We start from the raw sequence: 43,392 nt of genomic DNA, 5'->3' as shown, positions 1-43,392 counted from the left end.
GTAATGATACGTTGAGCCATGAAGGCAGTGCGGTAGCCGTCATCGTCAATCTCTTCAACGGCGCCTCGCGCGGGGGTGATGCTGAAGGAGATATCATTTCAAACTTTGAAAACCTCACAGGCTCAAGCGGCAATGATATTTTGCGCGGTGATGAAGGTGTGAATGTTCTAACTGGCAACATCGGCAACGACCGTCTTGAAGGCCGCGAGGGTGAAGACACCCTCAATGGCGGAGAAGGAGCTGACCTCCTACTTGGCGGCACCGAAAATGACATTATCAATGGTGGCGACGGCAATGACCGTCTCAACGGCCAAGGTGGCGATGACATCTTAAATGGTGGCGACGGCACGGACCGCCTCGTGGGTGCGGCAGGCAATGACACGTTGATCGCCGGTGAAGGTGAGAACAACGTGCTTGACGGTGGCTCTGGTGCTGACATTCTCATTGGTAGCAGTGAGCGTGACATCATACGCGGACAATCAAGCCGTGACACGATTACCGGCGGGGGTGGCAATGATGCGCTGACGGGTGGCTTTGGCCCCGACACCTTCATCTTCAACGCCAATGATGGTGGCGATGTGATCAATGATTTTGAAGACAATTTCGACACGATTGATTTTTCATCATTAGGCACCGACTTTGCATCACTCACTCTCACCGTGATTGGCGGAGATGATACTCTCATCGACTACGGCTCCGGCACTATCCGACTGCGGGACTTCGACGTGATTGATCTAGATGCAGGTGACTTTGACTTTGTTTAGCGCGTTGAGGTAAAAGATGATTTGTCTGAGTATTCGGAAAGGAACCATTGTCGGCTGATTATTGGAATTTTTCGCTTAAGATCATATTGGTGATAATCAGATCATGAGCCGTTGTTAAACCTCTCATAAGGAACAAATCTTTAAACATTCCCCTTTTTATCAGAATTGGTCTGATTGGTAAGGTGTCGAAGGACTGCAGCGATGGTTTGAGCATCTGGATCGCTATCCGACCCTGTCGTGCTTTGCTTACCAACAACCTCCATGATTTCATGTTGCCGATGCCCTTCAACTCTCCCATAGCTGGTAAAGGTGGTCATGACCTTTTCATGACCTAGGTTCTGGCTCCACGCTTTGAATTCTTCTGGTGTATGACAGAGCTGTTGTCCTAGCCTCGCGAGTGTGTCACGGAAGGAATGGGGGTTGTAGTAGGGAAGGTTGGCAGTCTCAAACGCTTGCTTGAATATCTTGCGTATTGAGTTTGCATTTGACCAATGATTGCGGGTTAAGCCTGTGGCTGCGAATTGGTCGTTTTCATCTTGGCTAATTTGGGTAGATGGGAAGAGCGGATCGCCATCGCTATAGAGCTGTTCTATTTTGAGCGTATCAATCCAATCGCGGACAATCGCCTCGATGTCGTCACCAACGGGAAAGAATGAGCTGTTGTGTGTTTTTCTGAACTTCGTGCGCACGGTGTTGGCATCTTGGAAGATACGGCGCTTCTCCAAATTCACATGCCCAACGTTAAGAGACGCGATGGCATCATCTCGCATACCTGAAAGAAGCGTAAAGGCGATAAGAGCGTGGTCCCGTTTCTGGATGATGGTCTCATTAGGTATAGAAGAAAGCACGTGGCGGATTTGTTCGATGGAAGGAACGGGCTTTTCACGAGTTGCCAATGCAATGCGGGTATCGTTTGCGGGTTGGTTGAAATACTCGCAGTCAGAATATGAGATTCTAGATTTGTATCCTGCTTGCCCAGCCAGCCAATGAAAGAACGCTTTGACATCATTCAACCGTGTTCGAATTGTCGCCTTAGCAAGCGGCTTGCCTGTCTTGGAGTTATCCGCTTCGTTTAGTTCCCGTTTGAACTTCTTTGCTTGCTCTATATGAAAGCCTGCAAAGTCCCGTTTGTTGGTTGATTGTTCAAAGGCTGCGATGGCAGTTGCAGCATTGTCGATACTCTTCTCAGACAAGCGTTTTGCTTCCCTAAGATAGATGTAATATTTGCGCTTAATACGCTCGTTTTTAGTGTTGTGCTTCGTCATGGTTTTTTGCCCCCTTTCAAAGTGAACATTCAGGCTGGGTAATCAGCACTCTATTAGGGGTGAACCTGCTTTCCTAAATGTGCACACTGTTTTTGGCACACCCCCGCTATTTCTCGGGATATCTCAAATGCTGGATAAGCGCGGGTCTGGCTTGTCAAATGCGTCAAAGATTGAATGCCCCCCAAGAGCTAATCAGGGGATCTAATATCAAGGTTCACCAAGCCTCTCAAAACGGAGATATGCTTCAAAGAAACCTGCTTGTGCATCACTGTTGTGCATTCCTCACAAAGCGCCCGTAGCCTGCCAGAATGAGCTTTGTCTGGCATGAACTCAGCTTCGTTATAAGCTGGCCTGCGAGGCTTGCTGCATTTCAGGCAATAGCATTCATCAAGCTTACATGTTTGTTTCTTTGGCGCTTGGTCTTGCAAGAAGCTGATAAGGTCCGGGCCAAGGATCAACAATGGGCGTTGATCATCCAGAACCTTAAGCCCGTTCTTGATCCATCGCCTCACAGTGCCCTTGTGAACACTAAGCAAGCGAGCCACTTCATCAACCGTATAGCTATGATGCTTTTTGACCTTGCGCCAATTGAGACGCTTAGCCATCGCGCTTTACCCCGTTCTCGATAAGGTCGCGGATATCATCAACGCGCCATACGGTAACGCGCTCGCCAAGCTTTAAGGGTTTGGGGAAGCGGCCATCTTTCACGCCCTGCCACCATGTGGAGCGACTAACGGGAATAGGCCCATTTGGTGCGATGATATCTTTGACTCTGAGAAAGCCGGAAGTCTGTTGTGTAGGTTGGTCTGACATTGCTTCACCTTGTGTTGTTGAACATGAGGTGAAGTTATGTTGTTCAAATTAGAATTTCCGCGAAACCCGTTTAGCCCCTAACGGAATTCGGTTTGTTTATACGTAACTTTGTTTTTCTTGGAACCAAGTCTAAGGCATTCATGACGTGCTCGCGTGTAGTCTCAATACTAATAGACAAACCGAGTGACTTCACATCTTCCGTTAACTCTCTAATTTGATCATGGCGTTTGTTGTCCAAGTCTAGGCCATAACCATGTATTATTGCGCCTGCCAAGAGTTTCAATTGAGTTTCCGTCTTCTTAGTTGTGGCAAACTTTGGCTCATCATTCATTGAAGTTTCTGCATTGGGTAGTTGAATGATGTTGTTGTTGTCTTTGGGGCAGCTATCTAAAGCAGCATATCTTGTTGCTTTGGTTTTAAGGGGTTTTGGTACATCCAAATCTTTTAAAATAGCCCAATTGATTAAATCCGTTGGCGTCGCATATTCATCTAGGCGCTTCATTTTTTGAGCGCGTTCTAACAAGCGGTATATCTCTGCGAATTGCCTACCCGTGTTACACGGCTCTGTCTGGTTCAAAACTTTGTCGATGTTGACGGCTTCCGGCTTCCGTTCGATTAGCAAAGCTGCGAATTCGTCAATGGTCAAAAAATCATGTTTGCACCAAAAGTCGTACTCATCCGAATTTAATATAGCAGAAGGTAAGTTGAAACGATGGCGCTGCTCATTTTCAGCAAGTTGCCCAGCTATCAAGAAACAATGATAATGTTCAAGCTGCTTGGGCGTGTAATCGTTTAATTCTTGGATGAAATAAACAGCGGCTACAATATCAGGGGGCACGGACAATTCCGTTGATGGTTTTCCCTTCAATGGGAAGAGGAAGTTTTTGATATTCGCAAACTGTTTTTCCGTTAGAGTTGGATATTTTAGTTTAGCGATTTGCTTGATGCTTTGTTGATTTTTCAGGATTTAAGTCCTTTACGTCTTGGGAGACGCCTAAAATATCGGACCTTGTTGGACAGGAAAATACAAACCAAGCTAAAAAGTAGTCTTATCCCGCGCTAATTGAACATTTCCCCGATATTTTGACTCCACCATTCACACATCTTTACCCGTTCATCCCAATAAGCAGCGCGATGATAGGCTTTGCGGACCTCATCAGTGCCTGCATGGGCCAATTCTGCTTCAATAGCATCAGGGTTCCATTTGCTGCTTTCATTCAAGAGTGATGATGCAGACGCTCTAAAACCGTGGGCGGTTACTTGGGTTTTATCGTATCCCATGCGGCGAAGCGCTTGGTTTAGGGTATTTTCGCTCATGGGGCGGCGTGGGCTTTGGTAAGAGGGGAAAACGAGGTCGCGATGGCCCGTTATCTGGTAAAGGTCGCGCAACACGTCTACAGCCGCTTCTGAAAGGGGTTTCTTGTGCGGGCGGCGCATCTTCATGCGAGCGGCGGGAATGCTCCACATTTTGGCCTCTAAGTCGAATTCTTTCCATTCAGCTTGGCGAAGTTCACCGGGGCGAGGGTATAGGTAAGCCATGAGCTTCAACCCCGCGATGGTTTCGGGCATTCCTTCGTATTGCCAGATTGATTTTAACAGGCCTGCAAAGTCGCCTCGTTCAGTGAACGCGGCGCGATGGGATACGGTCGGCGTTATTAAAGCGCCTTTCAGCCCAAAGGTAGGGTCGTTATCTACCCGTGCTGTTGCAATTGCATAGCGGAAAACTTGGCCTATTGTTGCGCGCAAACGGCGGGCGGTCTCATAATGCCCTTTCGCTTCGATAACTTTTAAAGGGATTAGAACATCAGTTGCAGAGATTTCATCAATAGGGCGATGGGCGAGCTGGCTTTCACAAAGACTTAGTATCCATCGCTTCTTATTGAGTGTGACATCCGCGATGCCCTCTTTGCGCGATTTTTCCAGATACTCTTCTGCGATTACCCCAAAAGTGTTTTGAGCATTAAGCCGTGTAAGAGCTTTCTCTTGTCTTACTTGCTCGGATGGGTCAATCCCAAGTGCGATTGCCTCTTTTGCTTGATCGCGCTTCTTTCGTGCTTGGGCAAGGGTTACGGCGGGATAGATGCCAAAAGACAGCGTCTTTTGTTTTCCATTAAAGCGATAGGCCATTTTCCAAAGTTTTGCGCCTTGCGCACTAAGTAAGATATGCAGACCACCGCTATCGCTATGTTTCGTTGGTTTTCCTGTGCTCTTGAGGTTTCGAATAGCGGTATCTGTCAATGGCATGATCGTTCCTAGTGATGATTTGTTGGTCTTTTAATCAACTTTAGGGGCGCAAAATTGAAAAGACCAACAAATAAACCAACAAAAACCAACGGATGCCATCAAGCCTAATTGGACTATAAAAGACGATAAATGCTATATTGTTGAACAAAAACAGAATGTTATCGGACTTGATGAGCTAGTATAACGATCAATAAAATGGTGAAATGGTGCCCCCACACGGACTCGAACCGCGGACCTATTGATTACAAATCAATTGCTCTACCAGCTGAGCTATAGGGGCACTGCTTTCAGCGCTAGACTTACGTTTCGCCTACGCCGAAAATGACTTGATGACTTTTTAATCGCTAACTCATTCAAGTCAAATGAGTTTTTGATTTTCGACCCGCTACTTACAAATCAATTGCTCTACCAGCTGAGCTATAGGGGCATTTGAACACGCTGATACAGTGGTTCAAATTAGATTTCAAGCAAAATTTTTGGAATTTCCCGCTTAATTTTCAAAGGGGTATTATTGACCCGCACTTTGGATTTCAGGGAGTGGTGCTTCCATGCCTTCTGCACCGATAACATTACCCGATGCCAACGAACGGCGACGCTGTATATAAGTAGAGCGAAGTGTCACATAAGGGTCAGGTGAGGCAAAGATAACATCGTCTAACAATTCGCCGTTTCTTTGACGCTGATCAACAATGTTTGTGCCGTTAGCAATTGCGCCACCATAACTGAAATCAGTAAAGATGCCGATATAAGTGGTTGGAGACAAAGCGATGTCGCCAATGCGTCCGAAGGTGTCACGCACAGTGCTTGGTCCAAGCAATGGGTTCACTACATAGCTTCCTTCACCAACACCCCATTCAGCCAATGTAAGGCCGAAATCTGTCGGGTTGTATGATGTGCCTAGGTGGTCTGCTACATCGAATGCACCACCAAGTCCAAGGGTTGAATTAATGACAAAGCGCTTCAGCGTTGTTCCTGCTTCGCTGCCATTGCCTTGCAAAGTGTAATTGATCAAATCACCAGGCGTTTCAAGATGTCGAAGGCCATTGCGGGCTACCAAACGAATTGGACCTGGAACAAGTGCACCGTAGACCTTTGAAATTGGACGAACGATCACGAGATCAAGGCCGCGGTTAAATCCGAAGAAGAAACGGTTCAAGCCTTCGTGCTTATCGTTGATGACAAGTTCATCTTCCGTCTGCGCAACATCACTAGCCGATGCTTCTGTGGTTTGACCGTAAGAAGAATGGGATGATGTTGTGTAAGAGGCGTCAATCGAATTCGCGGGCGTGGTTGGGTTTGCTCTCGGGTTAGCGAGAGGAGAGGCTGCAACCTGCGTTTTAACATCCGGCTGAATAAGCAGCGCACTGTTATTTTGATGAACAGAAGAACAGCCAGCAAGCAATAAACCTACAGATAGAAAGAACCCGTTCTTAAGAGCAGAAGAGGCGGTAGGTTTTTGAGCTGAAAGCATAAATAAGTCCATCGCGAATTTCGTGTTGGGAATCAATACCAAACAATTGGTCTTTTCCCAATAACGTCTGGGCAAAAAAATGTTTAAAGCTGTGATTAATCGGCAACAATGCTAAAGAGATTGCACTCGATTTGATGAATGAGCCAAAATTGCATGTTTTCAACCTTTGATGTCCTGATTTCTCAGCTGGTGCACTTAGCATCACGTAAGGCGAAAACCTGCCTGCTGATCTACCTCATGTTGATTGGGTTGAGTATCTTTGCTGCGGTTAGCTTTCTTGGTGTTAATACCGACAGCAGCAAGATGCTTTCATCGGCCCTTGATTTCCAGCAAAAGACACATGCCTTTAATAAGAATTTCCCAAGCATCAAAAACAGTTTGGTGATTGTCATTCGATCTGAAGTGCCTGATGCCGCTGATGAGGCGGCTTTGAAAATTGTGGAAGCACTTAAAGATAGCGCCAACCTGACAAATGTTTTCTCGCCGGCAGCGTCCTCGTTTTTTAAACAAAATGGTCTGCTTTATAAAGACGAGGAAACGTTAGAATCTGAGCTAGATCAGCTTAATAAGTCGGCGTCCTTGTTGGCGAGCCTTCGGGAAACTCCCACGTTTGATAACTTCTTTCATTCGCTTTTTACCGCAGAAGAATTAGCCGAACAGGCAGATTTTGATCGTGCGTTTTTGGATGATTTTTATATTGACGTTGCAAAGACCATTGAAGCACGGCAAAGCGGCAACGCGCTTCCGCTTTCATGGGCGAAAGCGTCTGGTACAGACAATAGTTCAACTGATGTTGAGGGTGGTGCGAAACAAGCAGGGGGAGGCGAGGTTCAGCGGCTTCTTTATGCAACGCCGGTGTTTGACTTCACGGCCATCCAGCCTGCAAAAGCAGCAATTGCCGCGCTACATAAAGCGATCGATGAGCTTGATGAGGACATTAAAGCCCTGACGACGATAGGCGTGACGGGTGATCCTGCTTTGCGCTTTGAAGAGCTTAAAAGCGTGTCAAATGGGATTGCCTTATCGCTTGGTCTTTCATTCTTGCTGGTCGCGGTTCTTTTGTGGGTTGCATTCCGCTCTACGAGAGGTGTTGCTTTGACTTTCGTCGCGCTGATCTCTGCTCTTATATTGACCACCGGTTTTGCGGCCGCCTTCTTTGGTGATCTCAATCTCGTCTCTGTCGCTTTTATTGTCTTGCTGGTTGGGCTTGGTCTGGATTTCACCATTCATGCGCTTGCGCATTTAGGCGATGAAAATCAGGAAACCACCGTTGATACGCTAACAGCGATGGGGCGCGGGATAGGCGGTGCGCTTCTTTTAAGCGCGTTGACCACTGCGCTTGCTTTCTTGTCTTTTGCTCCAACGGATTTTGTCGGTATGGCGCAGTTGGGCATTTTGGGTGCTGTGGGTGTGTTGGTCGCTTTCACTGTATCAGTAACGATGGTGCCAGCATTAATTGTTGCGTTTCCTTGGTTCGAGCGCTTTGCAACAAAAACGAATGGCGCGGACAAAGCGTCAGCTTCTGGCTTTGCTCATCTTGTTCAGGCAGGAAGACCCGTGCTTGCCACCGTGTTGGTGTTGTTAACGGTCGCCGCCTTATTTGTGATTTCTGACGTTCGCTTTGATGCTGACCCAGTGGCTTTGCGTGATCCTGACAGTCCGTCCATGAAAACGTTGGGGCTATTGCATGAAAGAGTGGAAACGGCGCCTTATCGTTTGAGCTTGATGCGTTCGAGTTTGGAAGAAGCTGATAAAGCAGCGCAGGCAGTGGAGGCGCTCGATACCGTTCATTCAGCTCGCACGCTGAGTAGCCTTGTGCCGGAAAACCAAGATGAAAAGTTTGAAATTCTCGATCTGTCCTTTGCAACATTAGATACGATTGCGACGGGCGAGGGGTTGGAAAATGCTAGTTTGCCAGAAGGAAAAACCCCGCTTGTTGCTTTAAGCGAGCGATTGGCGAAACAGGTAGAGCGTCCGGCGGCGATTGCGTTTTCATCTGTGCTGGCAAAACTCAGTAGCGAAACAACGGGCATGCAAAAGCAGGTTGAAGGCGATATCTTCCGCTTCTTTCCAGCGCTCATCAAAGCAATCGAAGCCCAGCTGCTTGTGGACTTCGTGACGCTTGAAAATGTGCCTGACTTCTTCAAGCAACGTTTTATCGGCGCAGATCAGCAGTGGCGCGTTGACATTGTACCAAACGGTGACGTGCGCGATGGCAAGGCTTTGGATGCGTTCGTCCAATCTGTAGAGCAGTTTGATGAAACCGCGGCGGGTGCGCCTTTACAAATTGCCAATGCGGGCAAAACGGTATCAAAAGCGATGGCTCTTGCGGTCGGTTTGGCTGCAATTAGTATTTTGATCGTGTCTTTCATTGTGCTGCGGCAAGCGTCCACCGTTCTTGCTATTATCGTGCCTTTGATCATGGCTGGGCTGTTAACAGGAGCTGCAAGCGTCATCTTTGCGATCCCGTTTAACTACGCAAATGTAATCGTTTTACCGCTTTTAATAGGGCTTGGCGTTGATAGTGGTATTCACATTGCTACCCGCAGAGAGCGCTCACAAGATAGTGCAGGACTTTATCAATCCAGCACGCCATGGGCTGTGTTGTTTAGCGGACTTACAACCATTGCCGCGTTTGCAACTCTTGGTGTTTCTGATCATCGAGGGACTGCGAGTATGGGGCAAATGTTGGCCATTGCAATTTTCTGCACCTTAATGTCAACGATCGTGATCACGCCGTTAATCATTGATATTATTGAGAAATTTAAGAAAAAAAATATCTGAAGCCTTAGGGTGCCTTGTGCAAATAATGAGCATGGCTTATTTAATACACATCAGATTCAAGCTTCTTTGCAAACTTTCATAAATGGTTGGTTTTAAAGAAAATTGATGGTCGGCCATTTTTCGGGCATCTTTCGATGTCATTTGGCTGTTAACGCAACAAGGGATTTTTTTAATGCTATCTACCGCCACCAAACAAGCCTCAGGCTTCTCATCAACAAAACGGCTTTTTTGGACTTATAGTCTTGCTCTTTTTACAATCATTTTCGCATTAGCGCCTCTTCATCCGGCCCTTGCGCAATCGGGCGCTGAGAAGGCTGCGATTAGGCAGGTGGATGCTTTGTTGAAATCGGCGCATAGATCATCAGGCAGTTTAGGTGGCCTCCGCTCTGTGGTTTCTAGACATTTTGCTATTGGAACATGGACAAATGCTACGCTTGGCAAGGCAGGTAAAAAAGTTACGTCAGGCCAACGCTCACAAGTGCGCAAACTATTGCCGAGCTACATTGCTAAGCAGTATTTCAAACAGTTCAGCGGCAGTGGGTCGAAAGCAGGATCAGTTGTGAAAGCACGCACTGTTCGTCGCGACGTTTTGGTAACCTCAAAAATTCCAAGCCGTAGCCGCACTTTCACCGTTGTATGGCGCATGCGCGTTATTGGCGGTAAATATCGTGTGATCGATTATACCACTGGTGGCGTGTCTGCTGTTATCCTACGTCGCTCAGAATTTGGCGGTATAATTAAGAAATCCGGTGGTGATGGCCTTGTTAGGTTCCTGAAAAAGTTCATCGCCTCTTAGTAACTATCCCAGTTGTAACGAAGATCACAAAACATTGTATTTGGGTCTAGCACTGGACAAAGTAACTCTGCTTTGTCCAGTATCGTGCTGGTGGGCATTAAGCATGCCATTTAATTATAATTGGAGGAAAGTTCCTTTTTCCTTCTGCATTTAAGTAGTTTGCGGGAGCTACTTTATAACGAGATGGAGGCGGGCTTGGCTGGTGACCACGCTGCTGCATTTTTAAAAAATGGAATAGAAGCCGCTGAACTGACAGTTTTTTTGGCTAACCCGAGAGGGTTTTGTGCAGGCGTTGAACGCGCGATTACGATTGTCGAACGTGCGTTGATCAAGTTTGGATCGCCCGTCTATGTCCGCCATGAAATCGTGCATAACAAACGCGTGGTCGATGAACTACGGAATAAAGGTGCAGTTTTCGTTGACGAACTCGATGCAGTTCCGACAGGCGCTGTAACAATCTTCAGCGCACATGGCGTTTCTCGTTTGGTCGAAGATGATGCTCAAAATCGAACGTTAAAAGTTATTGATGCGACTTGCCCATTGGTCTCAAAAGTCCACATCGAAGGCCGTCGTTATGCCGAGCAAGGGTATGAGATCGTTTTTATAGGCCACTTAGGCCATGCTGAGGTTGAGGGGACGGTTGGACAAATTCCCAAACCTGTTCATGTGATTGCGAATGAACAAGAGGCGAGAGATCTCATCATTCAAAACCCTGACAAAGTTGCCTTCATCACTCAAACAACACTCAGCGTTCAAGACACACAAAGCATCATTGCTGTTCTGCGTGGGCGCTTTCCCGCGATTGTTGGCCCAGATACGAAAGACATTTGTTACGCAACGCAAAATCGGCAAACCGCTGTTCGAGATATGTTGGGCGAGATTGATCTTTTATTGGTTGTGGGTGCGCACAACAGTTCTAATTCTAATCGGTTGCGAGAAATTGGCACTGAACAGGGCATAGAAAGCCATTTATTGGAGACCGCTGATGCATTCGATCCGGCGTGGTTGAATGGTGTGAAGCGTATTGGATTGACGGCTGGAGCCTCGGCGCCTGATTCGATTGTCCAAGAAACGTTGACGCGTCTTTCGCAACTTCGACAAACCAAAATCATCATTCGTGACGGCGTAAAAGAGGATATGCAGTTCAAGCTTCCTGCGGAGGTTGCACGGATTTAGCAAATAAGAATTGGAGCACAAGGCAACTTGTTACGGCAATCACACTTGTTTTTGCTGTAAATGTGACCAATTTGACATCAAAATAACTGGACTGATTTGGATTTTGCCAGTAGGTCTAACAACGATTTAGCGTGCTGTGTCCTCCCATACAGCACCAACAGTGAAGGATACTGTCTTGAGTGTACCTCTATTTCAGCAAGCCAAAGTCGGCGCTTATGTGATGAAGCAAAAGATGAAGGGCAATAAGCATTACCCTTTGGTGTTGATGCTTGAACCTCTTTTTCAGTGTAACTTGGCATGTGCTGGTTGCGGTAAAATCGATTACCCAAAACCAATCATGAAACAACGCTTGAGCGTTGAAGAGTGTCTTGAAGCCGTTGATGAATGTGGCGCACCGATTGTCGCTCTTCCAGGTGGCGAACCGCTGATCCATAATGGTATTGTAGATATTGTAAACGGTATCGTAGCGCGCAAAAAATTCGTGTCGCTTTGCACAAACGCAATTTTGCTTGAGAAGAAACTCGACCTCTTCACACCTTCAAAATATCTCTTCTTCTCTGTTCACTTGGACGGCATGAAAGATCACCACGACAAATCAGTTTGTCGTGCGGGTATCTTTGATAAAGCGGTAAGCGCGATCAAAGCGGCCAAAGCAAAAGGCTTCCAAGTCAACACAAACTGTACTGTGTTTGATGGTCACCCTGTTGACGATTTGGTTGAATTCTTCGATTTCTGTCGTGACCTCGATGTTGGCGTTACGGTGTCTCCGGGCTTTGCTTATGAGCGTGCACCTGATCAAGACAACTTCTTGAACCGTAAGAAAACCAAAGATTTCTTCCGTGAAGTATTCAAACGCGGTAAGGGCCGCAACTGGACCCTTTCACACTCAACTTTATATCTCGATTTCCTTGCTGGTAATCAGCAATATCAGTGTTCTCCTTGGGGCATGCCAACACGTAATGTGTTTGGCTGGCAGAAGCCTTGCTATCTCTTGGGTGAAGGTTATACCGACAGCTATAAAGAGCTGATGGAAGAAACTGATTGGGATGCATACGGCACAGGCCGCTACGAGAAATGTGCTGACTGTATGGCGCATTGTGGCTATGAGCCGACAGCAGCGGTAGATGCAACAAACAATCCGCTAAAAGCTATGATGCTTGGCATCAAAGGGCCAAAACTTGATGGCCCAATGGCGCCAGAGATCAACATGGATGCGGCACGCCCTGCGCATGATATTTATGATGAGTTGGTCCAAGAGCAACTTGATAAATTGGACGCGGCTGAATAGTCCGTTTCAATTTTACGAATTTAAGAGCCTCGATTTTTGATCGGGGCTTTTTTATGCCTATTCGCTTTGAAGTGGCGTGGTGAGAAGATCGGCAGGATTAAAGGCAATCGTTTTTAAGCTTTGATTGTCCAAAACATCCAAGAATGCTTGTTGTGCATTGACCATCACGCCGCGCAATTTGCAGGCAGGCGTCAAGACGCAGGCAGCCGCTGGTTCTTGCATGCAGCCAACGATAGCAAAGTCATTCTCGATTAATCGGACGACGTCACCAAGCGAAATATCTTCTGCTTTTTGGCCAAGGCTAACACCGCCGCTGCGTCCACGATGGGAGGTGACGAAGCCAGCTTTTGCAAGCTTGGAGACAATCTTCATGACATGAGATTTCACCAACTGGAGTCGTTTGGCAATCTCGTCAACGGTGATTGGTTCTGCTTGGTTCTCAAGTAACATCAAGATCCGAAACGCAAAATCGCTGGCTTGGCTTAATCGCATGATATCCTCAATAGATACATCTAATATGTTGTTTTTAGCATAAAGTGATGCTATATAAAAGATACAAATTAAATGAATGTATAAGTCATGACAAGAAACGAACCACAGATGAAGCCGGAACTTGCTATGGGCGAGGGTGTAACTGAGCATAAAATCAGCCTGATGGTTGACCAGTTTTATGAGCGCGTTTTTGCTGATGACAAGCTTGGCCCGATCTTCAAACAGCACATCTCAGGTGATCACCATGAGCACCTTGAGACGATGAAGCGATTTTGGCGCTCTGTTCTGCTTAAAACTCGCGAATATGACGGGAAGCCTGTGCCAGCGCATCAAAAGATTGATGGTGTTGAAATTCATCACTTTCAAACGTGGCTCGGCCTGTTTGCTGAAACCGTTGGTGACCTATTCACGGATGTAGAGGCTGCAGACATTCTAACAAGGGCAGAGCGGATTGCGACGAGCTTGTGGCTTGCTCGAAATCTAGACCCCTTTCAAAATCCGCCTGTGTGGGGCAGGGCGGATGCTTTCAATCAAGCTAAATCGAATGTGCAAGAAGGAGACATCCAATGTGGATAGTTAAAGCAATTGCGGCTCTTTTTCTCCTGCCTGGAACAGTGGTCATAAACATGATCGGCATCACGGTTGAAGAAGACGGCGGTATTCTGCGATCTTTTATCAATATGTGCTTTTGGGGTGTGATCGTTACATGGATCGCGCTGAGCTTATTTCTCTAGCTGTACCCCTCAGGTAAGCTTGGGTAACTCACGACAAGCAGCAGATTGCAAAGCTGCTAATGCTGTATCGGTATTCCCTTTGAGCTTTAGCAATGCACCCAATCGAAATGGGTTCTTCAAAAGCGCAAGCAGAATTGGCTTGAGGTTCGGCGTGCCGTCTTCATTCACGCCATTTGCTACAAATTCCGGCAAGTGATCACCGACAGCATCTGAGACTGAGCGCAATACGAAGAACGGGATACCTCCCTCTTTCGCAGCGCGTGCAACACCGTGGCTTTCCATGTCAGCGATGGCGGCGCGTGTTAGCTGGTGCAATCTGGCTTTGTCGGTTGGATTAAACACAATTTCATCCACACCACACACGCTCATTTGCAAAGGCTTTGCACCGCCTAAAGATAGGCCATCGACCTTCTTGGTCGCAGGTCTTTTGCCGTAACTCTCATCAAGGGTGGTGACGACATGGTTTGAAAAAACCACATCCCCAACCCGCAACTTAGGGGTGAGACCGCCTGCAATGCCAAATGATAAAAGCTTGCTGCACCCTTGCTGAACAAGATGATCAGCAGCTTGCCGTCCGCGCTGGGCAGAAGAGCCGGACGCAATGATTTTGAAGGCTTCCCGATCAAGACCAACGTGATCAATAGCCTGCCAAAAACAATCCACCTCAGCTTGAAAACCGCAGACAATACCAACCGTCATGAAAGAACCGCCTTTGCAGCCATTTCGCCAGAGCGGATTGAGCCTTCAATGGTTGCAGGCACACCAGTGTCTGTCCAATCGCCTGCTAGGACGAGATTAGAAAACTGTGTTTGTGCAGCAGGGCGCTTTGCAACGCTTTCAGGGGATTGATCAAAGGTCGCGCGGCGCTCACGGATCAAGCGGCCAGCGTCATAGGTTGTGCCAGTGGGTAAATCTAAGGCGGCAACCACTTCGTCCCATAATTGGGGGAGAAGGTCATCTTCAGAGATACGGTCTAACCCCAACGCATCTGCCGCACTGATTGTTAGGCTGATGATATTGCCACGAACGAAGATCCAATGAGTTTTGGCATTTACAAGTCCCAAGAGTGGCGGCAACTTATCCGCACTCCACGTGTCCGCCATTTTGAAATGGGCGTTGACGATGGCGGTATCACCATCAGGTATAGAACTATCCGACAATATCCGCGCTGCTTGTGCACGGGGAACGGCGAGCACGACGGTGTCTTGTGTGCCAAGGTTGATAACTTCATCGCCAAGGTGAACGCGCGTTACTTTGCCATTGGCCATTTCCATCTCTTTCAACGGTGTGTTGAATTGTGGTTTGATGCCTTTGGTTTCAAGGAAGGCGAGGGCTGGATCAACAAAGGTTTCGCTCAATCCACGCTTGGCAATCATCGGCTTGCAATAGGTGCCACCCTTGGCGAATGTCTCGGCAAACACCGACCACATCAGTTTTGCGCTGGCACGATCAGGCGTTGTGTTTAAAACTGCCCATGTCATCGGCTCCCAAAAGCGTTCGAATAGTTTGCCTGTTTTGCCCGTTAAGCTCTCGATGGTTGCTTGAGCCCCCGCAAAAGGAAACTTCAACGCACTGGCAAATTCTGACAAGCGAACACCTGGAATGGAGCGCGATTTTTTAAGCACCCACCACGGGATCAAGCCTTTGTCCAAGGTGACAGACCAGCGCTCGTTGCTCGCATGGTCATAAAATGGAAAGGTTGCCGCATCCGCAATCTCAAGCTCGTGTCGGGCGTTGAGCAAATCGAGATAAGAAAGAGCACTTTTGTTGCCTGATAGGAGAAGGTGGTTGCCATTATCAATTAAGCAATCAAGCTTCGCATCATGGAACGAACGACAACGTCCACCAGCAGCCTTTGCACCGTCGTAAAGCTTCACATCGCGCCCAGCATCGGCAAGTCGCACAGCCGCACTTAGGCCCGCAACACCAAGCCCAACAATATGAACTGTGCCACTCATGAAGCGGTGATCTTTGATAAAGCAGGGGCTGGTAAAGGCTCAGCAGGCAATGGACGCTTCGGGAAGAAAAAGGCATAGCGAAGGCCATGCCCCAGCTTTTGCCATTTAGAGAGTTTGTGGATCGCGGGATCACGCACGAAATCCGCGGCCTCCATACGGTCGAGATAGGTTTCATAAACACCCATCATCATCAACGCAGACCGTGTTGGCTCACCCTCAAGCTCATCCAACGCGCGGCGTGCCTCAATGAAACGAGCGCGGGCAATTTTCCCAATTTCACGACAGACATCGCGAAGGTTGTCATGGCCTGCAACATCATGTGGTGTGGTTGTTGTAATGCCATGCTTCTGCAGTAGCTCTGCTGGCAGGTAAAGCCGATCAATATCGGCATCCTCTTCCACATCACGCAATATATTGGTGAGCTGAAGCGCGTCAGCAAGGTTCAGCGCAAATCGGTCGCGCGGTTCGCCTGCGGACACGCCAAAAATGCGGATCGACATCATGCCAACAGTGCCAGCAACACGGCGTGTGTAATCAAGCAAACCCTCAAGCGATGGACCTTGCACGGGACCGTTCACATCGGTTTCCATGCCTTCAATCATCAAGACCAATTCTTGTTTTGGAATTTGAAATGTGCGGATAGGCTCTAACAAGGCTTTGCCGATCAGCGAGCGTGGTGCTCCGTCATAAAGAGCCGCCACCTCATCGCGCCAATCTTTCAAAAGCTGGCGCTTCTCATCCAAATCGCCTTCTTCATCGGCAATATCATCGACCACACGGCTAAAGGCATAAACGGCGAAGATTGCCTCACGACGCGGTTTTGACATCGCTTTCATACCGAGCGTGAACGACGACTTTGATTTTGTCATCAAATGCTCTGCATAATCTTTCGGATCAGAAAAATTCGCATGGGTTTCAATGGGGCCGAGGTGAGCAAGGGACATGAATTAAACTAGCGTTTTTGCACGTGGAAGATAAGACGCATCAATCCGTAAAAGCCTGCAACGGCAAAATCAAGCTTTGTAAGCTTTACACGGGTCGCCAGAGGATCACCTGTTCGTAATCGGGCATGGAGTTTGTGGGCTAAGCGCACGATCACGGTTGATTCGGCGGCCAGTCGGCGGCTTTTGAGGCGAGGTGCCAAATCGCGACATAACGCCAACAACGGCTCACAACCATCAAGACATTGGTCAAGCACATGGCGAAGCGTTGGCGGCGTGTGATTGCCATCTAAGACATCCGCGTTAATGCCTTGCGCTTCCAGCCAATCCGACGGCAGATAAACGCGGTCGATTTCGTGCTTGTCTTTACCGCAATCTTGCAGGTGGTTTAAAATTTGAAGCACTGTGCAAAGAGCATCTGAGTTTTTAAATCCAGCATTGTCTTCCCCATGTAGGTCCAGCAAAAAGCGACCAACGGGATCAGCAGACATGGTGCAATAATCAATCAGCTCGTCCCAAGTCTTATAACGGTTTTTCAAGACATCTTGGCGGAAGGCATCAATCAGCTTGCGTCCGCGCTCCAACGGCACTTCACAAGCATTCAGGCTAGCGTGAAGCTTGGTCGCTTTCTGCGTGCCATCTACCGCCATATCAGGTGTCATGAGGGCTGTCTCAAAGGCTGTGAGGCGTGCAATTTTATCGTCGGCTGCAAGATCAGTGTCATCGCTAATATCATCACCTGCACGGGCGAAATCATAATAAGCGGCCACATGAGGGCGCAACTCTTTGGCGATCAAAAACGAGCCGACAGGAAAGTTCTCATCGCCAGCACCTTTGCCGGATGAAGCTTCGATCGTTTCATTCAACAATTTTGAAGCGCCTGTTTCAGACATTTGTCGTCGTCCTCTTGAAATATTATTTCCCTGTTTAGTGATTGCAGCGGCGCTTGACAACCAAAGCGCGATGGACTTGATCAAATACCAGTAATCACCATATGGAAAACTATGACGTTTTTAGATTTTATCATCTTTGTGACAGGGCTTTCTTGTGCAATTTGGATCTACCTATTGGTCTTTCATCATCGTTTTTGGTTATCCAATCAGGTGTTGAAAGCCAGCGCTCCTTTGCGCGATGAGGAATGGCCTGATGTAGTCGTTATTATTCCCGCGAGGAATGAAGCAGAAACAATTGAGGCGGTTGCAAAGAGACACCTTGAAAATGAATACCAAGGCCAGCTTGATCTGATTGTTGTTGATGACCAATCAAGCGATGGAACAGGAGACCTTGTTCGCGCCCTTGGCAGCAACCGCGCTCATGTGATTGAGGGCAAAGATTTGCCCGATGGTTGGTCCGGTAAATTGTGGGCGGTGAATAATGGGCTCGTGGCTGCCAAAGAAATTGCACCCAAGGCTAGCTATGTCTTGCTAAGTGATGCGGACATTGAACACGCGCCCGGTACTTTATCCAAGCTTGTCTCTAAAGCCGTGCAAGAAGAGCAGGCGATGGTTTCCATCATGGCAATGCTTGATGCACGTGGATTTTGGGGTGGGCTGTTGATGCCTGCTTTCATCTTCTTTTTTCAAAAGCTCTATCCCTTTCCAGCCATCAACCATCCTGCCTCAAAAATTGGCGGGGCAGCGGGTGGTTGCATGTTGATTGAGCGCAAGGCACTGGATGAGATCGGCGGCGTTGAGACAATCAAGGGCGATTTGATTGATGATTGCGCGCTGGGCAAAGCATTGAAAGACCCCAACGGCGCGAAACGTTCTACATGGCTCGGTTTTGATGATGGTGTCGTCAGTCTGCGCGATAATCGCGAGCTGCATACGATTTGGAAAATGGTGGCCAGAACGGCCTTTACGCAACTTCGGTTTTCAAGTCTTTTGCTGCTTGGTTCTGTCATCGGCATGGCGCTGACGTATCTTGTGGCGCCTATGGTATTCCTGACATTGTCACTGCATGGATCGATATTAGCGTCCACACTCGGTGCATTAGCTTATGTCGGTATGACTTTGGCTTATACACCGACACTGCGCCGCTATAAGAAGTCACCCTTATGGGCGCTCATCCTGCCGCTATCAGCAATTGTCTATATGATGATGACGATCTCATCGGCCTTGAACCATTGGCGGGGCCGAGGTGGTGCTTGGAAGGGTCGGACTTATTCTTGATCCTGAGAGGGGGTGTCACCATCCTCTTGATCTGTTTCGTGATCTGTCTCTTGGCCCGTTTCTTCTTCGAATTCATCAAACGCGGGTACTGAGCGGTTGAGGTGTCCGTTTTTTGATAGCCACGACAAGGCTTCGATCAAAGCATCATCGAGTGGGGTCAAGTCCATATCAAAACTTGCCTGAGCTTTGGTTGCATCAAACACCAGCTTTCGCCCCGCAAAGCGCACGCCCGAAAACGGTGCTTTAGGCGGTCGCTTCAAGAATTTGCATAAGATTTTTTCTTCAATGAAAGAAGCAATCAGCGCAAGGCTAAACGGAACCTGACGTTTTGGCATATCAATGCCTGTAAGCTGTTCAAGATGCACTAAGAAGTCATCCATTCTCCAATTTTTACCAGAGAGTAAATAGCGGTTTGCCGGTTGCCCTTGTTCGCCTGCTTGCACGATGGCTTTTGCTAGCAGCTGCACATCAATGAAATTGATTAGTTGGTCAAGCGTTGCAGGGATATTGCCGTTGACCAAATCACGCAGCAGGCCGGTTGGTGCCGTCATGTTGTGATCGCCTGCACCGATTGGAGCAGAAGGCATTACCACGATGGTATCAATCAAAAACTTTGCGTCCATCACCACCCGTTCGCCCCGTCGTTTAGAACGGGCATAAGCACCAAAAAGGTCGGCGGGTTCTCCAATGTCATCGTCTGCCACTGAGCGCTCATTGCGGCTGGCTGACCCTGTGATGGCGGTGACGAAGCTTGAACAATGAACAAAACGATCGGCTTTCGCATTAAGAGCGGCCTGTAGCACCGTGCGCGTGCCTTCTACGTTGACAGTCTGATAGGCGCTTTCATCCGGCATCCATAAGGATGTTAGGGCGGCAAGGTGGTAGACGGTTTTTACATCATCCATTGCAGCTTGCATGATGGGCGCATCTAAGATGTCGGCTTCAATGCGTTCTGCCCCATCTTCTGGCGCATTTTCAAAAGAACGATCTACAGCGCGCACTTGGTAACCACCTTGCAGCAATTCACGCACGAGATGACGACCAACAAAACCGTTTGCACCAGTGACAAGAACAAGTTCGTTCATGATGTCTGCCTTCCGTTACAAACAAGAAGGCCTTTGTCACCCACACTGCCAAGCACCAGTTTGCCAGCGGTTTGCACGGCGATGGAGGCTGCCGAATAAAGGCGCCCTGAGGGGTCGTCGAATAGGGTCAAAACTTGAGTGCCAGTTACTTTTTGAATGCGGGATGGGGCGTATTTTTTCCAGCCGTATCGATAAAGGGCAAGCTTGAACAGGCTGGGGTGAACGGCCACTTGGATTATACCTGGTTTGCCGACATTGAGATTGTCTGGACTACCATCAAGCTTCACAACATCTCGGCGGTCAGTCTTTGGAAAATAGCGCAATTGATTGGCGCGGGTTTCTGCAACAACGAGGAAGTTGTTGTCACCGAGAGGACGATCTTTGAACTGAATGCCAATACCATTGGGAAAGGCAAGCTTCTCTGCTGATTTAAAAATTGGGTAGGCATCAACCTTATCAGCAAAGCGCAATGGCTGGGCCGAAACTGATCCAGCCTTCATGCCTGTGATGTTTTCAAAATGCGCCGCAATACCTTCGCAATAACGGCGATCAAGTGTTGTCCACTGGCGGGCTTGGAAATTTAGACTGTTGTGCGGGTTTAATGGTGACTGATCGATGTTCCCGTAAACTGGTTCTTTCGCTGCGATTGCCGCTTCGCTCAAATTGGCAAGGACAAGGTCATTGGCGCGGCAAAAAGAACCAGCAATTTTCTCTGGTGCAAAGGCAGTTTTGCCTTTGAGCAAGAACGTATAAATTGTCGGCGCATTTATCGTCGTATCGTTTTTTGTTTCATACGAACGATTGACGAAAGCAACTTTCACAAAATCATTCTTCAAATGCACCGCATCCACACCATGTGGGCGCAAGCCGCCGGGGAACGTGTCGAACAGGGACGAAACTTTGATTTCCTTCTCACCAAGCTGCTTGGCAGGAACAATGTAAATGCCGCCTTCGGGTGGCGTGCCATTGTCAGTGGTTGAGCGGCGATCATAGGCGGTTACCAGAAGGTCTCCACCAGGTAGTTTTGCCATATCCTCAGCACCTATAACCGAAAGGCCTGTGTTGCTATCTGTGAGCGTCAGGCGATGGCATTGCTCATGGGAGTAGATGGCATTTTCGATTTTTTCAGAACAACTGGCAAGCAGCACAAGAAGCGCAAAAGGCGCTGTCTTCTTGATCCGTTTTATTGTTGCCCCCCGTCTCATTTTTAGCCAATAACCTCAGGTCGTTGATAGTCCCATTTCTTGATGAAATGAGCACATCGTTCTTCCACGTTGGCGGCCATCTCGGGTGATCCTTTGAAGGCGTTCTTCTTGTATGATTTCACAGAGCCAAGATAGTTGTCAAAGGCAGGCTTTGCAGTATCGAAACCGTCCAGTTGCAAGGTCGAATAGATTTTCTCTAGCGAACCGATAGGGTCTGCGCTCAACGTGTCATATCCAATTTCGACAAAATCAGGGGCGGTGAAGTCTGCGGTCTCACGCTCAAAGCGACGCATCATCTCATCATAAGTTTTAAGCACCGTCTCATCCACGTCCACATGATCAAACTCTTGCAGCGCGAAGACGGGCAGGAGTTTGTGGTAGAAATTTCGCATCGACAAATACACCTCAAATGGATTGCGGTGAATGTGGATGAATTTTGCATTGGGGAAGATGCTTTTCAAAAACTGCGGGCAGCCCGTATAGACTGGGTTTTTGATGAGCAGTTGCTTGCCTTGCTGCTTTGCAAGTTTGCGCATGAAATGGGTGAATGCATATTCGCGGCTTGCGCGTTCTTCGTCATTCCATTGATCTGGCCAAAGACCGCGATTGAGTTCTTGGTCAAACGTCTTTGGAAAATAGATCGCATGATAAAATGAGATCGGGGTCATGCTGGCAAGGGCGATTTCATCTTCTTGCGGCGCGTCAGGGGTGACGGGGATTGCGTCAATATAACGATCACGCGGTATCGTACGCTCTAGCAAGGGGCGCAGCGTTTTGATGATGGAAAACATATCCCACGGCAAGCCCACGGTGATTGGGTCCACATAACCAAATTGGTCAGATTTCACCATGGTGTTGTAAAGGTGCGTCGTGCCTGAGCGCCAATGGCCGAGGATGAAAATTGGTGCTGGCATTTCGTCTAGTGCGGGAAGCTTTGGCTCAACCAACATTTTTTCAAGCGCAGAAATCGGCGAGCGACCAAGGGCAGCGCCCCAAATGCCAGCCGTCTTCAATCTGTTGCCAGCGCTCGGCCATCCACCTCTGGAAAAGACATGCGCGAGTGTTTTTAAATCTGCACCGCAAAGGGGATGTGACATCTAATCGTCTCGACTGGTGTTGTTTATTGTTTTTTGCTCAACGCCCGCTCTATAGCGGGAACAAGTTCATCCTGTAACCGACTTGCGGTGATTGGGCCAATAAACTTGTGAACAATAGTGCCCGATTTATCGACCACGAAAGTTTCTGGCACGCCGTAAACACCAAAATCTATGCCGACCCGTCCGCTATGGTCAGCTCCGACGGCATCATAAGGGTTGCCAAGTTCGTCCAAAAACGCGCGGGCTTTTTCGTCAGTATCTTTGTAGTTCAACCCGTAAATGGTGAGGTGCTTGTTTCTGCTCAGGGCCTCCACAAAAGGATGCTCAGCACGGCAAGGTGCACACCACGATGCCCACACATTGATGAGGGTTAGCTTGTTATCCTTGGCGCTTTCACTGGAGAAGCTCGGAAAATCGGTGCCTTCAAGGGCTGTCAATTCAAAGGCTGGAACACTTTTGCCGATGAGGGCTGAAGGGACATCTGAATTATTGCGCCCACTGATAAGCTGTAAGAAGAACAGACCTGCAAGCCCCAAGAACAAAATGATAGGTAGCAAGGCAAAAAGGGATGGGCGCTTAGATTTGGCGGGTTTTGGCGTGTTGGTCATGAGTTATTCGCATCCTGCCGCGTAATGCCCGCGTCTTCGAGTTTCTTCAATGTTGCCTTTTGCTTTGCGCGGTCAATTAGTACCCAGATAATAAGGCCAATCATAACGGTAGCAGTAATTGCATAAGCGGCGGTAACGAAGCCAAGTTGTCCTGTAAACATCTCAATTACTCCGCTGGCTCGGCCATCATATGAGGCGCGCTTTGGTTTGCAATCCGGCTTTGTAGGGAGCGGATACGGCGTCTCATAATTTCATTGCGCATAGCAATCATATGCAGCGATAAAAAGATAAAGCTGAAAGCGAAAGCCATTACCAAAAGTGGGATCAAAATATCAGGATGTATCGCAGGGCCGTCCAGACGAAGCACGCTTGCTGGTTGGTGCAATGTGTTCCACCAATCCACTGAAAACTTGATGATTGGAATATTCACGAAGCCAACAAGGATCATAACGGATGTAATTTTCGCAGCCTTTGCCGGTTCATCAATCACGCGCCACAAGGTGATGAGGCCTAAGTAGATGATGAAAAGCACCAACACAGAGGTGAGGCGGGCATCCCATATCCACCACGTTCCCCATGTCGGTTTGCCCCAGATAGAGCCTGTGACCAATGTCAAAAACGCAAAGGCAGCACCAAGTGGCGCGATGGCCTTAGCGGAGACGTCAGCAAGTGGGTGCTTCCAAACCAAGGTGCCAATCGCAGATAATGTCATCAACGTATAGGAGAACATGGAGAGCCATGCAGATGGCACATGAATGAACATGATGCGAACGGTTTGGCCCTGTTGATAATCTTCTGGCGCGACGAACAGAGCGAGGTAAAGTCCCCAAAGTGACAGCACCACTGCCAATGAAATGAAAATTGGCAGCAACACGCCAGACAGCTTTAGAAAGCGCGTTGGGTTCGCATATTTTGTTACAATGCCCATTAAAGGTCTCAACGTCCCGTGTTGGTTTTCTGCCAAGCAGCCAAATCAGCGCCTGTGTCTATATCATCTAAGGTGGAGATATAACCAACCTTCCATTGTTTGGGTAGGGTGGCAACGCTTTGTTGAAGTGCTTGTGATGTCGACCATTCAATATTCTTCAAAAAGTGAGAAGGTGTATTGGATAATCTTTTGAGACCAATCAACCAGTAGCCGCCATCATCACAGGGGCCAAACACGGCATCATTGCTGTGCAGCGCTTTGAACGCTTCATCGATATAGGCTGGTGAAATGTCTGGAATATCGCTGCCAATAATAAGCGTTGGTCCAATGTCTTGGTGATTGAGCGCTCGCGCCATCTTAGCACCAAGATCGCCATGGCCTTGTGGCATAAGCGCCAAATCACCAAAATGCGGGCCTATACATTCATAAATTGCGTTATCTGGCGTAAGGGCAACAGATAGCTTGATCGAAGGCATCGTCTTCAAACGTCCCAAAACACGGCTTAGATTGTTGCGATAAAACCGGAGCGTCTCAACTTTGCCAATGTCACGCGCAAGGCGGGTTTTACCACAGCCATAGCGTGGGGGACGGGCAAACAAGATGACGTGTCGGTGCATAAGCGAGTATTTCGATACTAGTAGAGTTTAGCAATCAAGCGCGGTGGTACTTTGAGCCAAAACAAAAACAGATAAAACAAGTTCTTTGTTGAACGCCAACGATAACCGTCGCGCAAAAACTTGTCTGCACTGGTTACAGCATCAGCTTCAAGGTTGATGAGCGCATTTTCCCCATGCGTTTTCGTGATTCTGCGTACGAGTTCGACATCTTCCATGATGGGTATCGCTGCATAGCCTCCCAGCGCTGCCAAGAAATCGCGATGGATGAGGAGACCTTGATCGCCATAGGGCAGGGCAAATTTCTTGCATCGCCAAGCCACGGTGTCTTCCAACTTTGCAGCTAGCGGGCTGTCTTCATCTAATTTGAAACGAAAATATCCAGCGCGCTGTCGATTCGCTGGATCTTCCATAAAGCGATCGATAGCATCGATTGCCTGTTGATCAAGCAGCGTATCGGCATGAAGAAACAAAAGCCAATCGGTTGTTACAGCCTCAGAACCAGCTTTTAACTGCGGCCCACGACCTTTTGCTGTTTGGATTAATGTTGCCCCATATTCTTTGGCAATGTCGCATGTTGTGTCACTAGAGCCGCCATCTGAGATAATGATGGTTTCTAATGTAGCCAAGCATTCAAGCGTTTTTTCAAGACAATGCGCGGCATTATAAGTTGGAATAACCACTGAAACTGATGGTATATGATGAGTAGTTTCAGGGTTGGCCACGGTGGTTTTTCATCTTAAGTAGAAGGTTGAGGAGAGGGCTTTTTTCTATTTCCTATTGAAATATGCGATATTTATCACGATTTCTACTCCTATGCCCCTTGAGAATTTTCATAACACAGATTAGAACCACATGACTTTCAAGGGCGCGCGAGCTGGACAAATCTGCTTTCGCGCCCCTAATTCGTCGGCAAAGCAAACGAAATCAAGCGTTTATTTGTCGCTCAACGCAAGCAAGCAGGACTTAGCCCGTGATGAACCCGTTTAAATTTTTGCAAGAAGTGCGAACGGAAACGTCTAAAGTTGTGTGGCCTTCACGCAATGAGACGATGATTACCACCGTTATGGTGTTGATTATGGTGTTTTTCGCATCCTTGTTCTTCTTGTTGATCGATCAAATCCTCGGTTGGGGTATCGGTCATTTGTTGAGCATTGGACGTTAGAGCTGACGAAGTGATGCGGAGACTATAAATGGCCAAGCGCTGGTACATTGTGAATGCCTACTCAAACTTTGAAAAAAAGGTCTGTGAGGCGATTCTAGAAAAAGTTGCGAAGAAGGGGCTCGATCATCTTGTTGAAGATGTGATTGTTCCAACTGAAAAAGTGGTTGAAGTGCGTCGCGGTCGTAAGGTCGATTCTGAGCGCAAATTCTTCCCAGGTTACGTTTTGGTTCGCATGGAACTAACAGACGAAACCTTCCACCTGATCAAAGATACTCCGAAGGTTACGGGTTTCTTGGGTAATGATTCTAAGCCTGCACCAATTTCAGACGCTGAAGCAGAGCGCATTTTGGTTCAGGTGCAAGAGGGCGTTGATCGTCCTAAGTCGGCCATCGTCTTTGAAGTAGGCGAGAAGGTCAAAGTGTCTGACGGTCCATTCTCAGACTTCGACGGTTTCGTTGAAGAGGTGGATGAAGATCGCGAACGCTTGAAAGTTACAGTTTCTATCTTCGGTCGGGCAACGCCTGTCGAATTGGAATATAATCAGGTTGCAAAACTCTGATTATTCGCTGGCCCTTTGAGGCTGGCAAACTGTGTGGAAAGTGAGGGCGCTTCGCCGGCGTCTCAAGCTGCACCACGCAGGCTCTTAAAACGAAACGCTGATTATAAAATCAGCAAAGGAGTATATCATGGCGAAGAAAATTGATGGATACCTGAAACTTCAGGTTCCTGCTGGTTCGGCAACGCCGTCCCCGCCCATCGGTCCAGCTCTAGGTCAGCGCGGTCTGAACATTATGGAGTTCTGTAAAGCGTTCAATGCGCAGACACAGGAAATGGAAAAAGGCGCACCAGTGCCTTGCACGATCACAATCTACCAAGACAAGTCTTTCACATTTGAGATGAAGACGCCTCCGGCATCTTTCTTGATCAAGAAAGCAGCGAACATCAAATCTGGTTCACAAACACCAGGTCGCGGTACTATTGCCTCTATTACGAAGGCTCAAGTGCGCGAAATCGCTGAAGCAAAAATGAAAGACCTAAACGCATTCGATATTGAAATGGCAATGCTTCAAATCGAAGGCTCAGCTCGCTCTATGGGCATCGCGGTGGAAGGCTAACGACATGGCAAAACTTGGTAAAAGAACACTCAAAGCTCGTGAAGGCGTTGATAAAAACGTTGAAGTAGCGATTGCTGAAGCTGTGAAAATGGTCAAAGAACGCGCAACAGCGAAATTTGACGAAACAATCGACATCGTAATGAACCTCGGCGTTGACCCACGTCACGCAGACCAAATGGTTCGTGGCGTATGTAACTTGCCAAACGGTACTGGTAAAACAGTACGCGTTGCAGTTTTTGCTCGCGGCGATAAAGCTGACGAAGCGAAAGCAGCGGGTGCAGATATCGTTGGTGCTGAAGACCTTATGGAAGAAGTGCAAAAGGGCAATATCAACTTTGACCGTTGTATCGCCACACCAGACATGATGCCAATCGTTGGTCGTCTGGGTAAAGTGCTTGGTCCACGTAACCTTATGCCAAACCCAAAAGTCGGCACAGTAACACCAGATGTTACCAAAGCTGTTGGTGAAGCTAAGGGCGGTGCTGTTGATTTCCGTGTTGAAAAAGCCGGTATCTTGCACGCAGGCGTTGGCAAAGCGAGCTTCACTGAAGCTGCTCTTCTAGAAAACATCAAAGCCTTTACAGACGCAGTACAAAAAGCCCGCCCAACAGGCGCAAAGGGTACTTTTGTTGAGCGTGTTGGTCTCTCATCTACGATGGGTCCAGGCGTAAAGGTTGACGTTTCAAGCCTCAGCGCTTAAACGTCCTCTCGACTTTTCCAAAGGTGGCTTTTGCTGCCTTTGGATTTTAGACAAGATTTCGATCTTGTCGCCCCTGTCCGAGATTGCAGGTGGAGACACGGTTTTATCCCGTGCTCTTTAAGCCAAATGGGCCCGCATGAGATAGGTGACAAACAATTTTTCTGCTTCATGCAGATTTAGCGTTTGAACCTAAATTCCTCCAATCACCCCGTGTGATGTGAGGCGACAGGCTAAACCGTCGGTTTGGCCCCCGTGCTAAGCCGGCTCATGCCCCGGACTGGTTGATGCTTAGTCAACTCGTCTCAAAGGAGAAAAGCAGTGGAAAGAGCACAAAAATCAGAGCTCGTCGCAGACCTCAATACCGTTTTCAATGAAAGCGGCGCTGTAGTTGTGGCCCACTATTCTGGCCTTACAGTTGCGCAAATGTCCGAACTTCGGACCAAAATGCGTGCAACAGGTGCCAGCGTAAAAGTGGCGAAAAATCGCCTCGTAAAGCTTGCTCTTAAAGGCACGGATGCAGAACACATCGACGGCTTGTTTACAGGCCCGACAGTGATCGCCTATTCAGACGATCCAGTTTCTGCACCTAAGATTGCCGTCGAATTCGCTAAGAAGAACGAAGACTTCGTTATTCTCGGTGGAGCGATGGGTGAAACCAATCTTAATCCAGACGGCGTTAAAGCTCTTGCAGCTCTACCGTCACTTGATGAACTGCGCGGCAAAATTGTTGGTCTACTTCAAGCACCAGCAGGAAAAATCGCACAGGTTGTCAACGCACCAGCAGGTCAGCTTGCTCGTGTGGTTGGAGCGTATGCCTCTAAAGATGAAGCGGCTTGAGGCCGACTCTTAAAAAACTAATTGGTTCAAATCTAAAGGAAATACAAAATGGCTAACCTAGATCAAATCGTTGAGGATCTCTCAGCACTTACAGTTTTGGAAGCTGCTGAGCTTTCAAAAATGCTCGAAGAAAAATGGGGCGTTTCTGCTGCAGCACCTGTTGCTGTTGCTGCTGCACCTGGTGCAGGCGGTGGCGAAGCTGCTGAAGAGAAAACTGAATTTGACGTAATTCTTGCTGGCGCAGGCGACAAGAAAATCAACGTGATTAAAGAAGTTCGCGGCATCACAGGTCTTGGCCTGAAAGAAGCGAAAGACCTCGTTGAAGGCGCGCCTAAAGCAGTTAAAGAAGGCGTTTCTAAAGAAGAAGCAGAAGAAATCAAAGGCAAGCTTGAAGCTGCCGGCGCTTCTGTAGAAGTTAAGTAAGCTTAGGCTTATTGGCTCTATAGGGCTAAAAATTGAGGTGCGCTTGATGAATTTCAAGCGCACCTATTTCTGTCTTATTTGATGGATATCTAATTTTGCGGTTGATTCTCGAATGTCCCTGTTTTAAAGGGCTATTCGACAATCGACTGATTTGGTTTTGTTGTGCAGTGGTGTAGAGCGGCACGAACGGCAGCAAAATATAACCAAACTGATCCTAACGCTCAATGGATCGGCTTTACTAGGAGTGAAAATGGCTCAGGCATTTTCAGGTCGCAGACGTCTTCGTAAGTTTTTCGGTAACATCACAGAAGTAGCAGAAATGCCAAACCTCATTGAGGTTCAAAAGGCATCTTATGACCAGTTTCTGCAAGTGGCATCTCAGCCAGATGGTAGCCGGATCGAAGAAGGTCTAGAGGCCGTCTTTAAATCTGTATTCCCGATTTCTGATTTTTCAGGCGGATCACTGCTCGAATTCGTATCTTACGAATATGAAGCACCAAAGTATGACGTTGAAGAATGTCGCCAGCGTGGCATGACATATTCAGCGCCACTTAAAGTGACGCTTCGCCTTATCGTGTTTGATATTGATGAAGATACAGGCGCGAAATCAGTCAAAGACATTAAAGAGCAAGACGTCTACATGGGCGACATGCCATTTATGACGGGCAATGGTACATTTGTCGTGAACGGCACCGAGCGTGTTATCGTCTCACAAATGCACCGTTCACCGGGCGTGTTCTTTGACCATGATAAAGGTAAAACGCACTCTTCTGGTAAACTCTTGTTCGCCTCACGGATCATTCCTTACCGTGGTTCATGGCTTGATATTGAGTTTGACGCAAAAGACATCGTGCACGCACGTATCGACCGTCGTCGTAAGCTTCCTGTCACAACACTCTTGTATGCCCTTGGTTATGACCCTGAGAGCGTCTTAGCTGAGTATTACAACACAGTGACATACACACGCTCTGGTGAAGGCTGGCGCATCCCGTTTGATGGCAACACACTTAAAGGTCAAAAGGTCACTGTTGATCTGATTGACGCTGATTCAGGTGAAGTTGTTGTTGAAGCTGGTAAGAAGATTACAGCCCGTACAGTAAAACAGCTTGATGAGAAGGGCGTTAAAGCGCTTCAAATCGAGAATGATGATCTGATTGGCCGCTATGTATCTGTTGACATGATCAACATGGAAGATGGCGCGATCTTTGCTGAAGCTGGCGATGAGATCGACGTAGACAATCTCGAAGCTATGACTGAGCATGGCATCGACGAGTTGGTTCTTCTCGACATCGACCACGTGAATATTGGCCCTTACCTACGCAACACACTTGCCGTTGATAAGAATGATAACCGCGAAGGTGCATTGTTCGATATCTACCGCGTAATGCGCCCAGGTGAGCCACCGACAATTGATACAGCTGAAGCCATGTTCCAGTCGCTCTTCTTTGATGCAGAGCGCTATGACCTTTCTGCTGTTGGTCGTGTGAAAATGAACATGCGTATGTCTTTGGACGCAGAAGACACAGTTCGTGTCCTTCGCAAAGAAGACATCACAGAAGTTGTTCGCACGCTTATCGATCTTCGTGATGGTCGCGGTGAGATCGACGATATTGATAACCTCGGCAACCGCCGCGTTCGCTCTGTTGGCGAATTGATGGAAAATCAATACCGTGTTGGTCTGCTTCGTATGGAGCGTGCCATTAAAGAGCGCATGTCTTCTGTCGAAATCGACACTGTGATGCCGCAGGACTTGATTAACGCGAAACCAGCTGCTGCTGCAGTTCGTGAATTCTTCGGTTCTTCGCAATTGTCACAATTTATGGACCAAACCAACCCGCTTTCAGAGATCACGCACAAGCGTCGTCTTTCAGCGCTTGGGCCTGGTGGTCTAACACGCGAACGTGCTGGTTTTGAAGTGCGCGATGTGCACCCAACTCACTACGGTCGTATTTGTCCGATTGAAACACCTGAGGGTCCAAATATTGGCCTGATCAACTCGCTCGCAACATTTGCCCGCGTCAACAAGTATGGCTTCATCGAAAGCCCATACCGTAAAGTTGTCGATGGTGCGGTGACTGAGGAAGTGATTTACCTCTCCGCAATGGAAGAGGCGAACTATACGGTTGCTCAGGCGAACGCTCCTTTGGATGAGAACTTCAAGTTCATCAATGAAACGGCTCAGTCGCGTCATGCTGGTGAAGTTTTGATTTCTCCAATTGAGAACATCGACTTGATGGACGTTTCACCGAAACAGCTCGTATCGGTTGCGGCTTCTCTCATTCCATTCCTAGAAAACGATGATGCGAACCGCGCTTTGATGGGTTCAAACATGATGCGTCAGGCTGTGCCGTTGGTACGTGCTGAAGCACCATTCGTTGGTACGGGTATGGAAGCGGTTGTAGCGCGCGATTCTGGTGCTGCTATTGGCGCCCGTCGTGCTGGTATTGTTGACCAAGTGGATGCGACACGTATCGTTATCCGTGCGACTGAGGATCTTGATCCTTCTCGTCCAGGTGTTGATATTTACAGCCTACAAAAGTTCCAACGTTCAAACCAAAACACTTGTATCAACCAGCGACCACTCGTTCGCATGGGTGACCGCGTGACCAGAGGCGATATCATCGCAGACGGTCCGTCAACAGATCTTGGTGATTTGGCGCTTGGCCGTAACGCTCTCGTGGCGTTTATGCCTTGGAATGGCTACAACTACGAAGATTCAATCTTGCTTTCTGAGCGTATTGTTCGTGATGACGTCTTTACTTCGATCCACATCGAAGAATTTGAAGTTATGGCGCGTGATACGAAGCTTGGACCGGAAGAAATCACACGTGATATTCCAAACGTATCTGAAGAGGCTTTGAAAAACCTCGATGAGGCGGGCATCGTTTACATCGGTGCGGAAGTAACAGCTGGTGACATTCTGGTTGGTAAGATCACACCAAAAGGCGAAAGCCCGATGACACCGGAAGAAAAACTTCTTCGTGCCATCTTTGGTGAGAAAGCTTCCGACGTTCGCGATACATCACTGCGTGTTCCTCCTGGAGACACAGGGACAATCGTTGAAGTTCGTGTATTCAACCGCCACGGCGTTGAAAAAGACGAACGTGCGATGTCTATCGAGCGTGAAGAAATTGAAAGCCTCGCGAAAGACCGTGATGACGAACAAGCGATCCTCGATCGTAACGTTTACTCACGTCTATCCGATACATTGACTGGTAAAACAGCAATTGGCGGTCCAAAAGGCTTCAAGAGCGATACCAAGCTTACAACTGAGCTGATGGAAGAATACCCACGCAGCCAGTGGTGGCAGTTTGCCTTCTCTGATGAGAAGTTTATGGGCGAACTCGAAGCACTTCGTGGTCAGTATGATGATAGCCGTAAATTGCTAGAGCAGCGCTTCATCGACAAGGTTGAGAAACTACAGCGTGGTGACGAATTGCCGCCAGGCGTGATGAAGATGGTTAAAGTCTTCGTTGCGATTAAGCGTAAGATTCAGCCAGGTGATAAAATGGCTGGCCGTCACGGCAACAAAGGTGTGGTTTCAAAAATTGTACCTGTTGAAGACATGCCGTTCCTCGATAATGGTGAGCACGTAGACGTGGTTCTAAACCCGCTCGGCGTTCCATCACGGATGAACGTTGGTCAGATCCTCGAAACCCACCTTGGTTGGGCCTGTGCTGGCATGGGTCACAAGATTGGCGATATGCTTGACGAATACAAGCAGTCAGGTGATCTGGCACCAGTTCGTAAAGAGATCGAAGATCTTTATGGCGGCTCTGTCAAAAATGAGAAGGTTTCTGAATATTCAGATGAAGAAATCGAACTCGTTGGTGAGCAATTGTCTCATGGTGTTTGCATCGCGACACCAGTCTTTGATGGCGCACGTGAACCTGATGTTGTCAAAATGTTGGAAGACGCAAACTTGCATAAGTCTGGTCAGTCTATCCTTTATGATGGCCGCACAGGTGAACAGTTCGACCGTCCAGTGACAGTTGGCTACATCTACATGCTGAAACTGCACCACCTCGTGGATGACAAAATTCACGCCCGTTCGATTGGCCCTTACTCGCTTGTTACCCAGCAGCCGCTTGGTGGTAAAGCTCAGTTCGGTGGTCAGCGCTTCGGTGAGATGGAGGTCTGGGCTCTGGAAGCTTACGGCGCTGCATACACCCTGCAGGAGATGCTGACTGTGAAATCGGATGACGTGGCCGGACGGACCAAGGTCTATGAAAGCATCGTCAAAGGCGAAGACAACTTCGAAGCCGGTATTCCGGAATCGTTCAACGTACTTGTGAAAGAGGTACGCGGTCTTGGCCTGAACATGGAACTCCTGGACGCGGAGGAAGACGAGTGAGGCACGCGCCGGGGTTTTCATAAACCCCGGACCGTTTCCTGAAGCAGGAAACACCTCACTCCCTCCGCTTTCGAGACTTATCTAAGGATTTAAGATGAACCAGGAACTGACAAACAACCCGTTCAACCCCGTCGCGCCGATGAAGACGTTCGACGAAATCAAGGTCTCTCTGGCATCGCCAGAGCGGATCCTGTCGTGGTCGTTCGGTGAAATCAAGAAACCCGAGACCATCAACTACCGGACGTTCAAGCCAGAGCGTGACGGCCTGTTCTGCGCGCGTATCTTTGGCCCGATCAAAGACTACGAATGCCTGTGCGGTAAATATAAGCGCATGAAGTATCGCGGCGTTGTCTGCGAAAAATGTGGTGTTGAAGTCACGCTGCAAAAGGTCCGTCGCGAGCGTATGGGCCACATCGAGCTGGCGTCGCCTGTTGCGCACATCTGGTTCCTCAAGTCGCTGCCATCGCGCATCGGCCTGATGCTGGACATGACCCTGCGCGATCTGGAACGTGTTCTTTACTTTGAAAACTACGTTGTGATCGAACCCGGTCTGACAGACCTCACCTATGGTCAGATGATGACCGAGGAAGAGTATATGGACGCGCAGGATGCCTATGGCATGGACGCGTTCACCGCCAATATCGGTGCCGAAGCGATCCGCGAAATGCTGGCCGCCATCGACCTGGAAGCCGAAGCGGACCAGCTGCGTGCCGATCTGAAAGAGGCGACCGGCGAACTGAAACCCAAAAAGATCATCAAGCGTCTGAAAGTCGTTGAATCCTTCCTCGAGTCCGGCAACCGGCCCGAGTGGATGATCATGACCGTCATTCCGGTGATCCCGCCAGAGCTGCGCCCGCTGGTGCCGCTGGACGGTGGCCGTTTCGCGACGTCGGATCTGAACGACCTGTATCGCCGCGTGATCAACCGGAACAACCGCTTGAAGCGTCTGATCGAACTGCGCGCACCTGACATCATCGTCCGCAACGAAAAGCGGATGTTGCAGGAATCCGTCGATGCCTTGTTCGACAACGGCCGTCGCGGCCGCGTCATCACTGGTGCCAACAAGCGCCCGCTGAAGTCGCTGTCCGACATGCTGAAAGGTAAGCAAGGTCGCTTCCGTCAGAACCTTTTGGGTAAGCGCGTCGACTTCTCCGGTCGTTCGGTCATTGTGACCGGCCCCGAGCTGAAGTTGCACCAATGCGGTCTGCCCAAGAAGATGGCGCTCGAGCTGTTCAAGCCGTTTATCTACTCGCGTCTTGAAGCCAAAGGTCTGTCTTCCACTGTGAAGCAAGCCAAGAAGTTGGTGGAAAAAGAGCGTCCCGAAGTGTGGGACATCCTCGACGAAGTGATCCGCGAACACCCCGTCATGCTGAACCGTGCGCCTACCTTGCACCGTTTGGGCATTCAGGCGTTCGAGCCGGTACTGATCGAAGGTAAAGCGATCCAGCTTCACCCGCTGGTCTGTTCCGCCTTTAACGCTGACTTTGACGGCGACCAAATGGCTGTGCACGTGCCGCTTTCGCTGGAAGCACAGCTGGAAGCACGCGTCCTGATGATGTCGACGAACAACGTTCTGTCGCCTGCAAACGGCGCGCCGATCATCGTTCCGTCGCAGGATATGATCTTGGGTCTGTACTACACGACCTTGGAACGCGAAGGCATGCCGGGCGAAGGCATGGTGTTCGGCTCTGTCGAGGAAGTCGAGCACGCGCTTGGTGCCGGTGCGATCCACCTGCACTCCAAGATCAAGGCGCGGATCAAACAGATCGATGCCGAAGGCAACGAGGTGATGAAGCGTTACGACACCACGCCGGGCCGTATCCGCCTTGGCGCGTTGCTGCCGCTGAACGCCAAAGCGCCGTTCGATCTGGTGAACCGTCTGCTGCGTAAGAAAGAAGTGCAGCAGGTCATCGATACGGTCTACCGCTACTGTGGTCAGAAAGAATCCGTTATCTTCTGTGACCAGATCATGACCATGGGCTTCCGTGAAGCTTTCCGTGCCGGCATTTCCTTCGGTAAGGACGACATGCTGATCCCGGAAACCAAGTGGACCTTGGTGGACGAAACGCGCGAGCAGGTTAAAGACTTTGAACAGCAGTACATGGACGGCCTGATCACTCAGGGTGAAAAGTACAACAAAGTCGTCGATGCCTGGTCCAAGTGTAACGACAAGGTCACCGACGCGATGATGGGGGCCATTTCGGCCGAACGTCGCAACGATGACGGCGCGGTGATGGAGCCGAACTCGGTCTACATGATGGCGCACTCCGGTGCGCGTGGCTCGGTCACACAGATGAAACAGCTGGGCGGGATGCGCGGTCTGATGGCGAAGCCGAACGGCGACATCATCGAGACACCGATTATCTCGAACTTTAAAGAAGGTCTGACCGTTCTGGAGTACTTTAACTCCACCCACGGTGCCCGTAAGGGTCTGTCGGATACCGCTTTGAAAACAGCGAACTCGGGTTACCTGACCCGTCGTCTGGTGGACGTGGCACAGGATTGTATCGTTCGTATGCATGACTGTGGCACCGAAACCGCGATCACGGCTGAAGCGGCTGTGAATGATGGTGAGGTTGTCTCTTCGCTGGCGGAACGTCTGTTGGGTCGCGTTGCGGCGGATGACATCCTGCGCCCCGGGACCGACGAAGTGTTGGTGCCTGCGCAGACTGTGATCGACGAACGTCTGGCTGACATTATCGACGAAGCGGCTGTTCAATCCGCACGGATCCGCAGCCCGCTGACCTGTGAGGCCGAAGAGGGCGTCTGCGCCATGTGCTATGGTCGTGACCTTGCACGCGGTACGCTGGTGAACCAAGGTGAAGCTGTCGGCATTATCGCTGCTCAGTCGATTGGTGAACCCGGCACGCAGCTGACCATGCGTACATTCCACATTGGTGGTGTTGCGCAGGGTGGCCAACAGTCCTTCCTCGAGGCATCGCAGTCCGGTAAGGTTGTGTTCGAGAACGCTCAAACCCTTGAGAACGCCGCAGGCGAGATCATGGTAATGGGCCGGAACATGAAGCTTGCCATCGTCGATGATAACGGCGACGAGCGTGCCAGCCACAAGGTTGGCTACGGGACCAAGCTGTTCGTCAAGGAGGGTCAGTCGATCCTGCGCGGCGACAAGCTGTTCGAATGGGACCCCTACACGCTGCCGATCATCGCGGAGAAATCCGGTATGACCAAGTTCGTCGACCTGACGTCGGGGATCGCGGTCAAGGATGAAACCGATGATGCAACCGGTATGACACAGAAGATCGTGATCGACTGGCGTGCAGCACCCAAAGGCAATGAGCTGAAGCCGGAAATCATTCTGGTGGATGCCGATGGCGAGCCGGTCCGCAACGATGCGGGCAACCCGGTGACCTACCCAATGTCCGTTGATGCCATTCTGTCCGTTGAGGACCAGACTGAAATCAAGGCCGGTGACATCGTTGCGCGTATCCCGCGCGAAGGTGCCAAGACCAAGGATATTACCGGTGGTCTGCCACGTGTTGCGGAACTCTTTGAGGCACGTCGCCCCAAAGACCACGCGATCATCGCCGAGATCGACGGGTACGTCCGCTACGGTAAGGACTACAAAAACAAGCGTCGTATCTCGATCGAGTCGTCCGAGGATCCGGATCACAAGGTCGAATACATGGTGCCTAAGGGTAAGCACATTCCCGTTGCGGAAGGTGACTTTGTCCAGAAGGGCGACTACATCATGGACGGCAACCCTGCGCCGCATGACATCCTCGCGATTATGGGTGTCGAAGCGCTGGCTGACTACATGATCGACGAAGTGCAGGATGTTTATCGTCTGCAGGGCGTTAAGATCAACGATAAGCATATCGAAGTGATCGTGCGTCAGATGTTGCAGAAGTGGGAAGTCCAGGACAGCGGTGATACCACCCTGTTGAAAGGCGAACACGTCGACAAGCAAGAATTCGACCAGGCCTGTGCCAAAGCGCTGTCCAAAGGCGGGCGCCCTGCGCAGGGCGAACCGATCCTGCTGGGGATTACCAAGGCGTCGCTGCAAACACGCAGCTTCATCTCGGCGGCGTCCTTCCAGGAAACCACACGCGTTCTGACCGAAGCATCGGTTCAGGGTAAGCGCGACAAGCTGGTTGGCCTGAAAGAGAACGTCATCGTGGGCCGTCTGATCCCAGCCGGTACCGGTGGTGCGACGCAGCAGATGCGCAAGGTTGCGACAGATCGTGACAACGTGGTCATCGAGGCCCGTCGCGAAGAAGCCGAAGCCGCAGCACGTCTGGCCGCGCCAGAGCCTACAGCCGACGATGTTGTTGGTGGCGATGTCTTCGACAACGTCCCCAGCGACGACGAAAGCCGCAGCTAAGCCTAGGCTTGAAACCTGACCAACAGAGCCCCCGCCGAGAGATCGGCGGGGGTTTTTCGTTGTGGGGCAGGGGGATGAAATAGCGTCGAAAATTTGCGCCGGTGGGCTGGTTTTCCACCGCGGCTTGCGCCAATGATAAGCCAACCTAACAAACGGAAAGCCACCCGATGTCGCCAAACCTTGCCGGAGCACTTTTCATGATGGGCTCTATGGCGGCCTTTGTGTTGAACGACACGATGACCAAGACCACGGGCGGGGCGGTGCCCCTGTTCCAGCTGCTGTTCTTGCGCGGTGTGATCTCTATCTCGTTGATCGTTATGCTGTGGGGGCGGCTCGGCCCGATGCATCTGCGTCTAAGCCGGCGCGATTGGAAGCTGGTCGCAATCCGGTCTGGTGCCGAAGTCGGAGCGAGCTTTTTCTTCGTGACCGCCTTGTTCAATATGCCCTTGGCGAACCTCAGCGCCATTCTGCAATCCCTGCCGCTGACGGTGACTTTGGGCGCTGCGCTGGTCTATCGCGAAAAGGTCGGCTGGCGGCGCTTCTCTGCGATCCTTGTGGGGTTCTTCGGTGTGATGCTGATCGTCAAGCCGGGCACCGAGGGCTTCAACATCTGGTCGATCTACGCGCTGATCGCGGTGTTCTTTGTCACCGTGCGCGACCTCAGCACCCGCCGTCTGTCGAAAGAGGTCCCGTCGATGACCGTGACCTTCGCCGCTGTGCTGGCCGTGACGGGGTTTTCGACCTTCGCGCAGTTCACCACGCCGTGGGCTCCGGTCTCTTCCGCGCATTGGGTCGCCATTACGGCGGCCGCGGTCTTTGTGCTGATGGGGTATTATTTCAGCGTGCAGACGATGCGGGTGGGCGACGTATCGTTCATCGCGCCGTTCCGCTACACAGGGTTGATCTGGGCGCTTATTCTCGGGTGGTTGGTGTTCGGCGACTGGCCGGTGCCGTCAACACTCGCTGGGGCATCTATCGTCGCTGCGACGGGGCTGTTCACACTCTACCGTGAACGCATCACCACCCGCCCGTTGCCACCGCTTTAACCTTTGGCAAAGACGCGGCGCACAGTGTCGATGTCGATGGCAAAGCGGTCCTTGAACAGGATCTCTTCCTCGGTGCTGAGTGGGGATAGGTCGACCGCCCGTGCATTCTTTTGGCGTGAATCGTTAAATCCATTGTGGCCGCGGACATACATCGCAGGGTCGGGAAAGCTGAGCGCTGGCATGAAGCGGGGCAGCTTGTCATGGGCAAAGTTCATGATCGTAAGCGGACACCCCGCGTTCACGAACATTGCCAACGCCGCGGTGTAGAAGGGCCGGAACGACGGGGTCGCCGTGATACCATCTGCACCGAACTCGGCCACGTAGCCCTTGTTCCAATCAAGCGCGACGGATTTGTGCTGGACCAGTAGCGGGGCGGCGTCATCAACAGCTTTACGCAGCTTGGCCACGAAATCGACCGCAATTGCGTCGTCGTCATCAAAGCGGAATTGCACACAGGGTTCAGAGCGCGCGTGGCGGGCCTTGTTCAGAATTTCCTTCATCACCTCGCGGTGAGGGCGCGGCGGCTCTACCACAATCCGCGCTTGGGGCAGGGGGGCGAGCAAGGCCTTTAGCCGTTCCAGATGGACAGGGGGAAAGCGATCGCCGACCAGCACGATCATCTCGAAATCCGGGTCTGTTTGCGCCATCAGGCAGGGCAGGGCGACGGTTTCGAACAGGCGGAACCTTTCCTCAAGCCGCGCGGGATCATAAAGGTAGGCGATGCGATCAGCGGTGGTGTCATGCCCGACCTGAAACCCGCCAAGCGCCGGATAGGAAAAGCGGCATAGCCCAAGTACCTGCATCGTGATCCGCCCTGTCCGAATAATGTGGCATAAATATGCGCGGTAGCCGGGGTGTCTTGCAAGGTGGAATACCCGTTTGGCGTGCCGTGGGCGGCTTGGGGGCGGGGGCTGTTGACAGCGTGGACGACTCTGCCTATACGCCCCTTATCTCGGATGCGGGGGTCGCCCTGCTTTGCCGACATCATATCTACTGTGGTCACGATCCGGTCTACTGCTGACTCGATCCTCTGTTACCCCACCGCTTCGTTTTCCTCGGTACGGGAACGCTGCGGTGATTTTGCTTTGCGCCAGTGGTGTAGGGCGAAAGATAGGCTTCGTGGACGTGCGAAGTGACCGAATTTGAAACCGCACTGGGGTCCGCCCCGCTGCACCACTTATGTGAGCTAAACGGGGATAAAACCGGAATGCCAACGATCCAACAGCTGATCCGCAAACCGCGCCAGCCTAAAATCAAACGTTCGAAATCCATGCACCTGCAAGAATGCCCGCAAAAGCGCGGCGTTTGTACACGTGTTTACACCACCACACCTAAGAAGCCGAACTCGGCCATGCGTAAGGTTGCCAAAGTGCGCCTGACCAACGGTTTCGAAGTCATCAGCTACATCCCGGGTGAATCGCACAACCTGCAAGAACACTCCGTTGTTCTGATCCGCGGCGGCCGTGTAAAAGACCTTCCCGGTGTGCGCTACCACATCCTGCGCGGTGTTCTCGATACGCAAGGCGTTAAAGACCGTAAGCAGCGTCGCTCCAAATATGGTGCAAAGAAGCCAAAGTAATTTGGGTCGGTATGGGATCGCGTATCGCGGATACACGATGCCGGATCCCGCCGCCCGCCATGTTTTCCCGTAAGGGAGTGAGCCGAGTAAGACTGAGCGCCGGACGATCGGGGTGCAATATGCACCAGACGCACTGGACCAAACCTGCCTCGGCAACTGACAATTAGGAGCTTTAAATGTCACGTCGTCACGCCGCTGAAAAACGCGAAGTACTGCCAGACGCCAAGTACGGTGATCTGGTTCTCACCAAATTCATGAACAACCTGATGATCGACGGTAAGAAGTCGGTTGCGGAGCGTATCGTTTACAACGCGATGAACCGTGTTGAAGACAAAATCAAACGCGCGCCCATCGAAGTCTTCCACGAAGCGCTGGACAACATCAAGCCGTCCGTCGAAGTGCGTTCGCGCCGCGTTGGTGGTGCCACCTATCAGGTTCCTGTCGAAGTGCGCCCCGAGCGTCGCGAAGCACTGGCGATCCGCTGGTTGATCAAAGCGTCCCGCGCCCGCAACGAGAACACCATGGAAGAGCGCCTTGCCGGTGAGCTTCTGGACGCTGTTCAATCGCGCGGTACTGCTGTTAAGAAGCGCGAAGACACCCACAAGATGGCCGACGCGAACAAAGCGTTCAGCCACTACCGCTGGTAATTCGGGCGGCATAAGCCGTTCCCGTCGCGTCCCACCCCGGGGCGCGATTTATCCGTTTCAGATATATTCGAGGAAGCAGCCCAATGGCACGCGACTATCCGCTCTCACGCTACCGCAATTTCGGCATCATGGCCCACATCGACGCAGGCAAAACCACCTGCTCCGAACGGATCCTGTTTTACACTGGTAAGTCCCACAACATCGGCGAAGTGCACGACGGTGCCGCCACGATGGACTGGATGGAGCAGGAGCAGGAACGCGGTATTACAATTACCTCCGCTGCGACGACGACTTTCTGGCAGCGCCAGGAAGAGCCAACAGCCGACGCGACATCCGACACCAAGTACCGGATGAACATCATCGACACCCCCGGCCACGTTGACTTCACCATCGAAGTTGAACGTTCGCTGGCCGTTCTTGACGGCGCGGTTGCTGTTCTTGACGCCAACGCCGGTGTTGAGCCCCAGACCGAAACCGTTTGGCGCCAAGCGGACCGCTACAAGGTTCCACGCATCGTTTTCGTCAACAAAATGGACAAAATCGGCGCTGACTTCTTCAACTGCGTGAAGATGATCAAAGACCGTACCGGTGCGACACCTGCGCCGATCCAAATTCCGATCGGTGCCGAAACCGAGCTGGAAGGCATGATCGATCTGGTTACCATGAAAGAATGGGTATGGGCCGGTGAAGATCTTGGCGCGAGCTGGGAACAACGCGAAATCCGTGCCGAGTTGAAAGACCTGGCCGACGAATGGCGCGCGCATCTGATCGAGACTGCGGTCGAGATGGATGACGAAGCCATGGAAAACTACCTGATGGACGGCGCAGAGCCTGACGTCGACACCCTGCGCGGTCTGATCCGTAAAGGGACACTGGCGATCAAGTTCATCCCCGTACTCTGCGGCTCCGCGTTCAAAAACAAAGGTGTTCAGCCTCTGTTGAACGCTGTAATCGACTATCTGCCATCCCCGATGGACGTTGTTGACTACATGGGCTTCAAACCAGGCGACGAGACAGAGACCCGTAACATCGCACGCCGTGCGGATGACGACATGGCCTTCTCCGGTCTGGCGTTCAAAATCATGAACGACCCCTTTGTTGGCTCGCTGACCTTTACCCGCATCTACTCCGGTGTGCTGAACAAGGGCGACACGCTCTTGAACTCCACCAAAGGTAAGAAAGAGCGCGTCGGTCGTATGATGATGATGCACTCCAACGATCGTGAAGAAATTCAAGAAGCGTTCGCGGGCGACATCATCGCGCTGGCAGGTCTGAAAGACACAACAACCGGTGACACGCTTTGCGCCGTCAACGACCCTGTTGTACTTGAAACAATGACCTTCCCCGATCCGGTTATCGAAATCGCGGTTGAGCCCAAAACCAAGGCTGACCAAGAGAAGATGTCCACCGGTCTGGCGCGTCTGGCTGCAGAAGACCCCTCCTTCCGCGTTGAAACGGATCTGGAATCCGGTCAGACCATCATGAAGGGCATGGGCGAACTTCACCTCGATATTCTGGTGGACCGTCTGCGTCGTGAATTCAAAGTTGAAGCGAACATCGGTGCGCCTCAGGTTGCCTACCGCGAGACCATCTCGCGCGAAGCAGAAATCACCTACACCCACAAGAAGCAGTCCGGTGGTTCCGGTCAGTTCGCTGAGGTGAAGATGATCCTGATGCCAACCGAGCCAGGCGAAGGCTATTCCTTCGAGAGCCGCATCGTTGGTGGTGCCGTTCCGAAAGAATACATTCCGGGCGTCGAAAAAGGGATCAACTCGGTCATGGACTCCGGTCCTTTGGCGGGCTTCCCGGTCATCGACTTCAAGGTTGCTCTGATCGACGGTAAATTCCACGACGTTGACTCCAGCGTTCTTGCGTTCGAAATCGCGGCCCGTATGGGTATGCGCGAAGGCATGCGTAAAGCTGGTGCGAAACTGCTCGAACCGATCATGAAAGTCGAAGTTATCACTCCTGAGGATTACACAGGCGGGATCATCGGCGATCTGACATCGCGTCGCGGTCAGGTTCAGGGTCAGGACACACGCGGGAACGCAATCGCGATCGACGCACAGGTGCCGCTGGCCAACATGTTCGGCTACATCAACACGCTGCGTTCGATGTCGTCGGGTCGTGCGAACTTCACCATGCAGTTCTCGCACTACGAACCTGTTCCGCAGAACATCTCTGACGAGATCCAAGCGAAATTCGCGTAACTGGCGCGTTGCAATAACTGGGACGGCGGGGATAACCCCGCCCTACCCAAACCGTAGGGTGGGTGTTCAACCCACCGCCCAATTTGAAAACCAAGGAGGCCACCATGGCTAAGGCAAAGTTTGAACGTAATAAACCACACGTTAACATCGGTACCATTGGTCACGTCGACCACGGCAAAACCACGTTGACCGCGGCGATCACCAAGTACTTCGGCGACTTCCGCGCCTATGACCAGATTGACGGCGCGCCCGAAGAAAAAGCACGCGGCATCACCATCTCGACCGCACACGTTGAGTATGAGACCGAAGGCCGTCACTACGCCCACGTCGACTGCCCAGGCCACGCTGACTATGTGAAAAACATGATCACCGGTGCGGCGCAGATGGACGGCGCGATCCTGGTTGTGAACGCAGCTGATGGCCCCATGCCACAGACCCGCGAGCACATTCTGCTGGGCCGTCAGGTCGGCATCCCCGCCATGGTTGTCTACATGAACAAAGTAGACCAGGTGGACGATGAAGAGCTGCTGGAACTGGTTG

General features: G+C 50.4%; 41 protein-coding genes and 1 tRNA gene. 21 read left to right on the top strand and 21 right to left on the bottom strand.

From position 1 onward, the window contains the following. On the top strand, positions 1 to 764 hold a 764-nt coding region (locus ABJO30_00365; GenBank protein MEP3231260.1), incomplete at its 5' end, for a calcium-binding protein. Between the two features lie 140 nt (positions 765 to 904). Here ABJO30_00365 and ABJO30_00360 read toward each other — a convergent pair. From ABJO30_00360 to ABJO30_00330, 7 genes are all read right to left on the bottom strand, one after another. Continuing rightward, the gene (locus tag ABJO30_00360) at positions 905 to 2,029 is read right to left on the bottom strand and encodes a site-specific integrase (GenBank protein MEP3231259.1); all 1,125 of its coding nucleotides are present in this window, start codon (positions 2,027 to 2,029) and stop codon (positions 905 to 907) included. 188 nt (positions 2,030 to 2,217) lie between these two features. Beyond that, positions 2,218 to 2,634 (bottom strand): helix-turn-helix domain-containing protein, encoded by a 417-nt coding sequence (locus ABJO30_00355; GenBank protein MEP3231258.1) that lies wholly within the window; start codon positions 2,632 to 2,634, stop codon positions 2,218 to 2,220. Continuing rightward, the gene (locus ABJO30_00350) at positions 2,627 to 2,842 is read right to left on the bottom strand and encodes an AlpA family phage regulatory protein (protein MEP3231257.1); all 216 of its coding nucleotides are present in this window, start codon (positions 2,840 to 2,842) and stop codon (positions 2,627 to 2,629) included. The genes ABJO30_00355 and ABJO30_00350 overlap by 8 nt, the downstream gene beginning before the upstream one ends. A gap of 70 nt (positions 2,843 to 2,912) precedes the next feature. Beyond that, positions 2,913 to 3,680 carry a hypothetical protein gene (locus ABJO30_00345; protein ID MEP3231256.1) on the bottom strand — a complete coding sequence of 256 codons (768 nt, stop codon included), beginning with the start codon at positions 3,678 to 3,680 and terminating at the stop codon, positions 2,913 to 2,915. 221 nt (positions 3,681 to 3,901) lie between these two features. Beyond that, the gene (locus ABJO30_00340; GenBank protein ID MEP3231255.1) at positions 3,902 to 5,086 is read right to left on the bottom strand and encodes an integrase arm-type DNA-binding domain-containing protein; all 1,185 of its coding nucleotides are present in this window, start codon (positions 5,084 to 5,086) and stop codon (positions 3,902 to 3,904) included. Between the two features lie 204 nt (positions 5,087 to 5,290). Then, positions 5,291 to 5,366: transfer RNA gene (locus ABJO30_00335), tRNA-Thr, on the bottom strand. Positions 5,367 to 5,594: 228 nt separating this feature from the next. Next, positions 5,595 to 6,569: a VacJ family lipoprotein gene (locus ABJO30_00330; GenBank protein ID MEP3231254.1), complete on the bottom strand. Its 975-nt coding sequence runs from the start codon at positions 6,567 to 6,569 to the stop codon at positions 5,595 to 5,597. A gap of 141 nt (positions 6,570 to 6,710) precedes the next feature. Here ABJO30_00330 and ABJO30_00325 point away from each other — a divergent pair, with 141 nt between their 5' ends. From ABJO30_00325 to hpnH, 4 genes are all read left to right on the top strand, one after another. Then, positions 6,711 to 9,341: an MMPL family transporter gene (locus tag ABJO30_00325; GenBank protein MEP3231253.1), complete on the top strand. Its 2,631-nt coding sequence runs from the start codon at positions 6,711 to 6,713 to the stop codon at positions 9,339 to 9,341. 172 nt (positions 9,342 to 9,513) lie between these two features. After that, positions 9,514 to 10,137 carry an ABC transporter substrate-binding protein gene (locus tag ABJO30_00320; protein MEP3231252.1) on the top strand — a complete coding sequence of 208 codons (624 nt, stop codon included), beginning with the start codon at positions 9,514 to 9,516 and terminating at the stop codon, positions 10,135 to 10,137. A gap of 249 nt (positions 10,138 to 10,386) precedes the next feature. Continuing rightward, complete coding sequence (gene ispH, locus ABJO30_00315; protein MEP3231251.1) at positions 10,387 to 11,313, top strand: 4-hydroxy-3-methylbut-2-enyl diphosphate reductase; 927 nt, start codon at positions 10,387 to 10,389, stop codon at positions 11,311 to 11,313. A 175-nt stretch (positions 11,314 to 11,488) separates the two neighbouring features. Next, positions 11,489 to 12,601, top strand: a complete 1,113-nt coding sequence (gene hpnH, locus ABJO30_00310; GenBank protein MEP3231250.1) for an adenosyl-hopene transferase HpnH — start codon at positions 11,489 to 11,491, stop codon at positions 12,599 to 12,601. A gap of 57 nt (positions 12,602 to 12,658) precedes the next feature. Here hpnH and ABJO30_00305 read toward each other — a convergent pair whose 3' ends face one another. Next, positions 12,659 to 13,093 (bottom strand): Rrf2 family transcriptional regulator, encoded by a 435-nt coding sequence (locus ABJO30_00305; GenBank protein ID MEP3231249.1) that lies wholly within the window; start codon positions 13,091 to 13,093, stop codon positions 12,659 to 12,661. Positions 13,094 to 13,180: 87 nt separating this feature from the next. Here ABJO30_00305 and ABJO30_00300 point away from each other — a divergent pair, with 87 nt between their 5' ends. Then, complete coding sequence (locus ABJO30_00300; protein MEP3231248.1) at positions 13,181 to 13,669, top strand: group III truncated hemoglobin; 489 nt, start codon at positions 13,181 to 13,183, stop codon at positions 13,667 to 13,669. After that, positions 13,660 to 13,827, top strand: coding sequence for a hypothetical protein (locus ABJO30_00295; protein ID MEP3231247.1), 168 nt, complete (start codon positions 13,660 to 13,662; stop codon positions 13,825 to 13,827). The genes ABJO30_00300 and ABJO30_00295 overlap by 10 nt, the downstream gene beginning before the upstream one ends. A 9-nt stretch (positions 13,828 to 13,836) precedes the next feature. Here ABJO30_00295 and ABJO30_00290 read toward each other — a convergent pair whose 3' ends face one another. From ABJO30_00290 to hpnC, 4 genes are read right to left on the bottom strand one after another with little or no spacing between them, the layout of a single operon-like run. Further along, positions 13,837 to 14,526: a hypothetical protein gene (locus ABJO30_00290; GenBank protein MEP3231246.1), complete on the bottom strand. Its 690-nt coding sequence runs from the start codon at positions 14,524 to 14,526 to the stop codon at positions 13,837 to 13,839. After that, positions 14,523 to 15,785 carry a hydroxysqualene dehydroxylase HpnE gene (gene hpnE, locus ABJO30_00285; GenBank protein ID MEP3231245.1) on the bottom strand — a complete coding sequence of 421 codons (1,263 nt, stop codon included), beginning with the start codon at positions 15,783 to 15,785 and terminating at the stop codon, positions 14,523 to 14,525. Before hpnE ends, ABJO30_00290 begins: the two co-directional genes overlap by 4 nt. After that, positions 15,782 to 16,729 (bottom strand): squalene/phytoene synthase family protein, encoded by a 948-nt coding sequence (locus ABJO30_00280; protein MEP3231244.1) that lies wholly within the window; start codon positions 16,727 to 16,729, stop codon positions 15,782 to 15,784. The genes hpnE and ABJO30_00280 overlap by 4 nt, the downstream gene beginning before the upstream one ends. 8 nt (positions 16,730 to 16,737) lie before the next feature. Then, positions 16,738 to 17,619, bottom strand: a complete 882-nt coding sequence (gene hpnC, locus ABJO30_00275; GenBank protein MEP3231243.1) for a squalene synthase HpnC — start codon at positions 17,617 to 17,619, stop codon at positions 16,738 to 16,740. A 111-nt stretch (positions 17,620 to 17,730) separates the two neighbouring features. Here hpnC and ABJO30_00270 point away from each other — a divergent pair, with 111 nt between their 5' ends. Beyond that, positions 17,731 to 18,897, top strand: a complete 1,167-nt coding sequence (locus ABJO30_00270) for a glycosyltransferase (protein ID MEP3231242.1) — start codon at positions 17,731 to 17,733, stop codon at positions 18,895 to 18,897. Here the strand turns inward: ABJO30_00270 and ABJO30_00265 are convergent. The 8 genes from ABJO30_00265 to ABJO30_00230 are packed head-to-tail and all read right to left on the bottom strand — an operon-like array spanning position 18,888 to position 25,159. Next, positions 18,888 to 19,982: an NAD-dependent epimerase/dehydratase family protein gene (locus ABJO30_00265; protein MEP3231241.1), complete on the bottom strand. Its 1,095-nt coding sequence runs from the start codon at positions 19,980 to 19,982 to the stop codon at positions 18,888 to 18,890. The genes ABJO30_00270 and ABJO30_00265 overlap by 10 nt on opposite strands. Continuing rightward, positions 19,979 to 21,187 (bottom strand): hypothetical protein, encoded by a 1,209-nt coding sequence (locus ABJO30_00260; GenBank protein ID MEP3231240.1) that lies wholly within the window; start codon positions 21,185 to 21,187, stop codon positions 19,979 to 19,981. The genes ABJO30_00265 and ABJO30_00260 overlap by 4 nt, the downstream gene beginning before the upstream one ends. Positions 21,188 to 21,189: 2 nt before the next feature. Beyond that, on the bottom strand, positions 21,190 to 22,284 hold the full coding sequence (locus tag ABJO30_00255; GenBank protein ID MEP3231239.1) for a sulfotransferase: 1,095 nt from the start codon (positions 22,282 to 22,284) through the stop codon (positions 21,190 to 21,192). A gap of 23 nt (positions 22,285 to 22,307) precedes the next feature. Then, on the bottom strand, positions 22,308 to 22,892 hold the full coding sequence (locus ABJO30_00250) for a DsbE family thiol:disulfide interchange protein (protein ID MEP3231238.1): 585 nt from the start codon (positions 22,890 to 22,892) through the stop codon (positions 22,308 to 22,310). Then, the gene (ccmD, locus tag ABJO30_00245; GenBank protein MEP3231237.1) at positions 22,889 to 23,053 is read right to left on the bottom strand and encodes a heme exporter protein CcmD; all 165 of its coding nucleotides are present in this window, start codon (positions 23,051 to 23,053) and stop codon (positions 22,889 to 22,891) included. The genes ABJO30_00250 and ccmD overlap by 4 nt, the downstream gene beginning before the upstream one ends. Before the next feature lie 5 nt (positions 23,054 to 23,058). After that, positions 23,059 to 23,820 (bottom strand): heme ABC transporter permease, encoded by a 762-nt coding sequence (locus ABJO30_00240; protein MEP3231236.1) that lies wholly within the window; start codon positions 23,818 to 23,820, stop codon positions 23,059 to 23,061. Between the two features lie 8 nt (positions 23,821 to 23,828). Then, positions 23,829 to 24,437, bottom strand: coding sequence for a TIGR04282 family arsenosugar biosynthesis glycosyltransferase (locus ABJO30_00235; GenBank protein ID MEP3231235.1), 609 nt, complete (start codon positions 24,435 to 24,437; stop codon positions 23,829 to 23,831). 17 nt (positions 24,438 to 24,454) lie between these two features. After that, the gene (locus ABJO30_00230) at positions 24,455 to 25,159 is read right to left on the bottom strand and encodes a TIGR04283 family arsenosugar biosynthesis glycosyltransferase (protein ID MEP3231234.1); all 705 of its coding nucleotides are present in this window, start codon (positions 25,157 to 25,159) and stop codon (positions 24,455 to 24,457) included. Positions 25,160 to 25,410: 251 nt separating this feature from the next. Here ABJO30_00230 and secE point away from each other — a divergent pair, with 251 nt between their 5' ends. From secE to ABJO30_00185, 9 genes are all read left to right on the top strand, one after another. After that, positions 25,411 to 25,599: a preprotein translocase subunit SecE gene (gene secE, locus ABJO30_00225; GenBank protein ID MEP3231233.1), complete on the top strand. Its 189-nt coding sequence runs from the start codon at positions 25,411 to 25,413 to the stop codon at positions 25,597 to 25,599. Positions 25,600 to 25,627: 28 nt separating this feature from the next. Further along, the gene (nusG, locus tag ABJO30_00220; GenBank protein ID MEP3231232.1) at positions 25,628 to 26,158 is read left to right on the top strand and encodes a transcription termination/antitermination protein NusG; all 531 of its coding nucleotides are present in this window, start codon (positions 25,628 to 25,630) and stop codon (positions 26,156 to 26,158) included. A gap of 127 nt (positions 26,159 to 26,285) precedes the next feature. Beyond that, the gene (gene rplK, locus ABJO30_00215) at positions 26,286 to 26,714 is read left to right on the top strand and encodes a 50S ribosomal protein L11 (GenBank protein MEP3231231.1); all 429 of its coding nucleotides are present in this window, start codon (positions 26,286 to 26,288) and stop codon (positions 26,712 to 26,714) included. Between the two features lie 4 nt (positions 26,715 to 26,718). Beyond that, positions 26,719 to 27,414, top strand: a complete 696-nt coding sequence (gene rplA, locus ABJO30_00210) for a 50S ribosomal protein L1 (protein MEP3231230.1) — start codon at positions 26,719 to 26,721, stop codon at positions 27,412 to 27,414. Positions 27,415 to 27,732: 318 nt separating this feature from the next. Further along, the gene (rplJ, locus tag ABJO30_00205; GenBank protein ID MEP3231229.1) at positions 27,733 to 28,251 is read left to right on the top strand and encodes a 50S ribosomal protein L10; all 519 of its coding nucleotides are present in this window, start codon (positions 27,733 to 27,735) and stop codon (positions 28,249 to 28,251) included. Positions 28,252 to 28,299: 48 nt separating this feature from the next. Next, the gene (gene rplL, locus ABJO30_00200) at positions 28,300 to 28,674 is read left to right on the top strand and encodes a 50S ribosomal protein L7/L12 (GenBank protein ID MEP3231228.1); all 375 of its coding nucleotides are present in this window, start codon (positions 28,300 to 28,302) and stop codon (positions 28,672 to 28,674) included. 250 nt (positions 28,675 to 28,924) lie between these two features. After that, on the top strand, positions 28,925 to 33,028 hold the full coding sequence (gene rpoB, locus ABJO30_00195; protein ID MEP3231227.1) for a DNA-directed RNA polymerase subunit beta: 4,104 nt from the start codon (positions 28,925 to 28,927) through the stop codon (positions 33,026 to 33,028). A 94-nt stretch (positions 33,029 to 33,122) separates the two neighbouring features. After that, positions 33,123 to 37,370 (top strand): DNA-directed RNA polymerase subunit beta', encoded by a 4,248-nt coding sequence (rpoC, locus tag ABJO30_00190; protein ID MEP3231226.1) that lies wholly within the window; start codon positions 33,123 to 33,125, stop codon positions 37,368 to 37,370. 167 nt (positions 37,371 to 37,537) lie between these two features. Beyond that, entirely contained in the window at positions 37,538 to 38,416 is an 879-nt protein-coding gene (locus ABJO30_00185; protein ID MEP3231225.1) for a DMT family transporter, read from the top strand. Here the strand turns inward: ABJO30_00185 and ABJO30_00180 are convergent. Further along, positions 38,413 to 39,219 (bottom strand): putative rhamnosyl transferase, encoded by an 807-nt coding sequence (locus tag ABJO30_00180; GenBank protein MEP3231224.1) that lies wholly within the window; start codon positions 39,217 to 39,219, stop codon positions 38,413 to 38,415. The genes ABJO30_00185 and ABJO30_00180 overlap by 4 nt on opposite strands. A 404-nt stretch (positions 39,220 to 39,623) precedes the next feature. On the opposite strand from ABJO30_00180, the gene rpsL reads away from it, so the two are divergent. The 4 genes from rpsL to ABJO30_00160 form a co-directional block, all read left to right on the top strand. Further along, entirely contained in the window at positions 39,624 to 39,995 is a 372-nt protein-coding gene (gene rpsL / locus ABJO30_00175) for a 30S ribosomal protein S12 (protein MEP3231223.1), read from the top strand. Between the two features lie 176 nt (positions 39,996 to 40,171). Then, entirely contained in the window at positions 40,172 to 40,642 is a 471-nt protein-coding gene (rpsG, locus tag ABJO30_00170; protein MEP3231222.1) for a 30S ribosomal protein S7, read from the top strand. Positions 40,643 to 40,725: 83 nt separating this feature from the next. Further along, positions 40,726 to 42,852 (top strand): elongation factor G, encoded by a 2,127-nt coding sequence (fusA, locus tag ABJO30_00165; protein MEP3231221.1) that lies wholly within the window; start codon positions 40,726 to 40,728, stop codon positions 42,850 to 42,852. Positions 42,853 to 42,956: 104 nt separating this feature from the next. After that, positions 42,957 to 43,392: GTP-binding protein (locus tag ABJO30_00160; GenBank protein ID MEP3231220.1), on the top strand; the 436-nt coding region annotated here is incomplete at its 3' end.

It is taken from the genome of Hyphomicrobiales bacterium (genome assembly GCA_039973685.1).
GTDB lineage: Bacteria > Pseudomonadota > Alphaproteobacteria > Rhizobiales > JACESI01 > JACESI01.
This window is presented reverse-complemented; position numbering and strand designations above follow the sequence as displayed.

Coding starts and splice junctions, on each gene's coding strand:
- ABJO30_00360 (MEP3231259.1), bottom strand. CDS start 2,029: ATGACGAAGCACAACACTAAAAACGAGCGTATTAAGCGCAAATATTAC.
- ABJO30_00355 (MEP3231258.1), bottom strand. CDS start 2,634: ATGGCTAAGCGTCTCAATTGGCGCAAGGTCAAAAAGCATCATAGCTAT.
- ABJO30_00350 (MEP3231257.1), bottom strand. CDS start 2,842: ATGTCAGACCAACCTACACAACAGACTTCCGGCTTTCTCAGAGTCAAA.
- ABJO30_00340 (MEP3231255.1), bottom strand. CDS start 5,086: ATGCCATTGACAGATACCGCTATTCGAAACCTCAAGAGCACAGGAAAA.
- ABJO30_00330 (MEP3231254.1), bottom strand. CDS start 6,569: ATGGACTTATTTATGCTTTCAGCTCAAAAACCTACCGCCTCTTCTGCT.
- ABJO30_00325 (MEP3231253.1), top strand. CDS start 6,711: ATGTTTTCAACCTTTGATGTCCTGATTTCTCAGCTGGTGCACTTAGCA.
- ABJO30_00320 (MEP3231252.1), top strand. CDS start 9,514: ATGCTATCTACCGCCACCAAACAAGCCTCAGGCTTCTCATCAACAAAA.
- ABJO30_00305 (MEP3231249.1), bottom strand. CDS start 13,093: ATGCGATTAAGCCAAGCCAGCGATTTTGCGTTTCGGATCTTGATGTTA.
- ABJO30_00300 (MEP3231248.1), top strand. CDS start 13,181: ATGACAAGAAACGAACCACAGATGAAGCCGGAACTTGCTATGGGCGAG.
- ABJO30_00295 (MEP3231247.1), top strand. CDS start 13,660: ATGTGGATAGTTAAAGCAATTGCGGCTCTTTTTCTCCTGCCTGGAACA.
- ABJO30_00290 (MEP3231246.1), bottom strand. CDS start 14,526: ATGACGGTTGGTATTGTCTGCGGTTTTCAAGCTGAGGTGGATTGTTTT.
- hpnE (MEP3231245.1), bottom strand. CDS start 15,785: ATGAGTGGCACAGTTCATATTGTTGGGCTTGGTGTTGCGGGCCTAAGT.
- ABJO30_00280 (MEP3231244.1), bottom strand. CDS start 16,729: ATGTCCCTTGCTCACCTCGGCCCCATTGAAACCCATGCGAATTTTTCT.
- hpnC (MEP3231243.1), bottom strand. CDS start 17,619: ATGTCTGAAACAGGCGCTTCAAAATTGTTGAATGAAACGATCGAAGCT.
- ABJO30_00270 (MEP3231242.1), top strand. CDS start 17,731: ATGACGTTTTTAGATTTTATCATCTTTGTGACAGGGCTTTCTTGTGCA.
- ABJO30_00265 (MEP3231241.1), bottom strand. CDS start 19,982: ATGAACGAACTTGTTCTTGTCACTGGTGCAAACGGTTTTGTTGGTCGT.
- ABJO30_00260 (MEP3231240.1), bottom strand. CDS start 21,187: ATGAGACGGGGGGCAACAATAAAACGGATCAAGAAGACAGCGCCTTTT.
- ABJO30_00255 (MEP3231239.1), bottom strand. CDS start 22,284: ATGTCACATCCCCTTTGCGGTGCAGATTTAAAAACACTCGCGCATGTC.
- ABJO30_00250 (MEP3231238.1), bottom strand. CDS start 22,892: ATGACCAACACGCCAAAACCCGCCAAATCTAAGCGCCCATCCCTTTTT.
- ccmD (MEP3231237.1), bottom strand. CDS start 23,053: ATGTTTACAGGACAACTTGGCTTCGTTACCGCCGCTTATGCAATTACT.
- ABJO30_00240 (MEP3231236.1), bottom strand. CDS start 23,820: ATGGGCATTGTAACAAAATATGCGAACCCAACGCGCTTTCTAAAGCTG.
- ABJO30_00235 (MEP3231235.1), bottom strand. CDS start 24,437: ATGCACCGACACGTCATCTTGTTTGCCCGTCCCCCACGCTATGGCTGT.
- secE (MEP3231233.1), top strand. CDS start 25,411: ATGAACCCGTTTAAATTTTTGCAAGAAGTGCGAACGGAAACGTCTAAA.
- nusG (MEP3231232.1), top strand. CDS start 25,628: ATGGCCAAGCGCTGGTACATTGTGAATGCCTACTCAAACTTTGAAAAA.
- rplK (MEP3231231.1), top strand. CDS start 26,286: ATGGCGAAGAAAATTGATGGATACCTGAAACTTCAGGTTCCTGCTGGT.
- rplA (MEP3231230.1), top strand. CDS start 26,719: ATGGCAAAACTTGGTAAAAGAACACTCAAAGCTCGTGAAGGCGTTGAT.
- rplL (MEP3231228.1), top strand. CDS start 28,300: ATGGCTAACCTAGATCAAATCGTTGAGGATCTCTCAGCACTTACAGTT.
- rpoB (MEP3231227.1), top strand. CDS start 28,925: ATGGCTCAGGCATTTTCAGGTCGCAGACGTCTTCGTAAGTTTTTCGGT.
- rpoC (MEP3231226.1), top strand. CDS start 33,123: ATGAACCAGGAACTGACAAACAACCCGTTCAACCCCGTCGCGCCGATG.
- ABJO30_00185 (MEP3231225.1), top strand. CDS start 37,538: ATGTCGCCAAACCTTGCCGGAGCACTTTTCATGATGGGCTCTATGGCG.
- ABJO30_00180 (MEP3231224.1), bottom strand. CDS start 39,219: ATGCAGGTACTTGGGCTATGCCGCTTTTCCTATCCGGCGCTTGGCGGG.
- rpsL (MEP3231223.1), top strand. CDS start 39,624: ATGCCAACGATCCAACAGCTGATCCGCAAACCGCGCCAGCCTAAAATC.
- rpsG (MEP3231222.1), top strand. CDS start 40,172: ATGTCACGTCGTCACGCCGCTGAAAAACGCGAAGTACTGCCAGACGCC.
- fusA (MEP3231221.1), top strand. CDS start 40,726: ATGGCACGCGACTATCCGCTCTCACGCTACCGCAATTTCGGCATCATG.